51 protein-coding genes (1 of these 51 running past the window's edge) are annotated in these 57,671 nt (G+C 58.5%); 25 read left to right on the forward strand and 26 right to left on the reverse strand.

Features of this window, described 5'->3' with window-relative positions; genetic code table 11:
* On the reverse strand, positions 1-221 hold a 221-nt coding region (locus tag A3714_RS03080), incomplete at its 3' end, for a helix-turn-helix domain-containing protein (protein WP_197463351.1).
* 268 nt (positions 222-489) lie between these two features.
* On the opposite strand from A3714_RS03080, the gene A3714_RS03085 reads away from it, so the two are divergent.
* The 15 genes from A3714_RS03085 (at position 490) to A3714_RS03155 (ending at position 16,820) form a co-directional block, all read left to right on the forward strand.
* Positions 490-1,566 carry an efflux RND transporter periplasmic adaptor subunit gene (locus A3714_RS03085; protein WP_063508647.1) on the forward strand — a complete coding sequence of 359 codons (1,077 nt, stop codon included), beginning with the start codon at positions 490-492 and terminating at the stop codon, positions 1,564-1,566.
* Entirely contained in the window at positions 1,566-4,700 is a 3,135-nt protein-coding gene (locus A3714_RS03090; protein WP_063508646.1) for an efflux RND transporter permease subunit, read from the forward strand. The genes A3714_RS03085 and A3714_RS03090 overlap by 1 nt, the downstream gene beginning before the upstream one ends.
* Positions 4,701-4,886: 186 nt before the next feature.
* Positions 4,887-6,317, forward strand: a complete 1,431-nt coding sequence (ccoN, locus tag A3714_RS03095; RefSeq protein ID WP_063508645.1) for a cytochrome-c oxidase, cbb3-type subunit I — start codon at positions 4,887-4,889, stop codon at positions 6,315-6,317.
* Between the two features lie 10 nt (positions 6,318-6,327).
* Positions 6,328-6,963, forward strand: a complete 636-nt coding sequence (gene ccoO / locus A3714_RS03100) for a cytochrome-c oxidase, cbb3-type subunit II (protein ID WP_062817333.1) — start codon at positions 6,328-6,330, stop codon at positions 6,961-6,963.
* Positions 6,960-7,112 carry a cbb3-type cytochrome c oxidase subunit 3 gene (locus A3714_RS03105; protein WP_062817332.1) on the forward strand — a complete coding sequence of 51 codons (153 nt, stop codon included), beginning with the start codon at positions 6,960-6,962 and terminating at the stop codon, positions 7,110-7,112. Before ccoO ends, A3714_RS03105 begins: the two co-directional genes overlap by 4 nt.
* The gene (ccoP, locus tag A3714_RS03110; protein WP_063508644.1) at positions 7,109-8,020 is read left to right on the forward strand and encodes a cytochrome-c oxidase, cbb3-type subunit III; all 912 of its coding nucleotides are present in this window, start codon (positions 7,109-7,111) and stop codon (positions 8,018-8,020) included. Before A3714_RS03105 ends, ccoP begins: the two co-directional genes overlap by 4 nt.
* Before the next feature lie 81 nt (positions 8,021-8,101).
* On the forward strand, positions 8,102-9,520 hold the full coding sequence (gene ccoG, locus A3714_RS03115; RefSeq protein ID WP_063525740.1) for a cytochrome c oxidase accessory protein CcoG: 1,419 nt from the start codon (positions 8,102-8,104) through the stop codon (positions 9,518-9,520).
* Positions 9,489-10,007: a FixH family protein gene (locus A3714_RS03120; protein ID WP_063509150.1), complete on the forward strand. Its 519-nt coding sequence runs from the start codon at positions 9,489-9,491 to the stop codon at positions 10,005-10,007. Before ccoG ends, A3714_RS03120 begins: the two co-directional genes overlap by 32 nt.
* Entirely contained in the window at positions 10,004-12,376 is a 2,373-nt protein-coding gene (locus A3714_RS03125) for a heavy metal translocating P-type ATPase (protein ID WP_063525741.1), read from the forward strand. The genes A3714_RS03120 and A3714_RS03125 overlap by 4 nt, the downstream gene beginning before the upstream one ends.
* Complete coding sequence (ccoS, locus tag A3714_RS03130; RefSeq protein ID WP_063509653.1) at positions 12,355-12,576, forward strand: cbb3-type cytochrome oxidase assembly protein CcoS; 222 nt, start codon at positions 12,355-12,357, stop codon at positions 12,574-12,576. Before A3714_RS03125 ends, ccoS begins: the two co-directional genes overlap by 22 nt.
* A complete protein-coding gene (locus A3714_RS03135; RefSeq protein ID WP_062817327.1) occupies positions 12,576-13,358 on the forward strand; it encodes a sulfite exporter TauE/SafE family protein in 783 nt (260 codons plus the stop codon). The genes ccoS and A3714_RS03135 overlap by 1 nt, the downstream gene beginning before the upstream one ends.
* A 66-nt stretch (positions 13,359-13,424) precedes the next feature.
* Positions 13,425-14,798, forward strand: a complete 1,374-nt coding sequence (gene hemN, locus A3714_RS03140) for an oxygen-independent coproporphyrinogen III oxidase (protein ID WP_062817326.1) — start codon at positions 13,425-13,427, stop codon at positions 14,796-14,798.
* A 47-nt stretch (positions 14,799-14,845) separates the two neighbouring features.
* Complete coding sequence (fnr, locus tag A3714_RS03145) at positions 14,846-15,592, forward strand: fumarate/nitrate reduction transcriptional regulator Fnr (RefSeq protein ID WP_082844776.1); 747 nt, start codon at positions 14,846-14,848, stop codon at positions 15,590-15,592.
* On the forward strand, positions 15,589-16,506 hold the full coding sequence (locus A3714_RS03150) for a universal stress protein (RefSeq protein ID WP_063509656.1): 918 nt from the start codon (positions 15,589-15,591) through the stop codon (positions 16,504-16,506). Before fnr ends, A3714_RS03150 begins: the two co-directional genes overlap by 4 nt.
* Before the next feature lie 17 nt (positions 16,507-16,523).
* Positions 16,524-16,820, forward strand: coding sequence for a hypothetical protein (locus tag A3714_RS03155; protein WP_062817324.1), 297 nt, complete (start codon positions 16,524-16,526; stop codon positions 16,818-16,820).
* Between the two features lie 109 nt (positions 16,821-16,929).
* Here A3714_RS03155 and yaaA read toward each other — a convergent pair whose 3' ends face one another.
* Positions 16,930-17,703 (reverse strand): peroxide stress protein YaaA, encoded by a 774-nt coding sequence (gene yaaA / locus A3714_RS03160; protein WP_063509657.1) that lies wholly within the window; start codon positions 17,701-17,703, stop codon positions 16,930-16,932.
* Between the two features lie 74 nt (positions 17,704-17,777).
* On the opposite strand from yaaA, the gene A3714_RS03165 reads away from it, so the two are divergent.
* Together A3714_RS03165 and A3714_RS03170 are read left to right on the forward strand one after the other, a co-directional pair.
* Positions 17,778-18,260, forward strand: coding sequence for a hypothetical protein (locus tag A3714_RS03165; protein WP_062817322.1), 483 nt, complete (start codon positions 17,778-17,780; stop codon positions 18,258-18,260).
* A 385-nt stretch (positions 18,261-18,645) separates the two neighbouring features.
* Entirely contained in the window at positions 18,646-19,479 is an 834-nt protein-coding gene (locus A3714_RS03170; protein WP_062817321.1) for an MBL fold metallo-hydrolase, read from the forward strand.
* Between the two features lie 212 nt (positions 19,480-19,691).
* Here the strand turns inward: A3714_RS03170 and corA are convergent, their stop codons facing one another.
* On the reverse strand, positions 19,692-20,642 hold the full coding sequence (corA, locus tag A3714_RS03175; RefSeq protein ID WP_062817320.1) for a magnesium/cobalt transporter CorA: 951 nt from the start codon (positions 20,640-20,642) through the stop codon (positions 19,692-19,694).
* A gap of 63 nt (positions 20,643-20,705) precedes the next feature.
* Between corA and A3714_RS03180 the strand changes: the two genes are divergently transcribed.
* Positions 20,706-21,353: an alpha-ketoglutarate-dependent dioxygenase AlkB gene (locus tag A3714_RS03180; protein WP_082844777.1), complete on the forward strand. Its 648-nt coding sequence runs from the start codon at positions 20,706-20,708 to the stop codon at positions 21,351-21,353.
* On the opposite strand, the gene A3714_RS03185 is transcribed toward A3714_RS03180, so the two are convergent.
* On the reverse strand, positions 21,335-22,558 hold the full coding sequence (locus tag A3714_RS03185) for a nucleoside recognition domain-containing protein (RefSeq protein WP_063509658.1): 1,224 nt from the start codon (positions 22,556-22,558) through the stop codon (positions 21,335-21,337). The two genes, A3714_RS03180 and A3714_RS03185, sit on opposite strands and share 19 nt — an antisense overlap.
* Before the next feature lie 284 nt (positions 22,559-22,842).
* Between A3714_RS03185 and A3714_RS03190 the strand changes: the two genes are divergently transcribed.
* Positions 22,843-24,945 (forward strand): carboxy terminal-processing peptidase, encoded by a 2,103-nt coding sequence (locus A3714_RS03190; RefSeq protein ID WP_082844778.1) that lies wholly within the window; start codon positions 22,843-22,845, stop codon positions 24,943-24,945.
* A 46-nt stretch (positions 24,946-24,991) separates the two neighbouring features.
* Here the strand turns inward: A3714_RS03190 and A3714_RS03195 are convergent, their stop codons facing one another.
* Together A3714_RS03195 and A3714_RS03200 are read right to left on the reverse strand one after the other, a co-directional pair.
* Complete coding sequence (locus tag A3714_RS03195) at positions 24,992-26,134, reverse strand: oxygenase MpaB family protein (protein ID WP_063509660.1); 1,143 nt, start codon at positions 26,132-26,134, stop codon at positions 24,992-24,994.
* An 81-nt stretch (positions 26,135-26,215) separates the two neighbouring features.
* The gene (locus tag A3714_RS03200; RefSeq protein WP_063509661.1) at positions 26,216-26,986 is read right to left on the reverse strand and encodes an alpha/beta fold hydrolase; all 771 of its coding nucleotides are present in this window, start codon (positions 26,984-26,986) and stop codon (positions 26,216-26,218) included.
* 148 nt (positions 26,987-27,134) lie between these two features.
* On the opposite strand from A3714_RS03200, the gene A3714_RS03205 reads away from it, so the two are divergent.
* The 4 genes from A3714_RS03205 (at position 27,135) to A3714_RS03220 (ending at position 31,847) form a co-directional block, all read left to right on the forward strand.
* Complete coding sequence (locus A3714_RS03205) at positions 27,135-28,562, forward strand: AarF/ABC1/UbiB kinase family protein (RefSeq protein ID WP_063509662.1); 1,428 nt, start codon at positions 27,135-27,137, stop codon at positions 28,560-28,562.
* A 400-nt stretch (positions 28,563-28,962) separates the two neighbouring features.
* Positions 28,963-30,195: a Re/Si-specific NAD(P)(+) transhydrogenase subunit alpha gene (locus tag A3714_RS03210; RefSeq protein WP_063509663.1), complete on the forward strand. Its 1,233-nt coding sequence runs from the start codon at positions 28,963-28,965 to the stop codon at positions 30,193-30,195.
* Positions 30,195-30,470 carry an NAD(P) transhydrogenase subunit alpha gene (locus A3714_RS03215; RefSeq protein ID WP_062817313.1) on the forward strand — a complete coding sequence of 92 codons (276 nt, stop codon included), beginning with the start codon at positions 30,195-30,197 and terminating at the stop codon, positions 30,468-30,470. The genes A3714_RS03210 and A3714_RS03215 overlap by 1 nt, the downstream gene beginning before the upstream one ends.
* Before the next feature lie 3 nt (positions 30,471-30,473).
* A complete protein-coding gene (locus tag A3714_RS03220; protein WP_062817312.1) occupies positions 30,474-31,847 on the forward strand; it encodes an NAD(P)(+) transhydrogenase (Re/Si-specific) subunit beta in 1,374 nt (457 codons plus the stop codon).
* 274 nt (positions 31,848-32,121) lie between these two features.
* On the opposite strand, the gene A3714_RS03225 is transcribed toward A3714_RS03220, so the two are convergent.
* Positions 32,122-32,895 carry a YdiY family protein gene (locus A3714_RS03225; protein WP_063525742.1) on the reverse strand — a complete coding sequence of 258 codons (774 nt, stop codon included), beginning with the start codon at positions 32,893-32,895 and terminating at the stop codon, positions 32,122-32,124.
* Positions 32,896-32,906: 11 nt separating this feature from the next.
* Positions 32,907-33,725, reverse strand: coding sequence for a mechanosensitive ion channel family protein (locus A3714_RS03230; RefSeq protein WP_062817310.1), 819 nt, complete (start codon positions 33,723-33,725; stop codon positions 32,907-32,909).
* A 288-nt stretch (positions 33,726-34,013) separates the two neighbouring features.
* On the opposite strand from A3714_RS03230, the gene metH reads away from it, so the two are divergent.
* Positions 34,014-37,721 (forward strand): methionine synthase, encoded by a 3,708-nt coding sequence (metH, locus tag A3714_RS03235; RefSeq protein WP_063525743.1) that lies wholly within the window; start codon positions 34,014-34,016, stop codon positions 37,719-37,721.
* A gap of 121 nt (positions 37,722-37,842) precedes the next feature.
* On the opposite strand, the gene A3714_RS03240 is transcribed toward metH, so the two are convergent.
* From A3714_RS03240 to A3714_RS03250, 3 genes are read right to left on the reverse strand one after another with little or no spacing between them, the layout of a single operon-like run.
* Positions 37,843-38,640 (reverse strand): DUF2189 domain-containing protein, encoded by a 798-nt coding sequence (locus A3714_RS03240; RefSeq protein ID WP_063508517.1) that lies wholly within the window; start codon positions 38,638-38,640, stop codon positions 37,843-37,845.
* Positions 38,641-38,670: 30 nt separating this feature from the next.
* Positions 38,671-40,683, reverse strand: coding sequence for a PEP-utilizing enzyme (locus A3714_RS03245; protein WP_063525881.1), 2,013 nt, complete (start codon positions 40,681-40,683; stop codon positions 38,671-38,673).
* Positions 40,673-41,431, reverse strand: coding sequence for a DUF1461 domain-containing protein (locus A3714_RS03250; protein ID WP_062817306.1), 759 nt, complete (start codon positions 41,429-41,431; stop codon positions 40,673-40,675). The genes A3714_RS03245 and A3714_RS03250 overlap by 11 nt, the downstream gene beginning before the upstream one ends.
* A gap of 47 nt (positions 41,432-41,478) precedes the next feature.
* Between A3714_RS03250 and A3714_RS03255 the strand changes: the two genes are divergently transcribed.
* Positions 41,479-43,167 (forward strand): alpha/beta hydrolase, encoded by a 1,689-nt coding sequence (locus A3714_RS03255; RefSeq protein ID WP_231866067.1) that lies wholly within the window; start codon positions 41,479-41,481, stop codon positions 43,165-43,167.
* A gap of 113 nt (positions 43,168-43,280) precedes the next feature.
* Here the strand turns inward: A3714_RS03255 and A3714_RS03260 are convergent, their stop codons facing one another.
* From A3714_RS03260 to A3714_RS03330, 15 genes are all read right to left on the reverse strand, one after another.
* Positions 43,281-44,549, reverse strand: coding sequence for a hypothetical protein (locus tag A3714_RS03260; RefSeq protein WP_063508672.1), 1,269 nt, complete (start codon positions 44,547-44,549; stop codon positions 43,281-43,283).
* A 1-nt stretch (position 44,550) separates the two neighbouring features.
* Positions 44,551-45,066 (reverse strand): type II secretion system protein GspM, encoded by a 516-nt coding sequence (gene gspM, locus A3714_RS03265; RefSeq protein WP_063508673.1) that lies wholly within the window; start codon positions 45,064-45,066, stop codon positions 44,551-44,553.
* The gene (gene gspL, locus A3714_RS03270; protein ID WP_063508674.1) at positions 45,063-46,199 is read right to left on the reverse strand and encodes a type II secretion system protein GspL; all 1,137 of its coding nucleotides are present in this window, start codon (positions 46,197-46,199) and stop codon (positions 45,063-45,065) included. The genes gspM and gspL overlap by 4 nt, the downstream gene beginning before the upstream one ends.
* A 66-nt stretch (positions 46,200-46,265) precedes the next feature.
* A complete protein-coding gene (gene gspK / locus A3714_RS03275; protein ID WP_063508675.1) occupies positions 46,266-47,315 on the reverse strand; it encodes a type II secretion system minor pseudopilin GspK in 1,050 nt (349 codons plus the stop codon).
* Complete coding sequence (gene gspJ, locus A3714_RS03280) at positions 47,306-47,941, reverse strand: type II secretion system minor pseudopilin GspJ (protein ID WP_063508676.1); 636 nt, start codon at positions 47,939-47,941, stop codon at positions 47,306-47,308. Before gspJ ends, gspK begins: the two co-directional genes overlap by 10 nt.
* Positions 47,941-48,321, reverse strand: a complete 381-nt coding sequence (gspI, locus tag A3714_RS03285; RefSeq protein WP_062817300.1) for a type II secretion system minor pseudopilin GspI — start codon at positions 48,319-48,321, stop codon at positions 47,941-47,943. The genes gspJ and gspI overlap by 1 nt, the downstream gene beginning before the upstream one ends.
* Positions 48,318-48,947, reverse strand: a complete 630-nt coding sequence (gene gspH / locus A3714_RS03290; RefSeq protein ID WP_063508677.1) for a type II secretion system minor pseudopilin GspH — start codon at positions 48,945-48,947, stop codon at positions 48,318-48,320. The genes gspI and gspH overlap by 4 nt, the downstream gene beginning before the upstream one ends.
* A 1-nt stretch (position 48,948) precedes the next feature.
* Entirely contained in the window at positions 48,949-49,374 is a 426-nt protein-coding gene (gspG, locus tag A3714_RS03295) for a type II secretion system major pseudopilin GspG (RefSeq protein ID WP_062817298.1), read from the reverse strand.
* 8 nt (positions 49,375-49,382) lie between these two features.
* Positions 49,383-50,603 (reverse strand): type II secretion system inner membrane protein GspF, encoded by a 1,221-nt coding sequence (gene gspF / locus A3714_RS03300; protein WP_062817297.1) that lies wholly within the window; start codon positions 50,601-50,603, stop codon positions 49,383-49,385.
* 15 nt (positions 50,604-50,618) lie between these two features.
* Complete coding sequence (gene gspE, locus A3714_RS03305; RefSeq protein WP_062817296.1) at positions 50,619-52,121, reverse strand: type II secretion system ATPase GspE; 1,503 nt, start codon at positions 52,119-52,121, stop codon at positions 50,619-50,621.
* A 1-nt stretch (position 52,122) separates the two neighbouring features.
* Complete coding sequence (locus A3714_RS03310) at positions 52,123-53,259, reverse strand: response regulator (RefSeq protein ID WP_062817295.1); 1,137 nt, start codon at positions 53,257-53,259, stop codon at positions 52,123-52,125.
* 7 nt (positions 53,260-53,266) lie between these two features.
* The gene (locus tag A3714_RS03315; RefSeq protein WP_063508678.1) at positions 53,267-53,812 is read right to left on the reverse strand and encodes a chemotaxis protein CheB; all 546 of its coding nucleotides are present in this window, start codon (positions 53,810-53,812) and stop codon (positions 53,267-53,269) included.
* A gap of 32 nt (positions 53,813-53,844) precedes the next feature.
* Positions 53,845-54,327, reverse strand: coding sequence for a two-component system response regulator (locus A3714_RS03320; RefSeq protein ID WP_063508679.1), 483 nt, complete (start codon positions 54,325-54,327; stop codon positions 53,845-53,847).
* Between the two features lie 13 nt (positions 54,328-54,340).
* Positions 54,341-55,204 carry a protein-glutamate O-methyltransferase CheR gene (locus tag A3714_RS03325; RefSeq protein WP_062817292.1) on the reverse strand — a complete coding sequence of 288 codons (864 nt, stop codon included), beginning with the start codon at positions 55,202-55,204 and terminating at the stop codon, positions 54,341-54,343.
* Between the two features lie 18 nt (positions 55,205-55,222).
* Positions 55,223-57,671: the 3' portion of a response regulator gene (locus A3714_RS03330; protein ID WP_063508680.1), read on the reverse strand. It continues 1,223 nt past the right edge of the window; 2,449 of the gene's 3,672 nt are visible here — the last part of the coding sequence; its start codon lies beyond the right edge, outside the window; it ends in the stop codon at positions 55,223-55,225.

Here is a 57,671-nt window from a genome sequence, read left to right on the forward strand (position 1 = left end):
AGCATCTGAGACAGTCCGGCTTCACCTTTCACGTGCAGTAAATCGTTGGCGCTACAGTTCAGTGCTTCCATCAGTTTATGGATGGTCGATACCTTGGCATCAGTCTCGTTGCGCTCAAGTTTCGATATGTGCCCCAGCTTCATGTCTGCTACTGCTGCCAGCTCCCCCTGAGTTAACCCTGCAAGCTTCCTCAGGCGCTTTAAATTCTCTCCTAGAGCCATTCTGGTAACCCTCATTTGTGCTTTGAGGGCAAATATAACCCATATTTTCACTCCATAGGATTGACTTGGCTCTAAAGGGGCAATTAAATTCCCTCTACAGGGTGATTGACAGGGTTTCTAATGAGTCCAGATATACATTATGCGTAGTTATAGTTATCTTGATCCAGGCAGCATCCCTACAATCCTTACGCCCGATTCACTCGGACTTGCCTTTACCCTGCTAAAGTATGCGCTGTCGTTAAGTCTGAAAATAACCACAAGGACACGTATGCCGTCACTGTCCCTGCTATCTCATCGTCTTTTCCGGGTTGTGTTGCTGTTGTCATTCGCTGTTTCTGCACAGGCGGATGATCGCAAGCCAGTCTCTCTTGAGACGGTCACTCTGTCACGCTCCCAGGATGCGCTGCTGGTGAACGGCACGCTGGTGGCAGATCGTGCCGCCCGGCTTTCCGCGTCGGTGTCGGGTCTGGTGAGCAAACTGCTCGTGGATATCGGCGATCAGGTAGAGGCAGGCGCCGCACTGATTGAGCTGGATGCGGAGCTCAATCGACTGGAATTGCAACGTGCCCGGGCCAACTATCAGCAGCAACAGGCAACGCTGGCCGATGCCCGTCGGCGCCTTGAGGAAGCCAATAGTCTGGTCGCCCGGCGCAGCATTGCCGCCAGTGAGGTCCGCAGTCTGGAATCCGAGGTTCAGGTGGCCGAGTCTTCCCTGGCGGCCAGTCAGGCGGAGATGGCACGCCAGCAGGCGCTGATCAAGCGACATACCCTGCGAGCGCCCTTCAGCGGCGTGATCAGCGCCAAACTGAGTGAGGTTGGCGAATGGGTCACTCCCGGGACCACCGTTTTCGAGCTGGTCGGCAGCGATACGTTGCACGCGGATTTTGCCGTGCCCCAGCGTTATTTTCCACAGCTTTCACGCGATACGGCTATCGATGTCTGGCTGGCAGGCCAGAACGACCCGAACAATGCCATGAGCGCAAAAATCACGGCCATTGTGCCGGTGAATGATCCCACGGCGAGAACCTTTACGGTACGCGCCAGCATTGATGAAAAAGGCCTGACCCCGGGGATGGCGATCAATGGCCGGCTGCGCATGTTGTCCGCGGATGCCCGCCCCACGGTGCCCCGTGATGCCCTGCTCCAGGACAGCCAGGGCAATGTGACCGTCTGGCTGGCTGAGGGTGACGGTGACGATCTGGTCGCGCGCCGCAAGGTCGTCAAGGTTGCATCCGGGCAGTCACCGCAGGCTTCGGTGCTTGAGGGCCTGTCGAGCGGTGATCGCGTGGTTGTGCGTGGCAATGAAAGTCTGCGCGATGGTGACAAGCTTCGGGTGGTGGACTGATGTTCGACAAGATCGTTCGCCATGGCACCCTGATGACCGTTGTGGTGCTGATCATCACTCTGCTCGGGGTGCTGGCAGCCTTGCGCATCCCGGTACAGATGATCCCGGATCTGGAGGTCCGCACCATCTCGGTTGTCACCAGCTGGCCAGGCGCAACCCCCCAGGATGTGGAAAAGGAAATCCTTATTGAGCAGGAGGAATACCTGCGCAACCTGCCCAACTTGAGGCGTATGACCTCCTCCGCCGGCAGCGGCGAAGCGGAAATCGAGCTGGAATTTCCGTTCGGTGTGGATATCACCGATGCGCTGATCCGGGTCAATAATGCCCTCAGTCAGGTGCCCGCCTATCCCGACAATGTGGATCAACCGCGGATTCTGTCCAGTTCGTTTTCCAGTAACGCTTTCATGTATTACCGCGTCTCTCCCCTGCCCGACAATCCCCGCGGGCTGGACATGGACATGATGCAGGACTTCATTGATGACGAAGTCCGCTCGCGAATGGAGAGCGTACCCGGGGTGTCCCAGGTGGAAGTCCGCGGCGGCGCGGAACGACAGGTTCAGCTGCTGCTGGATGCGCAGAAGCTGGCCCAGTTCGGCCTGGGTGTGGTGGATGTGCGCGATGCGCTGCGCGAACGCAACCGGGATGTCTCCGGTGGCGAGCTGGAAAGCGGCAAGCGCCGATATTTGCTGCGTACGGTGGGGCGTTTCAAGGATATCGACAGCCTCAATGCGCTGATTCTGGCCCGTAACGGTGATTCCCTGGTGCGTCTCGGGGACGTGGCCACGGTGGTCCTGGATCACTTCCCGGTTCGCAGCCTGTCGCGGGTGAATGGTGAGCCGGTGATCAGCCTGGCGGTGCGCCGGGAGACCGGATCCAATGTGATCGATATTAAGTACGCCATGTTTGATCAGGTGGCTCAGATCAATCGGGAGGTGCTGGAGCCGGCCGGCATGCGGATCGCGCTGATCGCCGACGACGTGCGTTACGTGGAAGCATCGGTGGCCAATGTGTGGACCAATCTGGCCATTGGCGCCGCCTTTGCCACCCTGGTCATGTTCCTGTTTTTGCGCTCGGTGAAGATCACCGCCGTGGGCGTGATTGGTATTCCCATCTGTACCATTGCCGCGTTTCTGGGGCTGCTACTGGCCGGGCGCACCATCAATGTGATTTCCCTGGCCGGGATCGCCTTTGCCATCGGCATGACCCTGGATAACTCCATTGTGGTGCTGGAAAGCATCGAGATGGAAAGACGCAAAGGGCACGATCGCTTTCGTGCGGCGGTGAGCGGTATCCAGAAGGTATGGCCGGCGGTGTTCGCCTCTACCATGACCACGGTGCTGGTGTTCCTGCCGGTGGTCTTTATCCAGGAAGAGGCCGGCCAGCTCTACTCGGATATCGCCATCGCCGTATCCGCGTCGATTCTGGTCTCCATGCTGGTGGCCATGACAGTGATCCCCACCCTCTCCGCCCGTCTGGATTTCAGTGCGGTGGTGGCCCATGACGGTCAGCACAGCCGATGGATGACCGCCCTGCACCGGCTTTCCGCCCGCCTCTCCAGTAGCCGGCCCCGGCAAGTGGCCACCCTGGTGGCAACCGTGCTGATCGGGGGCGCTATTGTGCTGTTCCTGACGCCGCCGGCGGAATATCTGCCGGAGGGCGAGGAGCCGAAAACCTTTGCCAGTATGAGCGCACCACCCGGCTACAACCTCAGCACCATGGCAGCCATTGCCGACGAGGTGGAAGCGGAATTCTTGCCGCTGGTGGGCGCGGACCCGGCAGACTATGACGCTGGCAAACTGGCCATGCCACCCCTGAAATACCTGAATATGGGCGTGGATGCCGAGCGCTTGCGCATCATTGCCGAGCCGGTGGACCCGGCCCATATGGAAGCGATGATGGACAGCATTACCCAGGTGTATCGCCGCTATCCCGGCATGGGCGCTTTTGCCGCCCGGGGCTCGATTATTTCCAGTAATGATGGGGGTACCCGCAGCGTCACGCTGGATGTGGCCGGGGCGGACCTGGCGGAAATCTACACGGTGGCCTCGCGTCTTGAGCGAGAGGCCGAACGGGTTTTCGATAACCCGCGTATCCAGTCGCAACCCGCCAGCCTGTCCTTGGCCCAGCCGTTGATAGAGGTCCATCCGCTCTGGAGCCGTGCTGCCGAAGTGCAGTTTTCCACGCAGGCTCTCGGCTTTACCGTGGCCGCGCTCACTGATGGCGCCTACCTGGATGAATTTTTCCTGGGTGACGACAAGATCGACATTTATGCCTACAGCCAGCGTACCGGCACCCGGCCAGACCTGGCCGCCCTGCCCGGCCTGCCGGTGCACACGCCGATTGGCGCCACCGTGCCGCTGTCTTCGCTGGCCACCCTGAAAGAAACCGTAGACACCAGTGTGGTACGGAGGGTCAACGGTCGACGCACGGTGACCCTGAATATCATCCCGCCCCGTGGTGTGGCCCTGGAAACCGGTGTCAGCCGGGTGCGCGCCATGATCCAGCAGTTGCGTGATGCGGGGGAAATTCCGGATACCATCAGCATCACCCTGTCCGGCGCCAGCGACCAGTTACAGGCCACCCAGGAATCCCTGTCCGGAAATTATGTGGTCGCCCTGTTGCTGGTCTATCTCTTGCTGGTGGCGATTTTTACCCACTGGGGCTTCCCGTTGCTGATCATGACCACGATTCCACTGGGTATTGCCAGCGGCCTGCTGGGCCTGGCGATGATGAATGGCGTGGGCGCGCTGCTTCCGCTTCTCGGTCTGCCACCGCTCACCCAGCCCTTCGACATGATTACCATGCTCGGTTTCCTGATTCTGATGGGCACCGTGGTGAACAACCCCATCCTGATCGTCCATCAGGCAACACTGAATTTCCGGGAAAAGGCCATGAGTGCCGTGGAGGCCGTCAACGACGCCGTGGCATCACGGCTGCGCCCCATCGCCATGACCACCATTACCACGGTCTGCGGCCTGGCGCCGCTGGTGCTGATTCCCGGTGAGGGCACCGAGCTTTATCGGGGCGTCGGCGCCATCGTCCTGTTCGGGCTGCTCGGCACCGCCATTGTGACCATCACCTTCCTGCCAGCGCTCACCGCCCTGGTGCTTTCACTTTTCAGAAAGAGGACCTGATCCCGCAACGTTTCCTTCCGACGGTTGACGACAGCGCCAAAATTATCCACAAAGGTCATGTGCCTATCCCAGGATGGGTGAGACATTTTGTCCCAGGATTACGAACGGCGCAGTTGATCTATATCAAGAAAGCCGGGGAACACGCTTGGTATCGTCTCCCGGCGCATCATTCGGAAGGGAACGCACATGGAACACTCCGCAGTTTCACCATCGTATAACTACACGGTGGTTCGGCAATTCACCATCATGTCGGTTGTCTGGGGGATTGTGGGTATGCTGGTGGGGGTCATTATCGCCGCCCAGCTTGCCTGGCCTGTCCTCAATTTTGAATTACCCTGGTTCAGCTTCGGCCGGTTACGGCCGCTGCACACCAATGCGGTGATTTTTGCCTTTGGTGGCTCCGCCCTCATCGGCACCAGTTACTATGTGGTGCAGCGTACCTGCCAGGCAACCCTGGCGTTTCCCAGGCTGGCTGCTTTCACTTTCTGGGGCTGGCAGGCGGTGATTGTGGCCGCGGCCATCACCTTGCCCATGGGCTATACCAGCAGCAAGGAATACGCCGAGCTGGAATGGCCCATTGATATCCTGATCACCCTGGTCTGGGTGGCCTATGCCATCGTTTTCTTCGCCACCATTGCGCGACGCAAACAACCCCATATTTACGTGGCCAACTGGTTCTACGGCGCCTTTATCATTGCGGTAGCCCTGCTCCATGTGATCAACAACATCGCCATTCCCGTCTCGGCGATGAAGTCCTACTCCGTCTACTCCGGGTCCATCGATGCCATGGTGCAGTGGTGGTACGGGCACAATGCGGTGGGCTTTTTCCTGACCGCAGGCTTCCTGGGCATGATGTACTACTATGTGCCGGTACAAGCCCAGCGACCGGTCTATTCCTACCGGCTTTCCATCGTCCATTTCTGGGCCCTGATCGCCGTGTATATGTGGGCCGGCCCCCACCACCTGCACTACTCCTCCCTGCCCGACTGGGCCCAGTCCGTGGGCATGGTGTTCTCTATCGTCCTGTTGGCGCCCAGCTGGGGCGGCATGATCAACGGCATGATGACCCTGTCCGGGGCCTGGCATAAGTTGCGCACGGATCCGATCATCCGCTTCATGATCGTGGCCCTGTCCTTCTACGGGATGAGCACCTTCGAAGGCCCGATGATGTCCATCAAGACGGTCAACGCCTTGAGTCACAATACCGACTGGACGATCGGCCATGTGCACTCCGGCGCGCTGGGCTGGGTGGCCATGATCACCATTGGTGCCATCTACGTGATGATTCCCCGCCTGTTCGATCGCAAACAGATGTATTCCGTTGGCTGGATCAATGCCCACTTCTGGTTGAGCACCATCGGTACCGTGTTGTACATCGCCTCCATGTGGGTGTCCGGGATTATGCAGGGCCTGATGTGGCGGGCAGTGAATACGGATGGCACCCTCACCTACAACTTCGTGCAGGAACTGGTAGAGCGGCAACCGTTCTACGCCATCCGTCTGCTGGGTGGGGTGGTGTTCTTCGCCGGCATGGTGCTGATGGCCGTCAATGTCTACAAGACCATCGTTGGCGAACGTGACACCCGCGGTGACAACAACGTGCTGCAGGCTGCCTGAGGAGACCGACATGTCCAATGCCCATGAAAGAGTGGAAAAGAATGTCGGCCTGATGATCGTGCTGACATTGATCGCGGTAAGTTTTGGTGGCCTGGCGGAAATCGTGCCCTTGTTCTGGCAGAAAGCCACCACCGAGCCGCTGGAAAGCCTGGAGCCTTACACTGCCCTGGAAATGGAAGGCCGGGATATCTATATCCGCGAAGGCTGCCATGTCTGCCACACGCAGATGGTTCGGCCCCTGCGTGCAGAAACCGAACGCTATGGCGCCTATTCCGTGGCTGGCGAAGACGTGTGGGAGCATCCCTTCCTCTGGGGCTCCAAGCGTACCGGCCCGGATCTGGCCCGGGTGGGACTGCGCCCGATCACCGAGCAATGGCACCGTGAGCATCTGCGTGATCCGCGCCAGGTCGTGCCGGAATCCAATATGCCCGCTTACCCCTGGTTGCAGGAAACGCCGGTGGACTGGAGTGATACCGAACGCACCCTGCGACTGTTCAAGGACACCTTTGGCGTCCCCTACAGCGACCAGGACATTGCCGAGCAGTTGAACAAGATCGGGGGTGAGTGGGCCGATGCCACGGAAGAAGATGCCCTGGTTGCCTATCTGCTTTCCCTCGGCCAGGAACGTAAGGAGGCCTCACAATGAGCTATCAAGCCCTGTTCACGCTGGTCTTCTTTGTGGCGTTTATTGCAATGACCCTCTGGGTGTACCGGCCCAGCCGCAAGAAAGACTACGAAAAACTCGCACACATGGCCCTTGAGGCTGATCGCCGCAAAGAGAGGGATGAGCAATGAGTGATTTCTGGAGCTGGTTCATCATCATTATTGTTGCCATCAATCTGCTCGGCTGTGCGGGGCTATTGCTGTGGAACAATCAGATTTCTCCGGAGGAAGCGGCCAAGGAAACCACTGGCCACAGCTTTGACGGGATTCAGGAACGGAATGCGCCCCTGCCCCGCTGGTGGCTGTTCCTGTTCATCGGCACGCTGATCTTTGCCTGCATCTATCTGGCGTTGTACCCGGGCCTGGGCAAGTTTGAAGGCCTGTTGGGCTGGAGCAGTTCCGGCCAGTATGAAAAGGAAGTCACCCTGGTAGCGCGGCAAACCGACCCGTTGTTCGAAGAGTTTGCCAAGGTGCCGGTGGAAGAACTGATCGAGTACCCGGAAGCCCTGGCTGTGGGGGGACGGCTGTTTGCCAATAACTGCGCCATTTGTCATGGCTCGGATGCCCGTGGGGCCAAAGGCTATCCGAACCTGGCAGATAACGACTGGCTCTATGGGGGTGAACCCAAGCAGATCATTACCAGCATTGCCCAGGGGCGTACCGGCATGATGCCCCCCATGGCCGCGGCCATCGGTAATACCGATCAAGCCGTGCGCGACATGGCCATTTATGTGCAAAGCCTGAGCCGGCCGGATCTTGCCAGGGATGCGCAAAAAGCCGCCGCCATTGAGCGGGCGAAGCCTAAATTTGCCGTCTGTGCCGCATGTCATGGGCAAGACGGCAAGGGGATTCAGGCCATGGGCGCGCCAAACCTCACTGACACCACCTGGCTCTACGGTCCACGACTGGAGGATATCGAAACGACGATCCGTAAAGGCCGCAAAGGGGAAATGCCCAAGCATGAGAATCTGCTCAGCGATGAAAAGATTCATGTGATTGCGGCCTACGTTTACAGCCTGTCCCACAAGCCAGCTCCGTAACGACAGGCCATTGTCGCGGCCCCACAGGGGCCGCCGACAAGGCCAGTCGGTGGATCACGCCAGCCCCCTTCGAGGTGCGTAATGAGTGAACGCGACCGCATCAAAACCGTTGATGACAGCCCGGAAGCACAGGGGCCCATCAGTCTCTATGCCAAACGCAAACGGATACAGGTCAAATCCATCAGCGGTCGTTTCCAGCGTATTCGGGATTTCACCATCCTTAGCACCATGGGGCTCTACCTGGCTCTGCCCTGGGTTCGCTGGGACGGGCAGCAGGCGGTACTGTTCGACCTGCCCAACCGGCAGTTCCATATTTTCGGTCTGACGCTGTGGCCGCAGGATTTCCTGTTCCTTTCCTGGACCTTGATCATTGCCGCTTTTGCCCTGTTCTTCTTCACGGTTCTGGCCGGACGTGTCTATTGCGGCTATGTTTGTCCGCAGACGACCTGGACTCGCTTTTTTCAATGGATTGAGCAGTTGTTTGAAGGTGACCGGCACAGCCGCATCAAGATGGATGAGGCTCCCTGGACCCTGAGCAAAGTGCTGCGCCGTGGCAGCAAGCATGTCATGTGGCTGGCCCTGGCGTTTCTTACCGGTCTCACTTTTGTCGGTTACTTCTCCCCCATCACGGATCTCACCGTGCGCATCTTCAGCTTCAGCTGGGGAGGCTGGGAGCTGTTCTGGGTGGCCTTTTTTACCGTTGCCACCTATATGAATGCCGGGTTCATGCGCGAACAGGTGTGTCTGTACATGTGCCCCTATGCCCGTTTCCAGAGCGTCATGTTCGATCGCGAAACCCTCATCGTTTCCTATGATGAAGCCCGGGGCGAACCCCGTGGTCGAGGCAGCAAAAAGCGGCAACAAGGCACACAGGAAGTCGAAAAAGGCGACTGCATTGACTGCGGACTGTGTGTCCAGGTTTGCCCTACCGGCATTGATATTCGCGATGGTCTTCAATATGAATGCATTACCTGCGCGGCCTGCATCGACGCCTGCGACGATGTGATGGACCATATCGACAAGCCCCGGGGGTTAATCCGCTATACCACCGAGAATGCCCTGGAGGGCAAGGAATCCCGGGTCATTCGTCCGCGTCTGGTCGGCTACGGGATGGTGTTGTTGGCCATGGCCACCCTGTTCATGGTCACTCTCTATAATCGGGTGCCCCTGCAGGTCGATGTATTGCGCGATCGTAATCAGCTGTTCCGGGTTGCCAGCAGTGGGCGCGTGGAAAATGTCTATCGACTGGAAATTCTCAACAAGGGTCAGGATGCCCACCGCTACACACTGACTCTGGAAGGCCCTGAGGGGCTGCGCATGGAGAACCGTACCGAATTTACCATTCAGCCCGGCCAGCATTTATCCTTGCCGGTCACCGTCAGTTACGACCCCTATGAGGTGGAGATGCCCTCATCCACCATCTGGTTTTCAGTAAGGTCACTGGACGACCCTGACCTGGAGAAGCAGCATGAATCACGTTTCATCACCCCCCGTGGATGATCGCCCCTGGTACCGGTATCCGCTGTTGTGGCTGGCCATTCTGCTGCCCGCCAGCTCGGTGGTTGCCGGCCTGACCACCCTGTATATCGCTGTGATCAATGCAGACGCTCCCGTGGTGGACGAGTGGTACAAGGAAGGCCGCGGCATCAACCGCTCCATGGAGCAGGAACAGATTGCCGCGCGCCTGGGCATTGGCCTGGTACTGTCCCAGGTGGGTGCAGGGGTGCAGGCCAGGTTGACCAGCGACGCCGGCATCCCGGCGCCGGCGATGATCAAGGTGGCACTTCGTCACCCGACCCTCAAGGAAAAGGATGTCTTGCTGACGCTGCATCATCAGGGCAGCGGAGTATTTCGGGGCGATGGTGTCCTGCCTGCGTCCGGGCGTTTTATCGCTACCGCATCCACGCCGGAGGGCCACTGGCGTTTGTACCAGAACGGCACCATTGAAGACGGCACCATGAGTCTGGGTCACGTTACGACACCATGAACCAGCGACTCGCCCCTCCCTGCTGGCACTGCGGGCAACCTGCCCCTTCTGGCGCCTTCATTGCGCGCACCCCGGAAGGAAAGCGCGATGCCTGCTGCCCAGGCTGTGCGGCAGCCATTGAAACCATTTATGGCATGGGGCTGGATGATTACTACCGAATCCGCCAGGACGATGCTCCGGCGCCGGATGCTCGCCGTGCTGAACTGGATCTGGCCCTGTTCGACATTGCCGATCTGCTCGCGCCACACTCTACCCCGCTACCGGATGGCCAGCGTCTGCGACTGCAGCTTAGTGGCCTCACCTGTGCCGCCTGCAGCTGGCTGATCGAAAAAACGCTTTCCGCACAACCGGGTGTGAAGCGCGCCAGCGTCAATCTGGCGGGCATGACACTGACCGTGGACTATCAGGGCACTCCCCAGGCCCGTGAAACCGCCCGTCGTATCCAACAGCTGGGTTATGGCGTGAGCCTGCCCGGCGACCCCGCTGCCAGTGCCGCCAACCGGCGGGAGCACAAACGGCTCCTGGGCCGGCTGATACTGGCGGGTCTGGGCGCCATGCAGGCCATGATGTATTCCATGGCCCTGTATATCGGCGTGTTTGATGGCTCCGATGCGATTTATGAGTGGGTCTTCCGGCTGGCCAGTTTCCTTGTCGCAACGCCGGTGGTGTTTTACGCCGGCTGGCCTTTCTTTCAGGGCGCCTGGCGAGGGCTGCGCAATATCAACCTGACCATGGACACCCCCATCGCGTTGGCCCTGTTTCTGGCCTGGGGCGGCAGCCTGGTTGCCATGTTCGCCGGCGGTAGCCATGTTTACTTCGACTCCGCTGCCATGTTCGTTTTCTTCCTGTTGATCAGCCGCTGGCTGGAGCACCGGCAGCGCCAGGCGATCCATGCCGGGTATGCTCGGCTTGGCGATACCCTGCCCCGGGCGGTTCGGCGACTGCGTGGGGATCAGCCAGAGTGGGTCAGCCTGCGTCAGGTGACGGCCGGTGACCGATTGCTGCTGATACAGGGGGATGTGATTCCGGTGGATGGCCGCATTGTCGATGGCCAGGGCAGTTTCGATGAAGCGGCACTCACCGGGGAGTCCCTGCCCGTCAATCGGGGCCATGATGCACGCCTGGTGGCCGGCGCCCGCCTGCAAGAGGGGGCAATCACTCTGGAGGCCGAGTGCGCTGCTGATCACAGTCAGATTGCCCGTATCGCCGAGCAGGTGGAGTTGGCCAGCCGCGAGCGACTGGACGTGGTTCGCGACTGGCATCGTATTGCCCCGCTCTTTACCGCTGCCGTGTTGTTCCTGGCCACCTTTACCCTGGTGTGGCATTGGCCCGCCGGGCCTGGCGAGGCCTTTGATCATACCCTGGCGGTACTGGTGATTACCTGCCCCTGCGCCCTGGCCCTGGCGGTGCCACTGACGCTCTCGGCCACTTTGGGGACCGCCTTGCGCGAAGGCGTGCTGGTGGCATCGCCTCGCCAGCTGTTGCGACTGCCGCAGATTGGCGGCGTGCTGTTCGACAAGACCGGCACCCTGACCAAGGGCGCCTTTTCCCTTGTAGAGAGCCAAACACTTGGCAGCGTTTCGGAGCCCGAGCTGCTTGCCATTGTCGCCGCCCTGGAATGGAATAACCCGCATCCGCTGGCACAGGCTTTCCGTGACATGGAGCGGGATCCCCAGGTCACCACTGTCCAGCCGGACGGCAACGGTATCAGTGGTGTCCGTCACGGACAGCAATGGCGTATCAGTGGTGCGCCAGAGCAGGCGCGCCCGGGCACCACCTGCCTGCAACTCACCTGTGACCACACAGTGCAGTTGTATCTATGGCTACAGGACAGTCTTCGCCAGGAAAGCGTGGCGGTTACCCAGGCACTCCGGGCTCAGGGTCTGCAGGTACGCATGGCAACCGGCGATACTGCGGCTGCCGCCGAGCCGGTGGCTCGGGCATTGTCGCTGGAGCAGTGGCATGCCGGCATGCAACCCGCGGACAAAACCCGCTGGCTCACGGAACTGCAAGCCGACAGGCCCCAGATGATGGTCGGTGACGGCATCAACGATGCCCAGGCCATGCTCGCTGCAGCCGTGTCGGTGGCCACAGCCAACGCCACCAGCCTGGCCCAGCGGGCGGCAGGCCTGTATCTGCTTCAGGATAACCTGCATGCCATTCCTGCCCTGCCCGCGCTGGCCCGCTGTTGCCGACGCATCGTTCGGCAGAACCTGACCTGGGCCCTGCTCTACAATCTGCTGGCGGTTCCCTTTGCTGTCGCCGGCTGGATTCCGCCCTGGGCAGCAGCCCTGGGCATGTCTGCCAGCTCGCTACTGGTCACCCTCAACGCAACACGGGTTAGCCGATGGAAATTGTCCTCCTGTTGATACCTCTGGCCTTGCTGTTTCTGGGCGGAGCTATCTGGGCGCTCTTCTGGGCCCTGCGCAAGGATCAGTTTGATGACCTGGAGAATGCCTCCTGGCGCGTGGTGTTCGAAGACCGGGAGCAGCGCAAAAGCGTCCCGGGGACACGTGATGACACGGCGGCTGACAGGGACGAAAGGAATGAAAGGGGCGACAGGGAGTGATGATGCCGGAAGCCTCGCAGTCCCTGCTGGCATTGCTGGCCAGTGCCATGCTGTTGGCCAGTGCCGGCAGTGTTCACTGTATCGGCATGTGTGGCGGCATTAGCAGTGCCCTGACTTTCTCGATTCCGGAGCCACAACGACGGGGCAAAGCCCTCTGGGGCTGGCAGTTACTGTTTGGCACCGGCCGGGTATCCACCTATGTGCTGCTCGGGAGCCTGGCAGGAACGCTGGGCAAGACCCTGCTGGACTGGCTGCCCGGGCCCTCCATGGCGGTGGGTCTGGCCCTGTCCGGGATCCTGATGCTGCTGCTCAGCGGGTATCTGTTAGGGCGCGGCGTGTTGCTGAAGAAACTGGAGGGCGTCGGTGCCGGATTATGGCGTCGCCTGCAGCCGCTGACCCGTCGTCTGCTGCCCGTGGATCACCCGATAAAAGCCCTGGCACTTGGCGGGCTATGGGGGCTGCTGCCCTGCGGGCTGGTGTACACGGCGCTGGCGTTGTCCATCACCTCTGGCAGCGCGTTGTCAGGCGCCCTTGTCATGCTCTGCTTTGGCGTCGTCACCGTGGTGCCGGTGGCCACCACTGGCGTTATCGCCTCCCAGCTGCAGCGCTTTCGTTCCGGGCCATGGCCCAAGGTAGCGGCTTGTCTGACTCTGATGCTGGCCCTGGTGTTCTTCTGGCAGGCCTGGTCCATGGGTCAGGGCGGTCACGCTGGCCATCATGGTGCCACAGGGCCCGCCTCCGATACGTCTCACCACCATCAGCACCATCATTCCGACCCTTGATCCAGGTCAACATTGGGCCCTGACAGCTGGCCATAATGGGCAAAACCACTCAACAGGAGAGAGAGTGTGGCCACCTGGGACAAAGCATTGATCAGCCAGTATGGCGGTCCGGGACCGCGTTACACCTCTTATCCCCCTGCGCCGCAATTCCATGAAGAGATCAGTGAGGAAGAGTGTTCCCGGGCCATTGCCGCCGGAAATGCCGCCCGTCGCCCTCTTTCCCTGTATGTGCACGTGCCCTTTTGCAGCACGGTCTGTTACTACTGCGCCTGCAACCGTATCGTCACCGCCAATCGCGGCCGGGCGGCGGAATACCTGAGCCGGCTGAAGCAGGAAATCGGCCGTCGCGCTGCCCAGGTGGATAGCCAGCGTCCGGTGACCCAGATCCACTGGGGCGGTGGCACACCCACGTTTCTGAGCGATGCCCAGATCACCGAACTGGTCTATTACATGGCCCGGCACTTCACCTTGCGCGAAGACGACCGTGGCGACTATGCCATCGAGATTGATCCACGAACCGTGGATCAGGCGCGCCTGGGCCTGCTGCGTGGTCTGGGTTTCAATCGCATCAGTCTGGGTGTCCAGGATCTGGATCTTCGCGTGCAGCAGGCCGTCAATCGCGTCCAGCCCTATGAAATGATTCGCCAGACCATGGAATGGGCACGGGACTTCGGCTTCAAATCCATCAATACCGATCTTATTTACGGTCTGCCCTGGCAGTCAGAGTCCAGTCTGGCCAGGACCCTGGAGCAAATTGCCGATCTGCGACCGGATCGTATCTCGCTCTACAATTACGCCCATCTGCCGGCGCGATTCAAGATTCAGCGTCAGATTCCCGACATGGCTCTGCCGAGCCCGGATGAAAAGCTGGCCATGTTTGTTCGGGCTGGCAGGATTCTGCAGGATGCCGGTTATGTGTTTATCGGTATGGATCACTTTGCCCTGGAAAATGATGAAATTGCCGTCGCCCAGCGCAATGGCCTGCTGCATCGCAATTTCCAGGGATACACCCTCCATGGCGATGCGGATCTGCTGGGTTTTGGGGTCAGCGCGATCAGTCAGATCGGCAACCTTTATGCCCAGAACATGAAATCATTAAGTCAGTGGTCTGACGCCATTGATCAGGGTCATTCTCCCATTGAGCAGGGCTATCTGCTGGATCGCGACGACCAGATGCGACGGGATCTGATCATGCGACTACTGTGCGACCTGTATGTGGATATGAAGCTGTTCAGCGAACAGTGGCAGATCAATTTTCCCGACTACTTTGTGGACGCTCTGGGGGCATGGGTGGAATTTGAGGCGCAGGGGCTGGTCCGGGTCGATCAGCACCGTCTGGTGATCACGGACCGGGGCCGACTGGTCAGCCGGGCACTGGTGATGCCGTTTGACCGTTATACCCAGAACGAAGCCAGACATCGCTTCAGTCGTATCATCTGAACCTTGTACGTTTGTTGTTCACCCTGCCCTATACTGTAAGGTGAAATTTGCACTACGCAGCTATCAACCGGAGTCGCACCGTGTCTCACCATGTTTCCTGCAATGATTGCAGTCTGAGCCCCATCTGTCTTCCTCTGGCAGTGGCGCCGGCACAGCTTGACGAGCTGGATCGCATCATTCACCGGGGCCGCCCCCTGAAGCGCGGCGAGCACCTGTTTCGCGCGGCGGATGATTTCCAGGCGGTCTACGCGGTCCGCTCCGGCGCGCTGAAAACCTATGTGCTCAGCGATGAAGGCGACGAGCAAGTCACCGGGTTTTATCTGCCCGGGGAAGTGCTCGGTATGGATGGCATCAGCACCGCTCACCATGTTTCCAACGCCAAGGCCCTGGAAACGGCCACGGTGTGCGAAATCCCCTTCTCCAAACTGGAAATGTTGTCCCAGCGGATTCCCACGCTGCAACACCATTTCTTCAGCTTGATGAGCAACGAAATCCGCTCCGACCGTGAGCTGCACATGCTGCTCAGCAAGAAGAACGCGGATGATCGTGTGGCATCGCTACTACTGTCCATGTCAGCGCGCCACCAGCGGCGCGGGCTCAGTGAGCGGGTTTTTCGCCTGCCCATGTCCCGCTACGACATCGCCAACTACCTGGGCCTGGCGGTGGAAACGGTCAGCCGTATTTTTACCCGTTTCCAGCAGAACGAATGGCTGCGCGTGGAAGGCCGGGAAGTGGAAATCCTGGATCGCCGCAGCCTTTGCGGTGAGCGGCAAAATCTGGAGGCCACTCTGTGAACGCCCCCGTTCTGGCCATTCTCGATAGTGACCTGAAAGCGCCCCAACCGGCGCTGCACAAGGCGCAGCAAATTGCGGATGCCAGTCAGCGGCCACTGCATGTGCTGGTCAATGCCTATTCGTCTGCCATGGTTCGGGCTGTCGGTATCGCCCAGGAGCGGCAAAACGCCGCCAGGCAGCAAATTCATGGCGCCTGGGAGAAACGGATCCGCCATCTGACGGACCGGGAGGATGGCGAACTTTCCATTCTCTGGCAGAAAGACAGCATGGAGGCGCTGCGCGATAGCATTATTGCCCTGCAACCCGGCATGGTCGTGGTCCACACCAGCGCGGAAACCGGGCTTCGCCGGCACCTGTTTACCCCCCGGGATTGGCAGCTGATCCGCAAGGCACCCTGTCCGGTGCTGTGCGTCCATGGTCGTGCCTGGTCCTCATCGCCGAGGGTGCTGGCTGCCCTTGACCCGGGCAACGAGGCGCAGCAGGACGACCCGCTGGCCATTCGGGTGCTTGATGCGGCAAATGAGATTGCCCTCCACCTGGGTGGGAGCCTGCGCGCTTGCCATGTCCTGGATGAAATGGACGACAGCATGATTATGCTGGTGGGCGAGGCAATCCCGGATTACGCCGGTGGCATGGATGAGATGCGTCGCTTCTACCGGGAGCGCTTTCTGAAATTCGGCGCCGCCCATGGGCTTGGGCCGGATCAAATGACGACCCTTACCGGCCTGGTCGCAGCAACCCTGGGCAAATATTGTGACGACCAGGACATGGATGTGCTGGTGGTCGGCACCGTGCACCGCAACCTGCCGGAGCGGGTATTGCTGGGTGCCACTGCGGAATCTGTAATTACCCGTGCCAGCGCCGATGTGCTGGTGATCAAACCCGAAGGCTTCCAGGGTCCCTGGCAAGCCTGATTCAGGAGAACCTTACGATGACAGACAAGAAGGATTTTGCCGACAGCATTCGCCAAAAGCTGGAAGACTGGGATTATCAACTGGATCGGCTGACCGCGCGACTGGGTGACAAGCGAGACGAGTGGCGCGCGGAAGCCAAGCAGAGAATTGCTGACATTGAAGAACGCCGCGACGCGCTGGAAGCGAAACTGGAAAAACTGGAATCCCACGGCGAGGATGCCTGGCAAGACATCAAAGCCGGTGTGGAGCTGGCCTGGGATGGTTTGAAAACCGGCCTTCTTGCCGCCCGTAGCGAATTCGAAGACGGGAAATAATCATTTCTAGGTTCGAGTTACGAGGTTCGAGGTTCGAAATGCAAAAGCCACAATAGAACCCGTTTTTTGCCTTTCGTAACTCGAACCTCGCGACTCACAACTGAAATCCCTACTGCTCTTGCCGCCGAAATACCGGTTTTTCCGCTTTGGATTCCTCCGCGTAGAAACGATAACCGGCCACATCAAAATTCTTCAGCTTTGCTGGATCCTTGATGCCCTTCTTGATGACCCACGCCGCCATTAATCCGCGGGCCTTCTTGGCGTAGAAACTGATCACCTTGTACTTGCCGTTTTTCTCGTCCTGGAACACCGGCTCAATGATACGGCCGTTGATGGATTGCTTTTTCACCGATTTGAAGTACTCATTGGACGCCAGATTCAGCAGCACGTCGGTTTTTGCCGTTTTCATATCCTTGTTCAGCTGTTCGGTGATAATGTCCCCCCAGAAGGTGTAAAGGTCCTTGCCGCGAGGATTGTCCAGCCGGGTTCCCATTTCCAGCCGGTATGGCTGCATCAGGTCCAGTGGACGAAGCACACCATACAGTCCCGACAGCATGCGAAACGAATTCTGCGCTTCCTTGAGCTGGTTATCGGTAAAGGTGTCGATTTCAAGGCCGGTATAGACATCACCCTTGAAAGCAAATGCTGCCGGTCGGGCGTTACGGTTGTTGAACGGTCGTTGCCATTGGGCAAACCGTTCCACGTTCAAATGTGCGATTTTGTCACTGACACTCATCAGACTGCTGACATCGGCCGGGGAAAGCTGGCGCGCGCGCTCGATCAGCACTTCGCTGTCGTCCAGCAAACGGGGCTGGGTCGTTTTCAGCGCGGGCAATTCGCTCTCGTAATCCAGGGTCTTTGCCGGGGATACGACAATCAGCATGGTCTACTCCTTTACATATGACTCCCGGGATTATATGAATCAGGGAGTGCGAGGTCTGCAATTCTGGAGAATAAATGCGCCTATTACTGGTATTGACTGTCATTATCGCTGTGACTGTTCTGCTGTGGGGAAGCTGGCAGTGGGGACGCCGACCGTTTTATCTGGTGCTGAGCCTGGTGTTGGCAGGACTGCTGGTGCTCGGCATTGGCGTTTGGCACGGTGGCCGTGATGATCAGGTTCGCCTTCCTCCGGACGGCATCGTGGTGACATTGAAAGGCAGTCTCGCTTCCGAATCCGGCGTACGGCTCACCGGTAATCTGGCCAATCGCAGTGAAATGAATGTGGCGGCCGTCACCCTTCTTGCCCGGGCCCTGTCCTGCCCGGAGACAGGGAGCGAGTGCACGGTGATCTACCAGCAGCCGATTGATCTGCAAATGTATGTACCCGCCGGCAAGGACTATCCCTTTGCCGTGGTCAGTCGCCACCCGGACGAGGACACCCCGGTGGACCGCTGGGAGCTGGAAGCCATCGACAAGCTGGCCTACCCCAACCGGTAATCCTGGCTGCTACTGGCATCCTGCCGAGCGAATCGTCACAATGCGGCCTCGAGCAGGCTGTTGAAAAGCCGCTTGCGTGTCAGTCTTTCAGGCTGGCTCGCAATCCAGGCACGGTGTTGAAAATGTCCCCTCAAGGGGGATCGAGATATGACAATCCATCGGCTCTTCACCTTCAACACGCAACAACGAGTGCGAGTCAGCCTGGCAGACCCGGGAGCACTCGCAGAGCATAAAGGCGTGGCCTGAATGGCCCATCTACTGCTCTTTGTCGCCAGGAAAGGGAGCCACCCTGTCCGTCGCGACAAAACACAACAGCTGCACCTTTCAGGCGACGCTGAGTACGCAAGAGGCTTTTCATTAGCCTGCTAAACTCCCAGGAGTCACTATGGCATCACTGATTGCCGGCCAGCTCACCCCCATTGGCGACCATGCCTGGCGGGTTCTGGCGCGCAACCCGGGCATGATGACCGGGCCAGGCACCAACAGTTATCTGTTTGGCAAGGAAAGCCTGACTGTCATTGATCCCGGTCCGGAGGATCAGGAGCATCTGCAGGCATTGCTGCAGGCCTCGCGTACCCTGGGAAAACCCATAGAGCAGATCATCGTCACCCATACCCACCGTGATCACTCCCCCGGGGCGCTGGCCTTGGTGGCAGCAACCGGTGCCCGTTGCCTGGGCCCCGCCGTCCCCGATGACGGGCTGCAGGATGAAAGCTGGCAGGCGGACCGGTTATTGGCCGAGGGTGACCGGGTTGATTGTGGCGGTGTATCGCTGCAGGTAATCGAAACCCCGGGGCACGTGGGCAACCACCTGTGCTATCTCAGTGAAGATGGCCTGCTGTTTACCGGTGATCACCTGATACAGGGCTCGACCGTGGTCATCGCCCCACCCTCCGGTTCCATGCAGGCCTACTTCGCCTCTCTGCGTAAACTCCAGCACCGCGGCATTACCCGCATGGCACCGGGCCACGGGGATGTGATCGGCGATCCGGAGGCCACCCTGAGCCAGACGCTGGCACACCGGCAGAAACGGGAAGACAAGGTCCTGGAGGCCCTTTCCAGCGACGCACAACCCCTGGCCATATTGGTTAAGGATGTCTACGACGATGTGCCCGAGTTCCTCCATGGCGTGGCGCAATTCTCCCTCCAGGCCCACCTGATCAAGCTGGCAGAAGATGGTAAGGCCCAGGAAACCGGTCAAGGCTGGCACAGAACCTGATTGCGCAGCCTCTTGGTAGGAGCGCCTGTTGAGGCGCGAAGTCGGCAAGGAGGCTTACGGGGCACGAGAAGCGAGTTTCGAATGACGAAAAGCAAACCAGCGACGATTCTGGTTTTCGCGACTCGTTGCTCGCTTCTCGCTCCGCCTCTTTCGCACCTCAAGCGGTGCTCCTACAGGTGCACCAACACAAGGTTTTCGCTGTTAACTGCTTTTCACAGCCATCCTTTGCGCTTGAAGAACCAATATGGCGTCAGGCCGGACAGGAACATCAGCCCGATCGCCATGGGGTAACCAAAGCGGAAATCCAGCTCCGGCATGATCTCGAAGTTCATGCCATAGATGCTGGCGATCATGGTCGGTGGCAGGAACACCACCGCGGCAATGGAAAAGATCTTGATGATCTGGTTCTGCTGAATATTGATGAACCCTTGCGCCGCATCCATCAGGAAGTTGATCTTGTCGAACAGAAAAGTGGTATGCGACATCAGCGTGTCCAGATCGTGCTGCACCTCGGCACAGGTCCGGCGGCGGACCTTGTCGGTTCTTACATAGCGCTGAATAAAGGAGATGGAGCGCTGGGTATCCATCAGACACAGGCGGATCTTGCCGTTGGTGTCCTCCAGCCGGGCCAGCTTTTCGATATCGTCTTCCAGCTCCCCGTTTTCCTCTTCCAGGACGCTGTAACCGACCTGTTCCAGGTCCCGATGCACATCCTCCAGGGCATCGGCCAGGTTCTCCACTTTCTGTTCCAGAATGCTCAGCAGAATATCAATGGGCTGTTGGGTCTTCACCCAGCCGCGACGCACACGCAGACGCAACAGGCGAAAGTCCGGCAAGCGGGAATCGCGGAATGACAGCAACCGGCCTTCCTGTACCACAAAGGCGACCGTGGAGGTGCGGGCACGACCTTCTGACTGGAACAGGAACAGGGAATGGACATGCAGGCCCTGTTCGTCGCTGAAAAATCGGGCGGAGGCTTCAATTTCTTCCATATCATCGGACGCTGGCAGCTCCGCTTCCAGAAACTGCTGTACCAGCTCCCGTTCGCTGTCTTCCGAATCGACCAGGTCAATCCAGCTGGCGTCGTCCGCCAGGGTTGGCAGAATGCTTTCTGTGTCCTTTTCACGCAGAACACCGTTCTCGATACGGAAGATATGCAGCATGATGTTTCCCTGATCATGGTCGCCGGCAAGCGGCCGGCAGCAACTTGATAATGCACCAGACTTATGACTGTCAACGATCCCGACTTCGGGAATCCAAACAAGGCTCCGGAATTGATCACATTGGCCGATGACGCCCGCCTCTGGCTGTGGCGCGATGCCCTGCCCGCTTCGCTGTGCGGATCGCTACAGGCGGCATTAAACGCGCAACTGGACTGGCAACAGCCTCAGGTACAGGTATTCGGCCGCAGCTATAACGTACCACGGCTAACCGCCTGGCATGGCGATGCGGATATTCCCTATCGTTATTCAGGCCATCAACATGTGGCGGAGGGCTGGCCGGCGCCCCTTTTGCCTGTGCGGGATGCGGTCAGTGCACTCTGCGGACACCGGTTCAACTCGGTGCTCGCCAATCGCTATCGGAACGGCAGGGACTGCATGGGCTATCACAGCGATGATGAACCGGAATTGGGACCGCAGCCATGGATTGCCTCCTACAGCCTTGGCGCTGAGCGGGATTTCGTTTTTCGCCCCCGTGGTGGCGGCCGACAGTGCCTGTGCCTTGCCTTGCCCGACAACAGCCTGTTGCTGATGAGTCCGGATGTGCAGCGAAGGTTTCAGCATGCGTTGCCACGCCGTCAGCGCGTTCAGGCAGAGCGCCTCAATCTGACCTTTCGCCAGATAATCCCCCGCGGTCAACCCCAGAACGCATAGCTGAGCAGAATCGCAGCAATCAGCCCCGCCGCATCTGCCGCCAGGCCACACCAAAGGGCATGGCGGAAATCGCGAATACCGACGCTGCCAAAATACACTGCCAGAACATAGAAGGTGGTTTCCGTGGAGCCCTGCATCACCGCGGCCATTCGGGCAGCCAGCGAATCCACCCCCTGGGTCTGCATCACATCCACCATGGCCGCCCGCGCCCCGGAGCCGCTCAGTGGTTTGAGAAAGGCAACCGGCAGCGCCTCCACAAAGCGGGTATCCCAACCGATCGCGGCGGCGGCAAAGCGAATGCCATCAAGAAACAGGTCCAGCATGCCGCCAGCTCGCAACATGGCGATCGCCGCCAACATGGCCACCAGATACGGAATCAGCCTGACGGCAAGGGTGAACCCTTCCTTGGCTCCCTCCACAAAGGTGTCATAGCTATCCACGCCCCCACGCCAGGCGGCGATAAAGAAGGCGCTCAATACCAACAGCAGGATGCCATTGCCCAACAGACTGGAGAGCGTATTGGCCAGCTCGGCCGGAGCCAGCCAGACAATGGTGCCCAGGATCCCCAGGATGGCCAACCAGAGTCCGCCCACCAGCAGCAACAGCGGGTCGGCTAGGGAAATACGCTGAACCCGGGCGGTCACCAGTATCCCCGCCAGGGTGGAGACGGTAGTTGCCATCAGCAAAGGCAGGTAGACCGCTGCCGGGTCGGCGGCGCCCTGTTGCGCCCGAAACAGCAACACCGTCACCGGGACCAGGGTCACTGAGGAGGTATTGAGCACCAGAAACATGATCTGGCTGTCCGTGGCCCGAGTCGGCTGCGGGTTGCCCTCCTGCAAGCGCTCCATGGCTTTCAGCCCCAGCGGAGTGGCCGCGTTATCCAGGCCCAGCATATTGGCTGCCAGGTTCATGGAGACGGGGGCGGATGCCTGCGGAGTGCGCCGGACACCGGGCATCAGTCGAGCCAGCAGCGGCTCCACCCAGGAGGATAACCGGGCGGCCAGGTTGCTGGCCTCCGCCATCTTGAATAGCCCGCTCCACAATGCCAGCACCCCGATCAGCCCCAGGCTGACCTCCACGGCAAGGTCTGCCGCGGCCCACAGCGCATTGATTAATCGGCCCGGGGCCTCCATATCACCACTGATGAGCTGGATTACCGCTCCGGCGATACCCGCAAGGAAAAACAGGCTGAAGAGTCTGTGCAAAGCTTCCCCCGTACGCTAGGGTCTTGTTTGGATTGCTGAAAACCGTAATGGAGTGGCTTTTCTGACAGTGCAACTTCGCACCGTCACAATAGTCTACAGGTCAGGGCACCCCTGGATAACTCCTTGCATGCCCGTCTTTATAGGCTGGTTCGTGATCGAGACGCAATTTTGAACGTGTGTGTCCGGCGCGCTTACCGTCAAGAACGGCAATAGAGTACGGGCCACCATGAATGACCACCCACGGGCGGTCGTCTATACTGCAGGTAAACCGTTTGAGATACAGCATGTCATTAGTCCGTAAACTCTTCCCCCTGACGCTGGCGCTGGTCCTGTTGGGGGGCGCCATTCAGGGAGTGAGTGGCCTTCGTTCCGAGCCGGAGGTTCAGGGTGACCTGAAGCCCACCAGCGATCAGCTGGATGCCGCCGAGGAAATCGCCGCCAAGCTGAAGCATCACTACCGGCGACTGGAGTTTGACGACACCCTCTCCAGCCAGGTTCTCGACAGCTATCTCAAGGATTTGGACCCCAATCGGCAGTATTTCCTGGCCACGGATATCCGCGAATTCGAGCGCTATCGTGATCAGCTGGACGACCAGCTGAGCCGAGGCCAGCTGGAAGCCGGTTACACCATTTTCAACCGCTTCCAGCAGCGCCTGGAAACACGCCTGGGCAAGCTCCTCGATACCATCAAGAATGATCTGGATTCGCTGACTTTTGACGACCAGGAAACCGTGGTGGTGGACCGCGAAGATGCGCCCTGGGCCGCCAATGAAGCGGAGCTGGATGCCATCTGGCATCGGCAGCTGAAAAATGCCGTCTTGTCCATGCGACTCAATGACAGCTCGCTGGAAGATATCCGTACCCGGCTCACCCGTCGCTATGAAAGCCAGCTCAAGCGCATTACCCAGAATACCCCGGAAGATGTGTTCCAGGTGTACATCAATGCCTTGACGCAAACCTTTGATCCCCATACCACCTATTTCACGCCCCATAATTCAGAAAATTTTGACATCAGCATGAGCCGCTCACTGGAAGGGATCGGCGCGGTGCTGCAGTACGAGGACGGTTATACCAAGGTGGTGCGTTTGGTCCCCGGCGGCCCGGCAGCGAAAAGCGGCCAGTTGAAACCCGCCGACCGGATTGTCGGTGTTGGCCAGGATGGTGAGACCCCGGAGCCCGTGATCGGATTGCGGCTGGACGAAGTTGTGGACCAGATTCGTGGTCCCAAGGGCACCAAGGTCAATCTGGAAATCATCCCGGCGGGCAGCGCCAGTGAGCACGATACCCGCACCATCACCATAGAACGGAACAAGGTGGTGCTGGAGGAACAGGCTGCCAAGAAAGACGTGATAACCATCGACCGTGATGGCGAAACCCTGAAGCTGGGCGTTATTGAAATTCCTGCCTTCTATCTTGATTTCGCCGCTTTCCACCGGGGAGATCCCAACTATACGAGTACCACCAGTGATGTGGCCAAGCTGCTGGTTGAGCTGCGCAAGGAAAACATTGACGGTCTGGTAATCGATCTGCGCAACAATGGCGGTGGCTCACTGCTGGAAGTCAACAAACTGGTCAGCCTGTTTATTAACCGTGGCCCCACCGTGCAGGTGCGCGAATCCAGCGGCCGGGTCAGCATCGAGGGAGACAAGTTCCCCGGGGTGCTCTACGCCGGCCCAATGGCAGTGATGGTCAACCGCTTCAGCGCTTCCGCTTCGGAAATTTTCGCCGGCGCCATGCAGGATTACGGTCGCGCCCTGATTGTTGGCGATCAGACCTATGGTAAGGGCACAGTACAAACACTGCTGGACCTGAACCACGGCAAACTGAAGATGACCAATGCCAAGTTCTACCGGGTTTCCGGGTCCAGCAACCAGAACCTGGGGATCGTGCCTGATGTGGATATGCCGTCGTTGATCGACAAGGACGAGGTGGGCGAAAGTTCCTTGCCCAATGCCCTGCCCTGGGATGAAATCGAATCGGCCAAATACCAACGGGTGAGCGATATTGTTCCCTATTTGCCCGAGCTGCGTGAAAAACATTCCCAGCGCATCAATAAGGACCCGGAGTTTGTTTATGTGGAGTCCCTGCGCAAGCTTCTGGACGAAAACCGTAACCGGGTTGAATTGTCACTGAATGAAGATAACCGCACCGCCACGCAAAAGGCGCTGGATCGAGAACGTCTGGCAATCGAAAACCGTCGTCGCCAGTCCCGCGGGGAAGAGCCGCTGGCCAGCATCAAGGAACTGCGTGAGCTGGAGGAACAACGGGCCCTGGATCCGGAAAGTGATGAAGAGGCTATCGATGAAGACCCCTATGTGCGAGAAACCGGTGAAATTCTGGTGGACTACATGAGTCTGATTCGGGACAACCAGGTCGCTCGCAAATAGGGCTGCCGCCAACAACAAAAAACCGGCTTTCGCCGGTTTTTTTGTTTCAGGCCAAGGCCTTGAATCCCCAGCGGGCGGGGTCGTCCCCCAACCCGGCTTTCAATGTACGCTTGCCCAACCGGTGATTCAGGTCTTCCAGAGCGCGCTTGGCCGGATCAGGCAGGAAGCGCACACCAAAACTGGCGGCACTGACAGCCGTCTTCACCACCCTAACCGCTGTAGCCGCGGAGACGCTGCTGTGGATATTCAGATCATCCGCAACCTTGTCACCGATCAGGTAACGACTGAAGCCCAGCAACACCTCGTAGGACAGGTTAAAGGGGGGCTTGCCGGCCATATCCCGCAGCAGGGCCTTGGCCAGTGATTCGCTGTCTGCGGTGGGCTCATAGAGATGCGAGGTCAATTGCATGGCAAGGATTTCCTGCTCCTCCAGTGTGGTGGTCAGCAATGCCTCGTCGACGCCAAGCAGATAGCCGGCATAGCGCCAGAAATAATGCATGGACTCATGCTCACGGCGACTGATTTGAAGACCAAGCCGCTTGAGTCCCCGGACCACCATGAAATCGAACTCCAGGATGGTGCCCGCCATGTCTTCCTGATTGATTGGCAGGTCGTATTTGGCATTGTCCCAACGGGGATTGTTGGCAAGAAATTGTCGCACTGCCGCGTGCAGCAACCGTACTTCCATCAAGGTGCGATGCCCCAGGCTGCCCGGGCGGATTCCGTCATCACCGACGATGTTGTGGAGCATCTGTCCGGTTTCGTAAATCCGCCGGGAAACATCTTTCTGCAATCGCCCTGTGGCCACCAGTACCTGGGAAGGTTTGTTGTGGGCATAGCCCTCTACCAGGCTTGAACACATCAACACCAGACCCTGCAATGCACCGTTGCGGCGGTACATACGCCGTCCCAGCTCCATGGCGTCAAAATCCACCCAGGCTGGAACGCTGTAACAATGGTCCAGAAAGGCCTGGAAATCACCGCCCTCTTCCCTGGCCCGTTTCTCCACTTCCTCAAGCAAGCCCGAGGGACGGGTAAACTTGATTTGCGCCGCGCAACGATCCGCCAGCGGATCCTGCACCTGCCGCCAGGCATTCAGTCGCTCATGGGAATAGCGATCCCACCAGACCCGCTCACGGGGATTTTGTGGGCCAGATTCGAAGCGGGCCAGTTCCTGCGGTGTTGCCATAATTACCCCACGGTTGTTGTTATCCTGGAACTCACGAGTTCTCGAATAACGCTAGGCCAGCGAGGATAGGGGGTCAACACACTAAACAGAGAAATCTGTTACCCCTTCAATCAAGGTATTGATAAGCCACCGGGGGGCATCGAGGGGAAGATCATGGCCCGCCTGAGGGTGACTCTTGATCGGCAAATCCCAAGCCTGGGCAAGGGTCTGCGAGCAGGCCGGGCTGACAAGGCGGTCCCCTGCCCCGTTGATGATCAGCACCGGGACACTTTCCGGCAAGGCCGCCGGGGCCCGAAAACGCATGGCAGCCAGTAACTGGCGCAGGCTGTTTGCCAGGGAAACCGGGCGTTCCCGCGCGTAACCGGCCCAGGTGTCAGCCAGTTGATGAAGATAGTCTGCCTCACGCAGATTGGACGTGATTTCCAGGATGGCAACCTCCTTGCGCAACCGGTCACGACTGAACACCGCATCACTCAGTAAACGGCGGTAATTCGCCGGGCGCAGGCGTCGCCAGAAGGGGCTGTAGCGACTGGCACTGGTGTTGATCAAGCCGGCAAACGCCACATCGCCAGGAGCCTGGCACAACCACTGCACCGCCACCATGCCCCCCAGAGACAAGGCCACAAGATGATAAGGGCCCTGATGCCCCTGCCGGGCCAGCTGGTCTCTGAGATGGGCAACCATGGCTGCAACCCGTGTCGGACTTTTGTCTCGATAAAACTGGCCATTTCCAGGCAGATCCACCGTCAGCACCTGATCTTGTGGCACACTGGCCTGAAACTGATCGGGAAAATCCTCCCAGTGCCTCTGCTCACGAACCAGGCCACGCAACAACACCCAGGTTCTACCCATGCCCGCATTCCTCCCGAGATATAGAAAAATCAACCTGTTGCTTTCTGTAAGGGGGTATCCACAGGCTCCTTCAGCCAATGACCCGCTATCTAATACCGGCTAGAATGCCACCGGCACTCAGGATCGCAAACGGAGTTTCCTCACGACTATGACACGAAAAACCGTAAAACGGGTTAAGACGGGCTCGGTTGAGCGACGCTTTTCCATGGCCAAAGCCGGCTTTCTGGCCGGCGCCAAGTATGCGACCGCAAGCGCTGGCTCCATCTTCACCCCAAAGGACCAGCGTGAGGCGCGCCGCAAGGAAAACCTGTCCTCCCGCGCCCAGGAACTGGTAGAGGAACTGGGCAGACTGAAAGGCTCTGTGGTCAAGATTGGCCAGATGATGGCCCTGTTTGGCGAACATTTCCTGCCAGAGGAAGTCACCGAAGCGCTCCATACCCTGGAAAACCAGACCACCGCCCTGGAATGGTCCTCCATTGAACGCCATCTCAAGCGAGAGCTTGGAGAGGTGAAAATGGCGGAGCTGGATATTGAAGAAACGCCGCTCGGCGCAGCCTCCCTGGCCCAGGTCCACAAGGCCATACGCAAATCCGACGGCAAGGAGCTGGTTCTCAAGATCCAGTATCCGGGTGTGGCCGATGCCATTGATTCGGACATGCGCGCCCTGGTCCGGCTGCTGAAGCTGAGCCGACTGGTGCCGATCACCGAGCAGTTCAATCTCTGGCTCGATGAAGTCCGCGAAATGCTCCAGCGCGAAGTGGATTACGACCTGGAGGCTCACACCACCCGGCATTTCCGCCAGATTCTCGCCGAGGATACCCGCTTCGTGGTGCCCGAGATTGTGTCGGAATACTCCAGCCATAACATCATGTGCATGACCTTCGAGCATGGTATCAGCGTCACCGATCCGTCCGTGCTCAAGCTCTCCCAGGAACGTCGCAACTTCATTGGTCGCGCCATCATGGAGTTGTGCTGCCGGGAGGTATTCGAATGGAACAAGATGCAAACCGACCCGAATTTCGGCAATTACCTGCTGCGATTTGGTGACAGTCCGGAAAATGACCAGATTGTCCTGCTGGATTTCGGTGCCATTCGGGATTTTGACAATGAGGTGCTGGGCCCCGGCCGGGAAATGATCCGCGCTTCCTTTCATCACGACAGTGATCGCCTGATCCGCGCGCTCAACGCCCTGGATTTTCTTGCCCGCGGAGCCCCTCGGCGGCTGCTGGATGATTTCTGCGCGCTTTGCTTCGAGGCCATTGAGGTTCTTCAGGATCCGGACCGCTTTCCGCCCCCGGCGGAGGTACTCAACGACAAGGGCGAATATTGCTGGGGCAAAAGCAATTTGCCGAACCGCATCATGAATCGGGCCAGCCGCAATGCCCTGTCCGTTCATTTCGATGTGCCGCCCAAGGAGTTTATTTTCCTGGCCCGCAAGTTGCTCGGTGCGTACACCTTTTTGCACGTCATCGAGGCAGAAGTACGCGGCAACACCATTCTGGAGCCATTTATCCACATGCAGGAAGACGCGGATGTGATCCTGGTTGATCAAAAAACCATCAGTCCGGTCGATTAATGGCTCCGATAGTGACAAAAATGCCCTTTTGTCACCCGCTTATCGGTGCGATAACGAATTGTCATTTGCCAAGGTGGCATCGCCACAATAAGGTTAGCACCCTGCTGAGAGCCTGTTTCAGGCCTTTGCGCTACCGAGGGGGTTAGCCTCCGGCTTGTCTCATTGCCCACACTGCGGCAATGGGCCCACCGGCGGTATTCGACCTTCGCAGTGTGATGGAGACAGTGGCGGCCTTCGGGTCATTACCTTCCACCCCACGCGGTACGCAAGGGCCTGAGACAGGCTCTTGTCGGTCGGCTCCCATGAAGCGACCGTTTAACGAGGCTTTCAAGGTGCCGGGTTGCCAACTCTGCTGCCCTGATAGCCGATTATTTGCGAACCACAGACGGGGGTAACGCAGGTGATTATCGGTGTTCCCAAAGAAATCTGCCCTGGCGAGCAGCGCGTTGCTCTAACGCCTGCCAATGTCAGCGCACTGCTGAAAAAACAAGGTGTCGAGATCATCATCGAGCGTGGCGCTGGTGAGATTGCCGGCTACCCGGACAGCGCTTTTGAAGCTGCCGGTGCCAAGCTGGTTGATCGCGACGAGGTTTTCAACGCCGTTCAGGTGGTCCTGCAGGTACAAACGCCTGGCAGTAACACCCAGAACGGCAACGACGACCTGGAAAAACTCAAGCAAGGCCAGATCGTAATCGGCATGACCGATCCGCTGGCCAACCCGCAATTTGCCCAGACCCTGGCCGACAAGAAAGTCACTGGCCTGGCGCTGGAACTGGTGCCGCGTATCACTCGCGCCCAGGCCATGGATGTCCTTTCTTCCATGGCCATGATTGCCGGTTACAAGTGCGTATTACTTGCCGCCAACGAGTCCCAGCGCATGTTCCCCATGAACATGACCGCTGCTGGCACCATGAATGCGTCCCGCGTGTTCGTTATGGGTGCCGGTGTGGCAGGCCTGCAAGCCTGTGCCACCGCCAAGCGCCTGGGTGCCGTGGTGGAAGCCTATGACGTGCGCCCTGCTGCCCGCGAACAAATCCTCTCCGTTGGCGCCAAGCCGGTGGAACTGGATCTGGATACCGGCGAAGCCGAGGGCAGCGGCGGTTATGCCAAGGCCCAGGGCGAGGACTTCCTGAAGCGCCAGCGCGAGCTGATGACCGAAGTGATCAAGGAAATGGACGTGGTAATCACCACGGCAGCCGTTCCCGGCGCCAAGAGCCCGATCCTGGTCACCGAAGACATGGTCAAGGCCATGAAGCCCGGCTCCATCATTGTGGATCTGGCGGCAGAGCGTGGCGGCAACTGTGATCTGACCGAATCCGGAAAGACCGTTGTCAAACACGGCGTTACCATCGTCGGACCTGAGAACGTTCCCTCCTCAGTGGCCTATCACGCCAGCCAGATGTTCGGCAAGAACATGGAAAACCTGCTTAACCTGCTGCTGGACGATAACGGCGATCTGCAACTGGACTTCGAAGATGAAATCGTTGCGGAAACCGTGATCAGCCATGATGGCGACGTACCCCAGGCCCGCCTGCGTGACCTGCTCGGCCTGCCTGCTCTTGCCAAGCCTGAGCCCGAGGCAGAGGAACCCGCCGAAGCGGACTCCGACGCCAACAAGGAGGAGGAGAAATAATGGATTTCGTAGCCCAACTGACCCTGTTTGTGCTGGCGATCTTCCTCGGTGTGGAGCTTATCACCAAGGTCCCGCCAACCCTGCACACCCCGCTGATGTCCGGTTCCAACGCGATTTCCGGTATTACTATCGTGGGCGCCCTGATTGCTGCCGGGTCCGACTCCGGCATGCTGATCAATGTGCTGGGCTTTATCGCTGTGGTGCTGGCCACCATCAACGTGATTGGCGGCTTTATGGTCACCAATCGAATGCTGGCGATGTTCAAGAGGAAGTAATTCATGCAGAACTGGATTGATATCGCCTACTTGATCGCCGCCTGCCTGTTTGTGCTGGGCATCAAGGGGCTGACCAAGCCGAAAACTGCCGTGCGCGGGAATTTGCTGGCTGCTGCCGGCATGGGTATTGCCGCCGTGGTCACCCTGCTCAATGAGCATATTGTCACCTATGAAATCATTATTGCCGGCGTAGTCGTTGGTGGCCTGATTGGTGCCGTCATGGCCAAGAAGGTCCAGATGACCGCCATGCCGCAGATGATTGCCCTGCTGAACGGTTTCGGTGGTGGTGCATCCTTCTCGGTGGCTTCTGCGGAATTTTTCCGTGGTTCTGCCACCGATACGGTATCCATCATTGCCACCGGTGCGGCCGTACTGATCGGTGCTGTGACCCTGACCGGTTCCCTGGTCGCATTCGCCAAGCTGCAGGAGCTCATCGACGGCAAGCCCATGGGCTTCCCGGGCATGAAGCTGGTTAATGCGGTCCTGTTTATCGGTTCCATCGTTGGCATTGGCTATCTGGTGCTGAACCCGGGCAATGAAATGGTGTTCTGGGGTCTTGTGGCGGCGGCCATGGTACTCGGCCTGTTGCTGGTTCTGCCGATTGGCGGCGCCGATATGCCGGTTGTGATCGCCCTGCTGAACTCCTATTCCGGTGTGGCTGCCTCTGCGGCCGGTTTTGTCATGGGCAACAGCGCCCTGATCATCACCGGCTCCCTGGTAGGGGCTTCCGGTCTGATCCTGACCAGCATCATGTGTAAAGCCATGAACCGCTCACTCACCAACGTTCTGTTTGGTGTGATGGCCGAAGCTGGCGAAGCCATGGACGAAGACGAGGTTTACGCCGGCAAGGTGAAATCCACCTCCGCCGAAGAAGTGGCCATGCTGCTGGAAACCGCCCAGCGCGTTGTTATCGTCCCGGGCTTTGGTCTGGCAATGGCCCAGGCGCAGCACGCAGTGCGTGATCTGGCAGATACCCTGGAAGCTGCCGGCATCGAAGTGGCCTACGCCATTCACCCGGTTGCGGGTCGTATGCCCGGTCACATGAACGTACTGCTTGCAGAAGCGGAAGTGCCCTACGATCAGCTCAAGGATATGGATGCCATCAATCCGACCTTCGAGCAGACCGATGTGGCCATCGTGCTGGGCGCCAACGACGTGACCAACCCCATGGCCCGTGAGGACAAAGGCAGCCCGATTTACGGCATGCCTATCCTCAACGTGGACAAGGCCAAGACCGTGGTTGTGGTAAAACGCTCCCTGAGCGCCGGTTTTGCCGGCCTGCCCAACCCCTTGTTCGCCAAGGACAATACCCTGATGTTGTTCGGCGACGGCAAGGGTGCGGTGCTGGATATCACCACCGCCCTGAAAGAAGGCTGATCCTCTGCGGGTCAGCAAAAAGGGGAGCCTCGGCTCCCCTTTTTTATGCCTGTTTTTCCTCTGCTTCCGTCATTGCAGACAACAGGCCCCGGGACTTTACCCCCCTCCCCCCTCAAGCACGCAAACCGCCTTCCCTTGCCTCCGCCGGCCACCGCCAACCTGGCATTGACACGATAAATGCAAGTGCCCTGCTTCGACGGCTCGGGGGCGATCTTCCACAAAAAAGCCCGCATTACGCGGGCTTTTCTGCATTCGGTGCGATGAAACAACAGGACTAGTTGAAGGTATACACCACACCAACCGTTACCTGGTGATCCGTCTCCTTGGTCCCTGCCGGCACCTTGGATTCATGCTCCAGCAAGTGGCGCAACCGCAGGGCAAAATGGCTGTTGATCTTGCTGGTCAGCGAGGTTTCCATCCGGGTACTGGTGGAGTCTTCACCCACTTCACTGCTGATTTCTTCCTGGAATTCAGCGCTGTCACTGATCTTCCAGTGGTATTTCAGCGCCAGACGAGCAATGGCACTTTCTTCCGTGTCCGCACAATCGCTGTAGGAGTCTTCCGGCTCCAGGCACTGTACGCGGTAACCGGGACCCGCTTCCAGATCCAGCTTATGGGCATCGTTTTCAATAAAACGACGACCCAGACCGATGGCGTAACTGGCCTGATAGTGGAACCCGGAGAAATTGTCTTTCTCGTAAGTGGCCACGTTGAACAGATAATTACGGGATTCCTCGCCGAGCTTGCGATCAAGCTTGTAGGAAGCAAAGTAATTTTCATCGGTACGGTTGTATTCTTCCGTCTCCGGATCGCGCTCTTTCTCGTTGTTGGCGTCTGCCTTGAAGTGGTGGCGCCAGAAGGCACTGTCACGGCTGGCGTTGGCGTGGGCGTTCACCGAATCGGAATCGGTATTGCCGCGTTTGAAAAGCAGGCCAACAGAAATATCCCCGGACCACTTGCTTGCTTCACTGGTGCCTTCCTCGGCCGCCACTGATACCGCCGGCAAGCCGGCGGCAATCAGCATGGCAGCGAGATACTTACTGCGCATGAATCTCTCCTCTACTCACTCTTGTCCAGATGCACATCCATCTGCGGAAACGGAATGCCAATCCCTGCTTCATCGAAGCGGCGCTTCACGGTTTCCGTGGTGTCCCAAAGCACCGGCCAGTAATCCGCGCTTTTCACCCAGGGGCGACAAAGGAAGTTCACAGAGCTGTCAGCCAGCTCACCCACAACAATGGTCGGGGCGGGATCCTTGAGAACGCGTTCGTCAGCGGCCAGAACCTCTTCCAGCACTTTCTTCACCACGGAAAGGTCCGCATCGTAAGCAACACCGAACACCATATCTACCCTGCGAGTGGGCAATTCAGAATAATTGGTGATATTGCCGGACATGATTGACCCGTTCGGCACGGTAATCACCTTGTTGTCCGGGCTGTTCATGATGGTGGCAAAGATGCGGATTTCCTTGACGGTACCCGAGGTGCCACCGGCTTCCACGTAATGCCCCACCCGGAAGGGCTTGAACATGATCAGCATCACGCCGGCAGCGAAATTGCCCAGGGAGTCCTTCAGCGCCAGACCTACGGCCAGACCCGCCGCACCGAGAATGGCAACCAATGACGTGGTTTCTACCCCGAGCTGGTCCAGCGAGGCGATGATCACGAAGACAAACAGCAGTACGTGGATGATATTACTCAGAAACTTGGCCACTTCCGTGTCCAGCTTCTTGTCCATCACCCGGCCAAGCCATCCAGCAATTTTCCCGACGATCCATTTACCGACAATAAAGATGACCAGCGCCGCAATGATATTCCATGCGTAGGGCATCAGGTTTTCGTTGGCAAAGGTTTCCAGTTGAGACAGATATTGATCCATTAAACGTACTCCTCATCCAGTGAGCGCGAATTATGCCCATTCCTGCTTCCAGCCCAAGATGGCGGGTTGCCCCGAAGCAGAATTTTACAAAGGTTTCACCTGAGGCAAACGAAGCACAGACCCCTGCCCGCTGCCGGCTTGCTGCACATAATGAAACCTTCACGCGTCCATGGCCAGTCTCAAGGTCCCCATAAGGCAGATTTCCTCATCAATTCATGCACATGTCTGGGTATCTGCCGGGCTGGCCGGTATAATGCTCGGTCACATTTCTGCCTGTCGGAGTCTTCAATGTCCAAGCGCGTGCGTGCCTCCCTGACCGCCCAATTGCAAGAACGCATCCTGATTCTGGATGGCGGCATGGGCACCATGATTCAGGGCTGCAAGTTCACCGAGGAGGACTTCCGGGGGAGTCGTTTTGCCGACTGGCCAAGCGACCTCAAGGGTAACAATGATCTGCTCTGCATGACGCAGCCGGAACGGATCAAGGCCCTTCACAAGGGCTATCTGGACGCCGGCGCTGACATTATCGAGACCAACTCCTTCAATGCCACCTCCATCGCCATGGCCGATTACGACATGCAGGACCTGGCGCGGGAAATCAATGTGGCCGCCGCCCGGGTGGCCCGTGAAGCCGCTGACGAGGCGTCGACGCCTGACAAGCCCCGCTATGTCGCAGGGGTATTGGGTCCCACCAACCGTACGGCCAGCATCAGCCCGGATGTGAACGACCCGGGTTACCGCAACACCAATTTCGACAAGCTGGTTGAGGCCTACCTGGAAGCGCTGGACGGCCTGGTGGAAGGCGGCATTGATCTGATCCTCATCGAAACCATCTTCGACACCCTTAACGCCAAAGCGGCTGTCTTTGCCGTGGATCAGTACTGCTACGAAAACGGCCTGGATCTGCCGGTCATGCTCTCCGGGACGATCACGGATGCCTCCGGCCGGACACTCACCGGTCAGACCACCGAGGCGTTCTACAACTCCCTGCGCCATGCCCGTCCGATCAGCGTCGGGCTCAACTGTGCGCTGGGCCCCATGGAGCTGCGCCCCTATATCGAAGAGCTGTCACGGATTTCCGAGACCTACGTGTCCGCTCACCCCAACGCTGGCCTGCCCAACGAAATGGGGGAATACGATCTCGATCCGGCCACCATGGCCAGGGAAATCCGCGGTTGGGCCGAAAAGGGGTTCCTCAACATCATCGGAGGCTGCTGCGGTACCACCCCCGAGCACATTGCCGCCATGGCGGAGGCCGTGGAGGGATTGCCGCCACGACAGATTCCCGAAATCGAGATCGCCTGCCGGTTGTCGGGCCTGGAACCCTGCACCATCAGCAAGGACTCCCTGTTCGTTAACGTGGGCGAGCGGACCAATGTGACCGGCTCCAAACGCTTTCTGCGCCTGATCAAGGAAGAGGATTACGACGCTGCCCTGGACGTGGCCCGTGACCAGGTGGAGAACGGCGCCCAGATCATCGACATCAACATGGATGAGGGGATGCTGGAATCCGCCGAGTGCATGGTGAAGTTCCTTAACCTGGTGGCATCTGAACCGGAGATCTCCAAGGTGCCGATCATGATCGATTCCTCCAAGTGGGAAGTGATCGAGGCCGGTTTGAAATGCATCCAGGGCAAGGGGGTGGTGAACTCCATTTCCATGAAGGAAGGTGAAGAAGCCTTCCTGCACCAGGCGCGACTGCTGCGTCGTTACGGTGCGGCAGTGATCGTCATGGCCTTTGATGAGGAAGGCCAGGCGGAAACCCGTGAGCGCAAGGTGGAAATCTGTACCCGAGCCTACAAGCTGCTCACTGAAGAAGTGGATTTCCCGCCGGAAGACATTATCTTCGACCCCAATATCTTTGCCATCGCCACCGGCATTGAAGAGCACAACAACTACGCCGTGGACTTCATCGAAGCCGTGGCGGACATCAAGCGTACCCTGCCCCACGCCATGATTTCCGGCGGCGTTTCCAATGTGAGCTTTTCCTTCCGCGGCAATGACACTGTCCGTGAAGCGATTCATGCCGTGTTCCTCTACTACGCGATTCGCAATGGCATGGACATGGGCATTGTTAACCCGGCCATGCTGGCGATTTATGCGGATATTCCCGAAGAACTTCGCAACGCCGTAGAAGACGTGGTGCTTAATCGCCGTGAGGATGGCACCGAAATTCTGCTCGATCTGGCCGAAAAATACCGGGGAAGCGGCGCCGAAAAAGCCAAGAAAGAGGATCTGGCCTGGCGTGAATGGGACGTGGAAAAGCGTCTCGAACATGCCCTGGTGAAAGGCATCGCCGATTACGTGGACGAGGATACCGAACTGGCACGCCAGAATGCCGCCCGGCCCCTGCACGTGATCGAGGGGCCGCTCATGGATGGCATGAACGTGGTCGGCGACCTGTTTGGTGAAGGCAAGATGTTCCTGCCCCAGGTGGTGAAATCCGCCCGGGTGATGAAAAAGGCCGTGGCCTACCTGCTCCCCTTCATGGAAAAGGAAAAGGAGGAGCTTGGCACCCAGGACGAGGCCAACGGCAAGATCCTGATGGCCACGGTAAAAGGCGATGTACACGATATCGGCAAGAATATCGTCGGCGTGGTACTGCAGTGTAACGGCTACGACGTGGTCGATATGGGCGTGATGGTGCCCTGCGAGAAGATTCTGGAAACGGCCCAGGCAGAGAAGGTGGATATCATTGGCCTGTCCGGTCTGATCACGCCGTCTCTGGATGAAATGGTTCACGTGGCCAGTGAAATGCAGCGCCTGGGCATGGATCTGCCGTTGATGATCGGCGGCGCCACCACCAGCCGCATCCACACCGCCGTGAAGATCGACCCGGCCTACGAGCAGGCAGTGGTGCATGTCGCCGATGCCTCCCGGGCGGTGGGCGTCGCCTCCAAATTGCTCTCCAAGACGGCCAAGGCTGATTATGTGGCCGAATTGAAGGAAACCTACGAAGGCCTGCGCGTGCGCCGGAAACAGCAGCAGGTTGACCGCAGCCTGATTTCCATCGAGCAGGCCCGGCAGCATCGCTTCCAGCCAGACTGGTCCAGCTACACCCCGCCCGAGCCAAAAGTGAAAGGTCTGAAGGTGTTCGACGATTACCCGCTGGAGGATCTGGTGCAGCGTATCGACTGGACCCCCTTCTTCCGCTCCTGGGAGCTTGCCGGTAAATTTCCGCGCATTCTGGAAGACGAGGTGGTCGGTACTGAAGCCACCAAGCTTTACCGTGATGCCCAGGCAATGCTTGAGAAAATCGTTGAAGAAAAGTGGCTAACCGCCCGTGCTGTAATAGGTTTTTGGCCAGCAAACTCGGTCATGGACGATATCGAGCTGTACCGTAACCCCGGTGACAAGGAGGCCTTCATGACCCTCCATCACTTGCGCCAGCAGCTCGACCGGACCAAGAACGACAAGCCTGACTTCTGTCTCAGCGACTTTATCGCGCCCAGGGAAACCGGCCTCACCGACTGGCTGGGCGGCTTTGCCGTCACCGCCGGCATCGGCATCGACGAACACGTGGCACGCTTTGAAGCGGACCACGATGACTACTCTTCCATTATGCTCAAGGCGCTGGCTGACCGGCTGGCAGAAGCACTGGCCGAGCGCATGCACGAAAAGGTGCGTAAGGATTACTGGGGCTACGCCAGCGATGAAGCCCTCAGCAACCAGGACATGATCAGTGAAAAATACCGGGGTATTCGCCCTGCCCCTGGCTACCCGGCCTGCCCGGACCACACTGAAAAAGCCTTGCTCTGGGAGCTGCTGGAGCCGGAGAAGAATGCCGGCATGACCCTGACGGAAAGCTACGCCATGCTGCCTGCTGCGGCGGTGTCCGGTTGGTATTTCTCTCACCCGGAAGCCAAGTACTTCGGCACCGGCAAGCTGGCCAAGGATCAGATGGATGACTATGCCGCCCGCAAGGGAATGACTCGCAAGGAAATCGAGCGCATGGTGCCGCATCTATTGGGCTACATGGACGAAGAGCAAAGCTGAACCAGGACTGCAAAGGCGCAAGCCCCATGGCAACGGCAGGGTTTCGGGACCGGACGCCCCACGCTGCCGGCCGCGCCTGCGAGTCGGGAGAATTTTGAGTGCCACTCCCCCACCCGTCTCTTCAGTGATGCTCCTGCGGAAGTTCGAAGCGGGCCTCCCATGCACTGGCATCAATCGATTCCCGGTAGCCGTGCCAGGTGGCATAGCCGAGCACCGGGAGCAGCACAGCAAGCCCCAGATAGGCCGTCAGCAATCCTGACAGCAAGCAGACGCCAATAAGGCTCGCCCAGACAAACAGCGCCAGCTTGTTGCGCAACACCGCATTGATGCTCGTGATCACGCCGGTCACCATGTCCGTGCGGCGATCCATGATCATCGGCAAGGAAAACACGCTGGCGGTGAAGATAATGGCGCAGAACACGGCACCAACACTGCTACCCACCCCGAAGAACAACACGATATCTTTCCAGTGCCATTCGTTGACCGGATAGAAAATGTAAATCAGGTTGGCGGCACGAGCCCAGATCAGGAAGACCACAATCATGATCACCGTGTAGGTCAGCGCATCGCCCATGCACTGCCTGGCCTGGCGCAGACTCTCCCTCAGCGTAGGCACCCGGTCCTGCTGCAGCTGAATGCTGATGTTATAGAGGTTCAGGGCAAGAATGGGTCCCAGGAAGACAAAGCCGGAGATCAGCCCCAGATACAACCCCATGTTGCCAAACCACCAGGTGGCGCCAGTAATCAAGTAGCTGAGGCCCACCATCATCAATCCGTAGATCAGGCTCGGCCCCGGAGCCGCACGAAAATCCTGCCAGCCCTTGCGTAACCAGAGCAAAGGCGCAGACGGGGCGATGGTACGACAGGGTGCCACAAAGGGGCGGGTATCCTCTTCCTGCGGGTTATTATCGTTATTCATCACTGGGCCATGGGGTGAGATGTGACCCGGTCAATCTTCTGCAATCTCCGCGGACACATCAAGTCTGCCGTGGGTGGCATCCAGGTGCCCGGGCAACTCATCCTGGACGCTGTGCATGACGTCACTGGCTGACCAAATCGCAGGAATCCCGTAAGTGACAGCCAGGCTGGCGGCGCCATTACAGGGATCCTTTTCGGCAATGACCAGGCCCCCGGCCTGGACCAGCCAGGGCAGCCAGGCGGGTTCTACCTGATCAACCACCACAATATCCCCCGGGCATATCCGGTTCAGGCTCCAGGCACTGCACACCCGCCGTATCGGCCCCTCTGCCCTGCCCGGCACCAGCGATACCCCGCGCAGCAAAGGACTCAGGCGTTGGCCGCCGCCAAAGCCGTAACCGATTTGATCCATTTTCCAGTCAGGCGCTCCCTGTAAGCCATCATCGAGGTAGCGGAGTTTCCGCTCCCCGATCACCTCGCGACTGGCACTGGCGGGCAGTTGCTGGCCCATCCATAACTGCCACAACTCATCGAAGTAGAGGAAATAGATGTCATCCGGGTGTTGCAGTCGCCCCTGATTGACCGCCACCGCCCCCATGGCTCGCAACAGGCTGCGCAACCGGTTACCGATGGCAAAACGCAAGCCACGAGCCTGACGGGCCAATGCCAGCCAGCGCGCATCCTCCGTGGAGGGCTCGGCACACGTCACCGAAGGCTCCCCGCTGGTGATCGCGTAAAGCGTATGCAAGTTGCCGGCCTGGGCCGGATTCTCGCTAAGGGGCGCATGAACCGGATCGGCCCCCGGACGCAGGCCGGTCTCTGCCAGGGCGTCGCTACGCCCCGCCACCAGCGCGTCGATGGCATCCTTTTCTGCACCGCTGACCAACCACGATAAAGGGAACGGCGCCGTGTAATGTTGGCTGCGGTCCGGCAAGGCCAGATATCCCACCTCGCCTTCCACGCCACTGAGTCGTTCCCCCATGCCATCAAGCTGCATGAAGCCACGCCATAGCCCTTCCTGGGTCGCGGCAGGCTGTTGCCAGCGTTTCAGATCCCGACTGACACGGGCCAGTGTCAACTGGTGCCGGCAAACCGCCACCCGGTCAGCCAGGCGCCCCGGTGAAACCGGCGCCGGTTCGGCCTCCAGCTGCTGCCATGCCGGTGGCAGAAAACGGCTGACGCCGGCATGCTGGCCCTGTAATTCACGGAAAAACGCACAGTTGGTGTAAAGATGGCTGTGCTGCCGCCGATAGGGCTCCACCTTGGCCAGGGACTCCCAGCCATGTTGCCGCACCAGGGGCTCCCAGAAGGCCGTCTTCAGCCACCGCCCCTGCAAGGTGTACCAGAGCGGCGTCTCCACCTGGATAAATAACCCACTGCCGGCCCGACGCGTCCATGCCTCCCGGGGCATGGGAAGGGAGCCGACCGGCAGGGTCTGCAACAGCCACAGCTGCTGCCCATCAAACACCCATTCCCCGGCCTGGGGCCGTTTGAAATTCTGCTTCAGCTGCTCATGGAGCCCGCGCAACAACGGCTCACCCACCTGATCACCCAGGGCATTGTCTCCATGGGAGGCATGCACCAGGCGCCCAGCCTCATCGAAGATCAGCCGCTGGCGGTCATTGCTGCCGTCCAGGACCCCTTCCACCACCATGTGAGGCAGGTCTTGTCGTAGCGGATGACGGGTAAACAGAACACCAGCAGCCTGCTGGCGCGGTAATGCCTGAATCACCACATGATCCGGCCCCTGCTCACGCTGAAAAATACTCCGCAACGCTGCCGCCAGGGACTCATCAGAATCCAGGTTGAGCAAGCTTTCCCGGCGGGAGTCCGGGTTCATTGGCCCCTGTTGCAGGACCCAGTAACGGTCTTCGCTAAACATGCGTGGCAACGCACGCAGTTGTTGTGCCAGGGATTCCGGCGAATTGTCTTGTACCACTTCCCGGCCCACTCGCCAGCTCGGCGGCACAGGCAGCCCCATGGCCGCCCAGCGCTGCAGGTTTTCGCTGCCCTGCGCGTCAGCAGTCAGTACTTCAATGCCCATGACCTGATTCTTGTTTGACGATGTTTTTCGACAGCCGCAGCCCCAACCCGTACAACACCGGCGTCAGCAGCAGTGCCCCCAGAGCGATTGCCGCGGCAATTCCCCCGAACAGTACCGGCGCTTTCATCAGAGTGCTCATCAGCGAATCCTGCCAGTAGAAAAACCATTGGTTCTCCGCAGGAAACAGCCAGACGTGAAACTGATAGAAAATCTGCGTCGGCCCGACAATGGCCAACCACGCTATCATAGCCCCCAGTGCGAAAACAGTTATCAGAATTCGCTGGCGCATGGGCGGTATGGCCAGGCGGATACACAACAGGGACAGCAACACCCAGAGTGGTGCCAGGGCAACCATCAGCCAGCGGCCGACATCGATCAGATCAGCCACGTCCTGCAGATGACGAATTTCTGCTTCATGCAGTAACGGCACCGGTTTCCGGCCGGGCAAGGTGTAATGAATATCCGCCAGGCCTTCGCCCTGCTGATGCACGGCATCCCGTATTTGCTCAAACGCCTGGATATGCTGTTCGCTCGGCAATTGCTCAAAACCGTATCGAAAGCGATTCTTGGGGCCGTATTCCTGTATATGCGTATCAATGTCTAATTGCTGGTACCAGAACCCGTACCCGTAATTGGCCTGGCTGTATAATGCCCAACTGATAAGAACGGAAAGCAATACAACCGTGACAGCGTAGAAGAACCACACTAAAGTGGCAGCGACCCGGCTTTTTTGTACTGTTTTTTTCATAATATCCCCAAGCATAAACCAGAATAATAAACAGAGGACGTAGCGCCATGCGACCGCTCTTCATGTCGATAGCCCTTTTTTTGGGCGCCTTCGCCATTACCGGCTGTGCCACCACCAGCCTTCCCAAAACCAATGATCGCCTTACCACCCAGGCCCTCGAAGCGGATTACTACCAGGTTCGCATCCCCACACGGGATGGCAAGAAACTGGCCGCCACGGTCTATCAACCGGCGTTGCAGAGCGGCCAAAGTGCGCCGCTGGTCATTGCCACCCACGGTTTCGGCGGTTTCCGTGCGAAGCGCCCGCTGTCCGTCTATGGCAAGGCAATCCTCACCGGGGAGGCCGCCATTGCCGCCTGGAAAGCCGGTTATTGGGTGGTCTTCTATGACCAGCGAGGCTGGGGCCAGTCCCAGGGCCGGGTTCACATGATGGACCCGGACTACGAAGTGGCTGACCTGAGCCAGGTCATTGACTGGTCCCTGGCCCACCTGCCCGGAGTCAAGCGGCTGGAAGACGGCAGCCCCGCCATCGGCATGATAGGCGAATCCTACGGAGCCGGCCTGCAAACCCTGGCGGCTTTCACCGAACCCCGTTTAAAAGCCCTGGTGCCGCTTACCGGCTGGTATGACATGAACAGCATCGCTCCAAATGGCGAATTCCGCACAGCTTGGGGGGCAGTATTGCTCGGATTCGGAGGGATCAATAGTGGTTTTGATATTGGAGAGATGTTTGCGGATCCCTGGCGCAGCGCCTTTGATGGCACGGTCAGCCGTGACATGCAGGCACTGATGTATGAGCGCAGCGCCGCCAGTTACTGCGATCAGGGCAAAGCTCCCCATGCGGACGCCCTCTTTATCCAGGGTTTCAGCGACAGCCTGTTCCCTTTCCAGCAGGCAGAAAAAAATTATGACTGCTGGCAGGCGCAAGGACGTGACGCGCGCATTATCGGTATGGAAAGCGGCCATGTCATGCCCTGGCCAATTCAGAAATGGCGCGGCTGGGTGCCGTTCTACCAAACCGATGACATGGTGCACTGTGGTGACTACAGCGAAACAACCGTTGATACCATTATCAACTGGTGGGACGAAAAGCTGCGTGGAGAAGACGCCACTGTTCCCCAATACTGCATCAACGTGACCCGCGACCGCGGGATAGCCATGGAAGAAAACGGCATCCTCGACGGGGGTAGCCGTTATGCCCTCTCCCCCACCCGCGTCACTATCCCCCTTGCCGGAGCCTTTGAATGGCTGATGGCCGGGTTCGATATTGGTGGCGACATGTTCCGGGCCATGTGGCCCGGTGCAGACCTTCGCGAGCTGGAACCCAATGGCGGTTTCGGACGTCCGAAATTCGTGCCGCTGTATGTGGCCCGGGGTGACGATGAGGTGCTGTTGGGCAAGCCCCGCATTGCGCTGAGCCTGGCCGGCACCTCAGGCGGCAAAAGCATGCCGGTCTTTGTCGGGGTCGGCATTCAACACGCCAACCGCCGCCGGGTACACGTGGCCAGTGAGCAATTGACGCCCCTGCCGGAAAAAGGCATCCACAATATGGAGTTGCCGGCGGTGAGCCAACCCCTGAAAGGAGGCGATCGTGTCGGGCTGGTGATTTACGGATTTACCACCCAGTTCCCGCTCAATTCCGCTTTCCTGGCGAGAAATGCCACAGTGAAGGGGGATATCTGGTTGCCGCTGACCCGGGAAGAAGCCATTTCACTGACGCCGGAACGGCCATTCTGAACAACACAGCACGATTTCCGTGCCGACAAAGACGGCGACCTGCAACGGGCAGCGAAACCGTCTTTGTCTTGTATCACGCAGGCAGACACTGAATAGGCAGGCCTTACCGCCTGTTAACGGCCCCTTACCTGCACCGGGACCTCGGCGGACCGCCTCGTGGCGAACTGGTCTGCGGCAAAACCTTTCAAACCCTCTTCGAAATACAGGCTCACGGTAAACCGCAGCTCTTCCGGCTGCGGCCAGCCATGCAGGGAGTAACCCAGGTTGGGAAGCTGGCCTGGAAATTGTTCCGGCTCCACCGTCAACGAGGCATCATCCTGATAAATGAGCGCCAGCGGCGTTTCCATTAGTTCATCGGGCACGGTGAGATGGGTGAGCAGCGCAAAATCCCGCTGGCTGTCAAACAGGATCCAGTTGGCATCCATGGTGAGCGCCTGGTCAGCAAACGCCTTATCATCCGGTTTGCCGTCGACAATCACCGGAGAGTCGACAAAATTTGCTGTGTACACAGCGGCGCCTGACTGATTGTTGCCATCCACAGTCACCGACACTTCCGGCTCTTTCAGGGTCGCTCGATAAAGGTCGGGAATTTTGGCGTAGGTATGGGCTTCATAATGCGCCGCGTAGCGCATGGCCTGTACCTGGATGGTCATCACGGGAATACCGGCCAGTACCACCTTGGTACGCAAATGCATCACCGAACGAATCGGCCCCACAGAAAACCCCACCCGTTTGGGTCTGAGGTTGTGATTATCCAGGGTCATGCGGGTAAACCGGGACAGTACACCGGCACTCATGCGCATTTTCAGGGTATCGATGATTGACCCCTCGCCCAGATAGCCCCGATATCCCAGATAGCGCCAGTTCAATTCATTATCCGGATCCACATCCAGCTGATAAAGCGCCGTGCGGGTTTCGCCACTGTCGATATCGTGGGCTACATAGTAATTGTCACTTCGTTCAGGATTCCCCTGGACCAGATAGAAATGGCAATCCTCTGCGACGGTCAGCCTGGCAATGAGCTCACCCTTTTCCGGCTTGAGGTCTGCCGGCGCCCGCGGGCCTGCATCTGTCAGCATCATGAGCAGCTGGTCTTGCCCATCCAGTTGGCCTGGAGAACCTGCCAGCTCAAAGCCTGAATCCGCAAACCAGACCATGCCTTTCTGGTCCATTTCATCGAACTGGTAGGCCACCGGGATAAAGCGCCCTTTCTCCACCCGCATGACCGAAAGACTGGATAGCGACATGCCGGATGCGGCGGGCAGCTGCGCGCCGGAAATTTTCACCACGCGGCCTTGATCCAGCGGATCGAAGCGACATTGCGCCTCCGCCGTGACGGTGAAACCCAGAGTGCAAAAAGCCAGAAGAAGGCGAAGGGTCATATTATTGCTGCAGGGTTGCCCGAACGGTGGCAGTGCCGGACTTGCCGCCCGGCGTCATTTCCAGATTGCCCAATTGCACGCCTTTTTGCTGCAGGGACTGCAGCCATAGCACGGCCTGCGCAGCGGACTGATCTTCCAGCTGGATACGGACGGAGCGATTCCCATCCGGCGTGAAGTTACGCAAGGTGAGACCGAAATCATCCGCACTGCGGCTCACGTCACTGACCCAGTTGTCTGGCAACCGGCTACCACTGCTGGTGCCAGCGCGAGCGGCCATTACGGCACCGCTGTTGGCGTCTATCCATTCCAGTGTCTGGATGTTGGCCACATACTGTTGGCGAGCCTGATTACGGGCCGCCCATGACGGTGCCCAGATAACCCAGTAGAGCACCACAAACAGCGCCACCACCGCGAGCACCTTGAGCACCTGCTGTTCGCGGGCTTCACGACTGGCATACCACTGTTGCAGTTGCGACCAGCGCTGGCCGGCCAGTTTCTTCAATTCGGCAGATGTCATCCCGGTTGCTCCACCTTGATGCGGGCACTGACGCCCTGGGCGCCGTTGCGGTAATTGGCAATGGAGGCATTCCCCCCCTGCTTTCTTATGGCGTTCTGCAGGGCTTCAAGCTGGGCGTAATCCTTGGCCCCCACATCCAGCAGCAACACATTCTGGCGCTGGTCATACTGCAGCCGTTTGGGCTCCACCTTCATGTCTTTGAGCACCTGGGCAACCGGCGCCAGCAACGGGAAAAACGCTGGGCCACCGCCATCAACGCCACCACCAAGGCGCGCCAGACGGCCCTGAAACTGACGGTTCAGGGCCGAGGTCGCCTTGTCGCCGGGGAACAGCTGTTCATAACGCTGTTTCGCCTGCGCCAACGCCTGGTCCGCTGCCTGCTGATAGCGCCACTGCTGTATCCAGAGTGCAACCACCGCAACCAGAAACACCGCGGCAGCCAGGTAGGCAACAGGACGCCAGGGTCCCAAAAATGCGTTTTTCTGACGGTCCTGTTTGGGGGTATAGGGGCCGGTCAACAGCTCCTGGCCGTGATACTGACGCAGTTCGTCAAAGAGGGTTGGCAAATCAACCTGTCGAGCCTGATCCAGGCTGTCTCCCAGCAGGGGGGCAAACGCTTCCTGCTGGTCCGCATCAATGACCAGACCCTGCTCGCGATCTATCAACAGCAGCTGCTGACGATTGCCCAGGTCCGCCGTCAGCGGCAGCACCGCCTGCAGACAGTCGGCATCCACCTGCAAGGATGCCATCTGCGCGCCTGCCTCCCTGGCCCATTGCTGGAGCCGGGTAATCAGCTCCCTGCGTACCGCTGATACCTGATAATCGTCCCCACTGCCCTTGCGGGACACGAACCAAAGGTCGTCCGGGTTGTCGAGCAGCTGCTCTTCCAGCAGGTATGGCAGGACGCGCTGAAGATGACGGGCCTGCTTGCGACTCAGGGAAACGTGGGTCAATCGGGCGCAGGAGACACTGATGACCACCGCCACGTTGCGCCCCTGGCAGGCCGCCAGCGCCTCGCCCAGGCCTAGCCATTGCACCGCCTCACCGCGGTGGGGCTGGAACAGCACGGGGCTGTCCGGTTGCCATTGGGTTTCCCCGGCACCGGCGAGATAAATCAAGGGAGCATCTGCCACGCTATCTGTCCTTCCATCATTATTCTTGAGCATGCATCCCAATCGCGGGCTGCGTCTGGCTTTTTATCAGGTACCGTTGGCATTGTAGAAGGGATTGCACGCCGGTTCGAGTGGCGTCAGCAGAGGACTGACCTGGCGGCTGAACACGGAAGTTGTTTTCCCTTGGCCATTGGCCCGATGAAGGCGGCTGACCAGTCGGCTGAGCTGGCCATCCACTTCCACATTTACCATTACCTGAAAATACTCGCTGCTGACACCCAATAGACTGGCAAGATCGTTTTTCTGATTGGCATTAAGGCCATTGAAAGCGGGTTCCTGCATTAAATTACTGATTGCCGTTATGGGTGCGTTCTTGCGTTCCTCTATGACTGCTTCGACTGCCCCTGTGCCAGCCACACTGCCAATCACCGCATCCAATACCTGCGGTGGCGCAGTATTAACGTTCAAGGTAGTGCCTTGCGGTAATGCAGTAAACAGGCCCCACACCAGCGATTCAGAGGGCTGACTATTGACCCGGAAACTGAGCAGTGCACGCAGTTCTGACTCGTGCGAAACAGGCATATTGGGCGTACGTCGGTTTCGGTACTCCGGGTCTTCTGCCCCTTCCACGCTGTCGACAATATTGTTGCTGTCCAGCCAGTCAGCCATTTCATTGGCCAGCCGTGAGGGATTGGCTTCGGGCGGAAACGTCTGTTCGATGAGACGGGTCAACTGAGTGATGGCTTCGGGGTTTCTGATAAATTGTCCGCCGGATGTCGTGATCAGCCAGTTCAGGTTAAAACGCCCCTGCAGATCCTGAACGCTGGCGCTGAGCATGGCATCTTCGTAGGGGGTGGGCGGCAGTTGGACCGCCCACTGTTCTTCCACGCAATCGTCCACCATGGCATTGTTGTTGCGGTCATCCTCCAGATCGTCGATCAGCCCCTGCTGGGCCACCACTTCCGCGGCCATGGCGTATTGATAGCGTTTATCCCATTGCAGCAGGTTGTCTGCCCGGGTCAGGAACCGATCCTGCCGGAAGACAATTTCCAGTGTGATGGTGGCAAGGATCGCGAACAGCATCAGAACGATAATAAGGGCTACACCCCGCTGTTTTGCGTTGCGGGTCAGGACCATGGGTTCACCACCGTACGGTAGAATCGGTGAATGGTGTCGCCATCCTCCAGTTCAATTTCCACTTCGATGCTTTTCGGTAATCGCTGCTGCCAGACAGGAACGGCAGCCAGGGCCACATCCGGCCACAGCTCCAGCCATTGCCACTCTCCCTGTGGGGTCTTGTCCAGATAACGCACCGTAAAGCGGGCCACATCGTCGATCAGCACATCTTGCTGATACTCGGTGGCCACATTGGTATCCAGCACTGGCCAGTAACGACGATAGAGTTTGCCGTCTTCCAGCGTATAGATAACCCGCTGCATCTCACTGCGCTGGCGCAACCCGAAGGGGTTGGACCAACCCAGCCGGGTAAATTCCACGTAATTGTCGCGGCCAACGATGGCCGGCTGGGGGTCCCCATAGGGGTCGCGGACCGGGCGGCTGATCAGTTGCTCGAAATCCAGGGTCAGGTAGGTGATGGCGCGCTGGTTGCGTTCCATGATGCTGGCGTTGGCATTGAGTTGCTCACGGCCCTGCAGGGCCGTGCCAAGAAAACTGGCCACCCAGACGTAGATAAAGGCAAAAATGGCGATGGTGACAACCATCTCCAGTAGCGTGAAACCGCGTATCCTGCCGCGCTGTGACATCAGGACGCAGGCTTTCCAATCAGACTGGCCAGGCGATAGGCCATGCCGCCTTTGTCCTTGCCCCGCAGCGGTCCGACTTCAATGTCCACTCGGCGGGTATCCGGATAAGGCCCTTCAGAAACGGTGGTTTCGATCCACCAGTCACGGCCATTGCGGGACACTTCACTGTCCGAGGTGCCGGTAGAAGGCCATTGCTGATACACCTGCATTTCCACCAGTTTGTCGGACGCAACCAGGAAGCCCAGATGGGTCTCGTTGATGTTGGTGTAGGCCCGGGCCGTGGCTCCCATGCTCTGCCCCAGGGTAACCATGACCAGCGCCAGGATGGAGACGGCAACCAGCACCTCAACCAGGGTAAACCCCTTCTGCTCACCACTCACGGTGCGGCCTCCTCGTCATTGCCGGCATCCGGGTCACTGAATTGCCCCAGTGCCGACATGCGCAAACGTTGTTCAGCATCCACATCATCGTAGGCGCGCAGGGTCAGGGTCATCGGGGATACCTCACCGCTGGGAAAGAAAAATACCTGGGGGAAATCCGCTTCCTCCTGGCCGTTTTCATCGCCCTCTTCCTGGTCGACCAGGTCGTTGCCTGCGCCGGCCATGACGTCGTCTTTGACCAGGCTCTCGGCCACATCACTGAGGCTGGCCTGATCTTCACCGAGCTCATCCAGTTGCCAGACCAATTCCAGGGATGGCGGCAACCTGTGTGCCTTGAGCGCGGTGTCATCCACGGGCAGGAATTCCCCCTCAACCCTGTCGTAGGCCAGCGGTGTCCACCCGGTGGTTTCCAGTCGCAGCGCCATCAACTGGCCCGAGAAAAGACTGCGCTCGTTCAAGAGCGCCAGCGTGTCCTGCAAACGGGCGGTTTCCTGCTCCAGTTGGCGACCATCACTGGTCCAGTTGCCCTGGGACACCAGCACTACGGTGAGCAACCCCATCAGCATCACCACAACCATGATTTCCAGCAGGGTGAATCCGGCCTGAATGACGGGGCGCAAGCGCATCTTACTGAATGTCGCGCCAGTTGATGTCGGCATCAGTCCCTTCGCCACCTTCGGCACCGTCAGCGCCCAGGGAAAGCAGGTCGAAGGGCCCGTCTACACCGGGGCTGATATAGACATAATCATTATTCCAGGCGTCCTCGGGCACACTGGAGAGGTACCCGCCATCAGGCCATTTACGGGCGGATGCGGGGCGCTCAACCAGCGCATTGAGGCCTTCTTCGCTGGTGGGGTAGCTGCCATTGTTGAATTTGTAGAGGTCCAGCTGCTGGACGATTTTCCCCATGTTGGCCTTGGTCAGGTCCACCTTGGCGCCTTCACCCTGCCCGATCACATTGGGAACAATCACGGCGGCCAGCAGACCGATAATGGCAACAACCACCATAATTTCCAGCAGGGTGAACCCTGACATGGTGCCTTTCGTTTTCATTCCTTCACCTATCCAGCTAGTAAGTTGTTCATCTGCATGATGGGCAGCATCACAGACAGTACGATCAATACCACCACACCCGCCATGAATAGAAGCATGATGGGCCCCAACAGCCCCACCATGGTATTGACCGTGCTGCTCAATTCCCGTTCCTGGTAGTCGGCTGCGCGGGTCAGCATGTGGTCCAGCTCCCCGCTGGCCTCGCCACTGGCGATCATCTGCACCAGCATTGGCGGGAAATAGCCACTGGCGTCTAGGGCCCGGCTCAGGCTGCCGCCCTCGCGGACCTTGGCCGCGGCATTCTTCACCGCGTTTCTGACTTCAAGATTGCCCACCACCTGGGCGGCAATAAAAAGGGCATCCACCAGCGGCACCCCGGAACGACCGAGGATACCCAGTGTGCTGGCGAGACGGGCGCTGTCGGCAGCCCGCAACATGGTGCCGACCATGGGCATGGTGACCATTTTCCGGTGCACCCGCAGGCGGAAACCGGGATCGCGCATGGCGCGCATGAAGGCCACAACAGCCACAACGACAACCAGTAGCAGCAACCAGCCCCAATCGCGGGCGAAATCACTGAGCGCCATGACGATACGCGTCAACAGGGGTAGGGTCTGGTCACGGCCTTCAAACACCGCCACCAGCTTGGGGACCACAAAGGTCATCATCAGCATGATGACAATGGTGGCGAACACCATGATAAAGGCCGGATAGATCATCGCCTGCGCCACCGAGCGGCCGGTGTCGTGACGGGTTTCCAGGTAATCCGCCAGTTGCTCGAGAACCTGCTCCAGGTGTCCGCTCTGCTCACCCGCAGCCACGGTGGCCCGGTACATCTCCGGGAAGGCACGGGGAAAGGATTCAAAGCTGCTGGCCAGGCTGAAGCCCTCGCGCACCTTGGCGCGAACCGCCAGAACAATGCGTTCGATTCTGTCATTGGCGGCCTGCTTGGCCACCGCGGACAATGCCTGCTCCACAGGCAGGCCGGATTTGAGAAGAGTCGCAAGCTGGCGTGTCAGCAGGGCCTGCTCTGCCCCTTTCAGCTTGCCAGACGCGGAAAATTGCCCGAGACCGCCGGAACGGCCGGAGTCATGGGCTTCATGCACTTCAATGGGCACCCAGCCCTTGTCACGGAGCTGCTGACGCACCTGGCGGGCACTGTCCGCTTCGAGAGTGCCTTTCTTGATTTTGCCCCTGTGATCCAGGGATCGATATTCGAATGCAGGCATGGATCAGGGGTCCGGTCAGTCCTCGCGGGTCACACGCAGCACTTCTTCCACGCTGGTGTGTCCAGCCAGTACTTTACGCCAGCCATCCTCACGGATGCCACTGGTGAGGGTACGGGCATGTCGGTTCAGTTCCAGCTCGCCGGCCCGGTCATGGATCAGCTGGCGCATGGTTTCATCAATCATTACCAGCTCATAGATACCGGTTCGCCCACGGTAGCCCTGCTGATTACAGGCATTGCAGCCCTTGGGGTGATAGAGGGTACAGGATTCATCCTCCGGCAATCCCATCATTTTCAATTCGCTGGCACTGGGCTGATAGGGGGTCTTGCAGTCATCGCAGAGAACCCGCACCAGTCGTTGCGCCAGAACCCCCAGCAGGGAACTGGAGAGCAGAAAGGGCTCAATCCCCATATCCTGAAGGCGGGTTACCGCGCCCACGGCGGTATTGGTGTGCAAGGTAGACAGCACCAGGTGACCGGTCAGGGATGCCTGGACGGCGATTTCTGCGGTTTCCAGATCGCGGATCTCTCCCACCATGACCACATCCGGATCCTGGCGCAGGATGGCGCGCAATCCGCGGGCAAAGGTCATGTCCACTTTACTGTTGACCTGGGTCTGGCCGATGCCTTCAAGCTGGTATTCGATCGGGTCTTCTACCGTCAGGATATTGCGGGTGCTGTCGTTCAGGTCCGCCAGTGAGGCATACAGGGTGGTGGTTTTACCGGAACCGGTGGGCCCCGTCACCAGGATAATCCCGTGGGGCTTGTGAATCAGCTCGCGCATATGCTGGTCACAGACATCTCCCATGCCCAGGTGCGATAACTGCAAACGCCCTGCCTGCTTGTCCAGAAGACGCAGCACCACCCGCTCGCCATTGCTGGAAGGCATGGTGGATACCCGCACATCCACATCTCGCCCACCAATACGCAGGGAGATACGGCCATCCTGCGGAATCCGCTTCTCGGCGATATCAAGCCGGGCCATTACCTTGATCCGGGAAACCAGCAGGGGCGCCAGTTCGCGCTTGGGAGTCAGGATTTCACGCAGCACCCCATCTACCCGCAGGCGCACTACCAGGCGCCGCTCGAAGGTTTCGATATGGATATCGGAAGCATCCTCACGGATGGCCTCCTGCAGCAGCGCATTGATCAGCCGGATAATCGGCGCATCGTCTTCCTGTTCCAGCAGGTCGGAGGTTTCCGGCAGGGAATCCGCCAGACTGGCAAGGTCCAGACCTTCCAGGTCGTCAGCGGCCTCCGCGGCAGCCCCCCGCTGCTGCTCATAGGCTATCGCCATGGCTGCGGTAAATGCGGCGTCATCCATGGGAACCAGGGTGGGCAACCGGCCGATGTGACGCTGCACTTCACTCAGGGCGGAAAGGGGGACGTCCTTGCGATAGCATAATTCGCGGCGCCCATCCTTTTCACGCAACAACACACCGTAGCGCCGGGCGAACCCATAGGGCAGCAATGACGGGGGAAGGTCCTGATTTTCCGGCGTCTCGATGTGCTCGTTCATTTCAGTATTTGTCCATCAAATTCTCGATCACATTGGCGGTGATCTCTGTCAGTGCCAGAAACTGGAAACCCACCTGATACTCTCCGGGAGCGTCCAGGACTTCCGACCACACTACTCTGGCGTCAAAGCTGATGGTGTTGACCCCGGAAATTTGATCCGGCAGCACCATTCCCATCTGCAACACCTCGCCCTGGGAGATTTCCCGGCGGGTAAACAGCTTGAACCCGTCCAGGCTGATATTCATCAGGCGGCCCACGTTACCACCGGTGCTTCGATCAAACACCACCATTTCCCTAAACAGTTTCTTGCGGGGGTGGCGTCGGTGGTCCTTGCGGCTGTCGCGGACATCATTCTCGTCATCCGCCTTGCGCAGCACAATAACCACACCCGTGAAATTGCCGGCATCGTCATTGATGGCATTACCCCGTACCGACAAGGCTACCAGTCCATCCTCGTCCTGTGTGTACAGGCTGTGTTCGTTTTTCCAGCCTTCACCCTGCTGGCAGGCCTGCCGCAGGGGGGATTCCTGCCACTCCCAGCGGCGCTTGCCGGTATCATCATTGAAAATCAGCGCGGCAATATCCCGGCCTATCAACTCATCACGGGGGCGACGCAGCAGTGCACAGGCGGCTTCATTGCAGAACGATACCTTGCCGCCTGCATCGGCACCGATCAGTGCCTCACCCAGGGCATGAAGCAGCCGCTCATTCTCGTCTTTCAGGCGCTTCATCTGCACCACTGCCTGCTGCAGTTTCTTTCGCTGGCGATCCAGCTCCAGAAACACATTGACCTTGGCTTCGAGAATTTTCTGGTCGATGGGCTTGAACAGATAGTCCACAGCGCCACATTCGTAGCCCTTGAAGACATACTTCTGCTCTTTGGAAATAGCCGTCACGAAGATAATGGGGATATGGCGGGTTTTCTTGTTCTTGCGCATCAACTCCGCGACTTCAAAACCGTCCATCTCCGGCATTTGCACATCAAGCAACACCAGCGCGAAGTCGTACTTCAGCGCCAATGACAAGGCTTCATTGCCTGATTGTGCCATGACAAGATTTCGCCCTTCCCCGTCAAGAATAGCCTCGAGGGCGATAAGATTTTCCCTGTGATCATCCACAACCAAAATGTTTTGCTTCATAGGTCTACTACCCTGCAACCTGTTCTGCCAGAAAGGGCCCGATTGCTTCAAGGTCGAGCACTCTGGAAACTGCACCTGTTTTTATTGCCGCTTCGGGCATGGCCGGTGCTTCTGCGCTTACCGGTGACTGGGCAATGGTGAACCCGCCACGACGGTGAATGTAGTCAATTCCTTTTGCTCCATCTTCATTGGCGCCGGTAAGGATAACCCCTGCAAGCTGTTTTCCGTAAACCGCCCCGGCGGAAAGGAACAGCTCGTCTACCGACGGCCGGGAAAAGTGTACGGGCCTTCCCGCAGACAATGCCAGCGTCTCGTCCTCTTCCACCAGCATGTGGTAACCCGGAGGTGCCACATAGACACAACCGGGCTGAATGTCTTCCTTGTCTTCCGGCGCGATCACGGGCAACTGGCAATAACGGGCCAATAGCCAGGGCAGCCGGTTTTCAGCACTGGCGTGCTGGTGCTGAACCAGCAAAATGGCGGCCGGGAACCCCACAGGCAATGCCGACAAGATGGTCGTGTAGGCATTCAAGCCTCCCCAGGAGGCCCCCATGACGATCGCCTTTACCGGTCCGATCCTGTTTATCACGATGGGTTACCGCTGCCCTCCCCGCGCTGGCTCTTGCCCGCTTCATAGGCGGCGCGGTGTGCCTGGGCCTCACGCAGTTTTTGCTGAAGTTCCCGCCTCTGCTTGTCCAGGCTGAGAAAGAAATCCACCTTGCTCTTCAGGATCAACGGGTCCAGGGGCTTGAACAGATAGTCCACGGCGCCTGCCTGGTATCCCTTGAAGACATACTTCTTCTCTTTACTGATCGCTGTCACGAAGATAATCGGGATCGTCTGGGTATCTTTTCTCTGACGCATCAGCTCGGCGACTTCAAAGCCGTCCATACCGGGCATCTGCACATCCAGCAGCACCAGGGATATATCTTCCTTGAGCAGAATCTTCAATGCTTCCTGGCCGGAATGCGCCTTGATAAGGGTTCGCCCCTCGCCTTCCAGCACTGCCTCCAGCGACACCAGGTTGGCGGGTTGGTCATCCACGAGTAGCAGCTTCTGCTCTATCATTGGTTGTCTCTAATCATGCGTTGTGAGGGAATTGCCGTTTGCGAAATATCCGCAGCGGTGTATTGATCACATCAAAGGTCTCTTCCTGACCACTGAAACGCAGGCTTTCCTTGGTACCCAGACAAAGGTAACCCCCCATGTCCAGGCTGTCGCTGAACAGCCGTATCACCCGGGCCTGCAGGGCACGATCGAAATAGATCAGCACATTGCGGCACAGGATTACATGCATTTCACCAAAAACCTGGTCCGTTGCCAGGTCGTGGTCGGCAAAAACGATATTGCGCTTGAGACGCTGCTCCATGATCACGCTGTCGTAGCGTGCGGTGAAATAGTCGGACAGGGAATGACGGCCTCCAGCCCGGCGATAGTTGTCGCCATACTGCTTCACCGCCTCAATGGAATAAATGCCCTTTTTGGCGGACGCCAGCACATTCTTGTCGATATCGGTGGCATAAATCATGGCGCGATCGTAGAGCCCCTCTTCCTCCAGCAATATGGCCATGGAATAGATTTCTTCGCCGGTGGAACAGCCGGCATGCCAGATCTTGATGAAGGGGAAGGTTTTCAGTACCGGCACCACCTCTTCACGGAAGGCGCGATAGAACTCCGGGTCACGGTACATCTCTGTCACATTGACCGTCAGATCATTGAGCAGGGTCACGAAGAACGGCCGGTCCCTGAGCACTTTATCCGTCATCTCCATGATCGAGGCGAAGCCGGACATGGTCATTCTGTGCATCACACGACGACGAATGGAGGCCTTGCTGTAGGAACGGAAATCGTAGCCGTACATCTGATAGATGGCCTCCATCAGCAGGCGGATTTCAATATCCTCCACATTGACCTCGTCATCATCGATGGGATAAGGCTCAGCCATTCATTGATCCTCCAAGACCTACTTGTGGAGCCAGACCCGCAACAGCGAGGTAAGTTTTGCCATATCAATCGGTTTCGAACAGTAGTCATTCGCCCCGGCCTGGATACATTTGGCCCGATCGTCTTTCATGGCCTTGGCAGTGAGCGCCAGGATCGGCAGTTTCTGGAAACGGCTTTGCTCACGGATAAGACTCATGGCCTCATAGCCATCCATTTCCGGCATCATGATATCCATCAGCACGATATCCATTTGCGGATTCGCTTCCAGCACATCCAGGGCTTCACGGCCATTATTGGCAATGGTGATGTCGAAACCCAGCTCTTCAAGCTGGGCCGACAGCGCATAAATATTGCGCATGTCATCATCTACCAGTAGCAGCTGTTTGCCCTCGAAAATGTCATCGCGATGCTCGATCGCATCATTGCCGGGACGACGGTTGGCCGGCAATGTGGACTCCAGCCAGTGCAGGAACAGGGAGGCCTCGTTCAGCAGGCGTTCATGGGAGCGTTCTGTCTTGAGAATGATTCGATCCGCGTATTTGCGCAGCTTCGCCTCTTCCTCACGGGTCATGTCCTTGCCGGTATAGATCACCACCGGAACGCTGTCATAACTCTCGCTGGCGTGCAGGGTTTCCAGTAATTCAAAACCACTCATGTCCGGCAGGGTCAGATCCAGGATCATGCAATCGAAAACGGTTTCGCGAAGCGCTTTCAACGCTTCCTCACCACTGGTGGCGGCGGTAATTTCCACCCCTTTCTGGTCAAACAGCTCGCGGATACTCTCGTGCTGTATCTCACTGTCTTCCACCACCAGCAGGCGCCGAACATTGGTCTCAATGGCCCCTTCAATCTTGGCGAAAGCAGAAAGGATGTCATCCTGCTTGGCAGGTTTGGTGAGAAAGTCGATGGCTCCCAGCTCCAGCGCCTTCTTGCGCTCATCCCGACCGGACAGGAAATGAACGGGGATATCCTTGGTGCGGGGATCCGCCTTGAGCTTCTCCATGACCTCCCATCCATCAATACCGGGGAGACCGATATCCAGAATGATGGCACTGGGACGGTAGTGACTGGCGTATTCCAGACCGGCCTCACCATCAGAACAAATATGCCCTTCGAGCCCGTAGTCCGCGGCCAACTCCAGGAGGACATTGGCAAATTCGATGTCATCCTCGACGATCAATACGGTTTTTTCCCGCACCACAAAATCATCTCGACCCGACTCATTCGGGGTCAATGCGGCGGTGTGGGCTTCCGCGTTGCTGCCAATATCTGCCTCACCGGACACATCACCAGGAGTGGCATCCATGGATTCCGCAGAACCTTCAGGCAGATACAGCATAAACGTGGACCCGGTGCCTTCCCCGTCACTGTAAAGGCTGATCTCCCCGCCCAGCAGGCGGGCAAGTTCGCGGGAAATCGTCAGCCCCAGACCCGTACCGCCGTATTTGCGGCTGGTGGTGCCATCCGCTTGCTGGAACGCCTCGAAGATCAGTTTCTGTTTTTCGGCCGGTATGCCGGCGCCGGTGTCGGTAACCGCAAATTTGATGGTCTTCTCGGGCAGAAGATGGCGGGACGGCAGGGTCTCCCCCTCTTCCGGGCGGGCAATGGTCAGTGTCACTGAGCCCTGCTCGGTAAATTTCAGGGCATTGGAAAGCAGGTTCTTGATGATCTGCTCAAGGCGCTGACGATCCGTGTAGAAATAATCAGGAAGGTTGTCGCCCAGATTGACATGGAAATCCAGATTGCGGCTTTCCGCCACGTGGGCAAAGTTACGCCGGAAATGTTCACCAATTTCCTGGGCAGACAAGTCATCAATGATGACATCCATCTTGCCTTCTTCAATCTTGGAAATATCGAGAATATCGTTGATCAGATTGAGAAGATCCGAGCCCGCGGAATGAATGACCTGGGCATGCTCAACCTGCTTGTCATCCAGATTGCCCTTCTTGTTCTGGCCCAGGGCATTGGAGAGAATCAGGATCGAGTTGAGCGGTGTCCGCAGTTCGTGGCTCATGGTTGAGAGGAACTCGGACTTGTACTTGGACGACATCTCCAGTTCGCGGATCTTGTCCTCGAGCTCATGGCGAAGCAACTCAAGTTCGTCGTTCTTCTGCGCCATTTCCGTTTTCTGTTCGGTCAGCAGGCGTGCCTGGGCTTCCAGCTCCTCGTTGGTGACCCGGAGCTCTTCCTGCTGGGCCTGCAGGCTCTCCTCTGAGGCTCGCAAGGCCTGCGTCTGGGATTCCAGTTCCTCGTTGATTGCCTTGAGCTCTTCCTGTTGCTGCTGCAGTCGGGATTCGGAGGCAGACAACTCCATGGCCTGTTCTTCCAGATCCTCATTGACCTGTGCCATTTCCTCTTTCTGCCGCTCCAGGGCCTCAGCCTGCTCCTGGGTTTGTTCCAGCATCTGTGCCAGCCGCATACGGCTTTGTACGCTGTGCACGGATACCGCAATCACCGAAACGCACTGT

Source organism: Alcanivorax sp. HI0007, from assembly GCF_001635525.1.
Lineage (GTDB): Bacteria > Pseudomonadota > Gammaproteobacteria > Pseudomonadales > Alcanivoracaceae > Alcanivorax.

Excerpts from the sequence above, each read along its gene's own strand:
- A3714_RS03180 (WP_082844777.1), top strand. The coding sequence starts at position 20,706 with ATGACTGTCAACGATCCCGACTTCGGGAATCCAAACAAGGCTCCGGAA.
- corA (WP_062817320.1), bottom strand. The coding sequence starts at position 20,642 with ATGCTGCATATCTTCCGTATCGAGAACGGTGTTCTGCGTGAAAAGGAC.
- A3714_RS03325 (WP_062817292.1), bottom strand. The coding sequence starts at position 55,204 with ATGGCTGAGCCTTATCCCATCGATGATGACGAGGTCAATGTGGAGGAT.
- A3714_RS03155 (WP_062817324.1), top strand. The coding sequence starts at position 16,524 with ATGACAGACAAGAAGGATTTTGCCGACAGCATTCGCCAAAAGCTGGAA.
- gspM (WP_063508673.1), bottom strand. The coding sequence starts at position 45,066 with ATGACATCTGCCGAATTGAAGAAACTGGCCGGCCAGCGCTGGTCGCAA.
- A3714_RS03200 (WP_063509661.1), bottom strand. The coding sequence starts at position 26,986 with ATGGGTAGAACCTGGGTGTTGTTGCGTGGCCTGGTTCGTGAGCAGAGG.
- A3714_RS03240 (WP_063508517.1), bottom strand. The coding sequence starts at position 38,640 with ATGAATAACGATAATAACCCGCAGGAAGAGGATACCCGCCCCTTTGTG.
- ccoG (WP_063525740.1), top strand. The coding sequence starts at position 8,102 with ATGAGTGAACGCGACCGCATCAAAACCGTTGATGACAGCCCGGAAGCA.
- A3714_RS03215 (WP_062817313.1), top strand. The coding sequence starts at position 30,195 with ATGGATTTCGTAGCCCAACTGACCCTGTTTGTGCTGGCGATCTTCCTC.
- A3714_RS03220 (WP_062817312.1), top strand. The coding sequence starts at position 30,474 with ATGCAGAACTGGATTGATATCGCCTACTTGATCGCCGCCTGCCTGTTT.
- gspJ (WP_063508676.1), bottom strand. The coding sequence starts at position 47,941 with ATGTCACAGCGCGGCAGGATACGCGGTTTCACGCTACTGGAGATGGTT.
- gspG (WP_062817298.1), bottom strand. The coding sequence starts at position 49,374 with ATGAAAACGAAAGGCACCATGTCAGGGTTCACCCTGCTGGAAATTATG.
- A3714_RS03195 (WP_063509660.1), bottom strand. The coding sequence starts at position 26,134 with ATGGCAACACCGCAGGAACTGGCCCGCTTCGAATCTGGCCCACAAAAT.
- A3714_RS03125 (WP_063525741.1), top strand. The coding sequence starts at position 10,004 with ATGAACCAGCGACTCGCCCCTCCCTGCTGGCACTGCGGGCAACCTGCC.
- A3714_RS03250 (WP_062817306.1), bottom strand. The coding sequence starts at position 41,431 with ATGAAAAAAACAGTACAAAAAAGCCGGGTCGCTGCCACTTTAGTGTGG.
- ccoP (WP_063508644.1), top strand. The coding sequence starts at position 7,109 with ATGAGTGATTTCTGGAGCTGGTTCATCATCATTATTGTTGCCATCAAT.
- ccoS (WP_063509653.1), top strand. The coding sequence starts at position 12,355 with ATGGAAATTGTCCTCCTGTTGATACCTCTGGCCTTGCTGTTTCTGGGC.
- A3714_RS03320 (WP_063508679.1), bottom strand. The coding sequence starts at position 54,327 with ATGATAGAGCAGAAGCTGCTACTCGTGGATGACCAACCCGCCAACCTG.
- gspH (WP_063508677.1), bottom strand. The coding sequence starts at position 48,947 with ATGCGCTTGCGCCCCGTCATTCAGGCCGGATTCACCCTGCTGGAAATC.
- A3714_RS03225 (WP_063525742.1), bottom strand. The coding sequence starts at position 32,895 with ATGCGCAGTAAGTATCTCGCTGCCATGCTGATTGCCGCCGGCTTGCCG.
- A3714_RS03105 (WP_062817332.1), top strand. The coding sequence starts at position 6,960 with ATGAGCTATCAAGCCCTGTTCACGCTGGTCTTCTTTGTGGCGTTTATT.
- A3714_RS03205 (WP_063509662.1), top strand. The coding sequence starts at position 27,135 with ATGACACGAAAAACCGTAAAACGGGTTAAGACGGGCTCGGTTGAGCGA.
- A3714_RS03255 (WP_231866067.1), top strand. The coding sequence starts at position 41,479 with ATGCGACCGCTCTTCATGTCGATAGCCCTTTTTTTGGGCGCCTTCGCC.
- A3714_RS03310 (WP_062817295.1), bottom strand. The coding sequence starts at position 53,259 with ATGAAGCAAAACATTTTGGTTGTGGATGATCACAGGGAAAATCTTATC.
- A3714_RS03260 (WP_063508672.1), bottom strand. The coding sequence starts at position 44,549 with ATGACCCTTCGCCTTCTTCTGGCTTTTTGCACTCTGGGTTTCACCGTC.
- gspF (WP_062817297.1), bottom strand. The coding sequence starts at position 50,603 with ATGCCTGCATTCGAATATCGATCCCTGGATCACAGGGGCAAAATCAAG.
- ccoO (WP_062817333.1), top strand. The coding sequence starts at position 6,328 with ATGTCCAATGCCCATGAAAGAGTGGAAAAGAATGTCGGCCTGATGATC.
- A3714_RS03090 (WP_063508646.1), top strand. The coding sequence starts at position 1,566 with ATGTTCGACAAGATCGTTCGCCATGGCACCCTGATGACCGTTGTGGTG.
- gspK (WP_063508675.1), bottom strand. The coding sequence starts at position 47,315 with ATGGTCCTGACCCGCAACGCAAAACAGCGGGGTGTAGCCCTTATTATC.
- A3714_RS03170 (WP_062817321.1), top strand. The coding sequence starts at position 18,646 with ATGGCATCACTGATTGCCGGCCAGCTCACCCCCATTGGCGACCATGCC.
- A3714_RS03230 (WP_062817310.1), bottom strand. The coding sequence starts at position 33,725 with ATGGATCAATATCTGTCTCAACTGGAAACCTTTGCCAACGAAAACCTG.
- yaaA (WP_063509657.1), bottom strand. The coding sequence starts at position 17,703 with ATGCTGATTGTCGTATCCCCGGCAAAGACCCTGGATTACGAGAGCGAA.
- A3714_RS03165 (WP_062817322.1), top strand. The coding sequence starts at position 17,778 with ATGCGCCTATTACTGGTATTGACTGTCATTATCGCTGTGACTGTTCTG.
- A3714_RS03085 (WP_063508647.1), top strand. The coding sequence starts at position 490 with ATGCCGTCACTGTCCCTGCTATCTCATCGTCTTTTCCGGGTTGTGTTG.
- A3714_RS03135 (WP_062817327.1), top strand. The coding sequence starts at position 12,576 with ATGATGCCGGAAGCCTCGCAGTCCCTGCTGGCATTGCTGGCCAGTGCC.
- metH (WP_063525743.1), top strand. The coding sequence starts at position 34,014 with ATGTCCAAGCGCGTGCGTGCCTCCCTGACCGCCCAATTGCAAGAACGC.
- gspE (WP_062817296.1), bottom strand. The coding sequence starts at position 52,121 with ATGAACGAGCACATCGAGACGCCGGAAAATCAGGACCTTCCCCCGTCA.
- A3714_RS03190 (WP_082844778.1), top strand. The coding sequence starts at position 22,843 with ATGTCATTAGTCCGTAAACTCTTCCCCCTGACGCTGGCGCTGGTCCTG.
- A3714_RS03245 (WP_063525881.1), bottom strand. The coding sequence starts at position 40,683 with ATGGGCATTGAAGTACTGACTGCTGACGCGCAGGGCAGCGAAAACCTG.
- ccoN (WP_063508645.1), top strand. The coding sequence starts at position 4,887 with ATGGAACACTCCGCAGTTTCACCATCGTATAACTACACGGTGGTTCGG.
- A3714_RS03315 (WP_063508678.1), bottom strand. The coding sequence starts at position 53,812 with ATGGGGGCCTCCTGGGGAGGCTTGAATGCCTACACGACCATCTTGTCG.
- A3714_RS03120 (WP_063509150.1), top strand. The coding sequence starts at position 9,489 with ATGAATCACGTTTCATCACCCCCCGTGGATGATCGCCCCTGGTACCGG.